This window comes from Sphingobium sp. AntQ-1 (genome assembly GCF_028538045.1).
Lineage (GTDB): Bacteria > Pseudomonadota > Alphaproteobacteria > Sphingomonadales > Sphingomonadaceae > Sphingobium > Sphingobium cupriresistens.
Genome location: NZ_CP117158.1, coordinates 55,458 through 113,128 on the forward strand (window position 1 = coordinate 55,458; position 57,671 = coordinate 113,128).

Here is a 57,671-nt window from a genome sequence, read left to right on the forward strand (position 1 = left end):
GCCGCCGCCTGCAATATCTCCGGCGCATCCGGTCCGATCATGTGCAGCCCAATCACCTTGTCGCTCGTCGCGTCCACGATCATCTTGTACAGCGCCCGCTCCTCGCGCCCAGCCAGCACATTCTTCATCGGCCGGAAATCGGACGTATAGACCTTCACCGTGCCATAATGGTTCTTGGCCTCCGCCTCGGTCATGCCCACGCCCGCCAGCGGCGGATGGCTGAACACGGCCGACGGCACGCAGCTATAATCGACCTTCCGCTTGTTGCCGCCGAACACGGTATCGGCGAAGGCATGGCCTTCGCGGATCGCCACCGGGGTCAGTTGCAGCCGGTCGGTGACGTCGCCCACGGCATAGATGCTCTCGCAACTGGTCTGGCTATAGTCGTCGACCTTGATCGCGCCCTTGTCGTTCAGTTCGACCCCGGCCGTCTCCAGCCCCAGCCCGTCGGTCATCGGCCTGCGCCCGGTCGCGAACAGCACGACGTCGGCCGCAACCGGATCGCCGTCCTTGAAGCGGACGCATAGCGTGCCGTCCTCATTCTTATCGATCCGCTCCATCTTCGCGTTGAAGCGGAAATTAATCCCCTTGGTCATGGAAATCTGGAGCAGCCGGTCGCGGATCTGCGTGTCATAGCCGCGCAGCAGGTCGCTGCCGCGATTGACCATCGTCACATGGCTGCCCAACTGATGAAAGATGCCGGCGAACTCGTTGGCGATATAGCCGCCACCGACGATCACGATCCGCTTGGGGCACGCCTCCAGATGGAAGACCTCGTTGCTGGTGATGCCATGTTCGGCGCCCTCCAGTTCGGGGATCACGGGCCAGGCGCCGGTCGCGACCAGGATCGTCTTGGCCGTCACTTCGCGCCCGCTGGCCAGTTTCACCCCATGCGGCCCGGTGATGGTCGCGCGCTCGCGAATCACCTCGACCTTGTGGCTGCTTAGCGTATTGCCATACAACCCTTCCAGCCGATCGACCTCGGCCAGCACATTGTCGCGCAGCGTGGTCCATTCGAACCCACATTCCGGCACGTCCCAGCCAAAGCGCCGCGCGTCTTTCAGATCCTCGGCAAAATGCGCGCCGTAAATGAGCAGCTTCTTGGGCACGCAGCCGCGAATGACGCAGGTGCCGCCGACGCGAAATTCCTCGGCCACCGCAACCTTCGCGCCATGCGCCGCCGCGACCCGCGACGCCCGCACGCCGCCCGATCCTGCGCCGATGACGAAAAGGTCGAAATCATAGTCACTCATGCCGCGCCTCCGATGGAATAGGCGCGGATATGGCGGGTGGAGGCCCTAGTTACAAATGGGAATATTGTTGCTGGTAGCCAAACCACCTCCGTTCGTTTCGAGCGCGTCGAGAAGCGTTGCGCCCTCGCTTCTCGACTGCGCCCGAAACCAAAGACAGTTTATGCCGCGCCCAGCGCGATCTCGATCAACGCCATGGTCGACGGATCGAACCCGGTCGCCCCATCCGCCTCGATCGACTTGGCGATCTCCTTGCCCAATTCCACCCCGAACTGGTCGAACGGGTTGATCCCCATCAACACCGCATTGGCGAAGGTCCGATGCTCGTAGAAGGCGATCAGCGCGCCCAGCGCCTCCGGCGTCACATCGTCCAGCAAGATCGTGGTCGACGGCCGGTTGCCGGGATAGGACCGCGCCGGATCGGCCTCATTGTCCTTCCCCCGCATCAGCGCCGCGCCCTGCGCGAAGCAGTTGACCAGCAGCGCGCGATGATGCGCCGGGTCCAGCGCATGGCCCGGTTCGATCGAAGCGATGAACTCGACCGGCGATACGATCGTCCCCTGGTGCAGCAACTGGAACACCGCATGTTGCGCATCGGTGCCCACCCCGCCCCAGGTGATCGGCGCGGTCGGGCCGTCCACCGGACTGCCGTCGCGTTGCACGCTCTTGCCGTTGCTCTCCATCTCCAGTTGCTGGAGGTAGGAGGGCAGCAACGCCAGCCGCTCGTCATAGGCGAACAGCGCGCGGGTCTGGCACCCGATGACGCGGGTATAATATTGATCGACAAAGGCCGCGATCAGCGGGGCGTTCTCGCTTGGAGGCGACAGGCGGAAATGCCGGTCCATCGCCGCCGCGCCCTCCAGCAGGCTCTCGAACCCATCCCATCCCAGCGCCAATGCAGCCGGGAAACCGATCGAGGACCAGAGCGAATAGCGCCCGCCCACCGACTCTGCGAAGGGCAGGATGCGGGTTTCATCGACACCCCATTCCATCGCCTTGTCGGGCGCGGCGGTCAGCGCGATCACCTTGCCATAGGGGTCGTCCACCCCAGCCTCGACCATCCAGTTGATCGCGCTCGCCGCATTCAGCATCGTCTCGCTGGTCGTGAAGGTCTTGGACGCGATCGCGATCAACGTGGCGTTGGGATCGAACCCCTCGATCGCCCGCTCCAGCGCGGTGCCATCGACATTGGACACGATGCCCACATCATAACGCACCCCGTCGCCGTCCAGCGCATCGACGATCAGTTTTGGGCCAAGCGCCGACCCGCCGATGCCGATATGCAATATGTGCCGCACCTCGCCTAGCGCGCCCGCCTCGATCGCATCGATCAGGCCGCGCATCCGCCGGTGCAGCATCTTGGCATGGGCGACGCTTTCGGCATGGCCCTCGCCCCGTTCGGCCGGATGCTCGGCGGCGCGGCCTTCGCTATTGTTCACCGCCTCGCCCGCAAAAAGCGCGTCGCGCTGCGCCGCAAAGCCCTGTTCGTCGGCCAGCTTCAGGAAACCCGCCAGCACATCGTCGGTCAGATGGGTCTTGGACCAGTCGAACCGGATCGGCCCCTGGGTCAGGACCAGCTTGCCCAACCGGCCGGGATCGGTCGTGAAAATGGTCTTCAGGTCGGCTTGCGGAAGCGCGGCGATAGACGCCAGTGCAGAATTGGGCATGGATATATCCCTCATGACGTTGGTCGATATCGACGCTGCACCGGTCGATTCTGCCTATGCTTACCCAAATTCGTCATGCTTTGCATCGTCAAGGACTGCTTGACGCGCTGCGTCTCAAGCCCCACAAGCCGCCACGGCCGCCCTGTCGGCTCATACGACCGGCATTTCCAAGGGATCAGACGACACTCCATGACTGCCAAATCGGAAACGCGGGACTTTATCTGGTTTCTCGCCAAGCTGGGCCTGTTCGTCTTCATCCTGCGCAGCTTCATCATATCGCCGTTCAACATTCCCTCGGAATCGATGCAGCCGCGTCTTTTGATCGGCGACTATCTGCTGGTGGCCAAATGGCCCTATGGCTATTCGCGCTATTCGCTGCCCTTCTCGATTCCGCTGATCCCCGGCCGTATCCTGGCCTCCACGCCCCAGCGCGGCGACGTGGCGGTGTTCAAGGCGCCGCCGAACCAGAAAAACGACTATATCAAGCGCGTCATCGGCCTGCCCGGCGACATGATCGGCGTGCGCGGCGGGACCGTCTACCTGAACGGTCAGGCGATCCCCAAGCAGAAGGTCGCCGACCTCGTCATCCCCGTCACGCCCAACATGCTGGATGCTGCCGCCCGTGAAGGTGCGCCATCCCCCTGTTATCGCGCCGATTTCGAGGAAGCCGCGGCCGGCGGCGGCAAACAGTGCCGCTATCCCCAGTATCGTGAAACCCTGCCTGGCGGAAAAAGCTACAATGTCCTCGACCTGCTGCCCGACGGCGCGGCGGACGATCGGGACACGGTGCTGGTGCCGCAGGGCCATCTCTTCATGATGGGCGACAATCGCGATCGCAGCGCCGACAGCCGCTTCCCCGCGGTCGAAGGCGGCGGCATCGGCCTCGTCCCCGAAGAAAATCTGGTGGGCAAGGCGATGATCTCGGTCTTCTCCACCGACGGCAGCGCCAACTGGCTGCTACCCTGGACCTGGTTCACCGCCGCGCGCTGGAGCCGTATCGGGGAAGGCTTTTGAGCAAGCCTGATACGGCCGGCTGGCTCAAGGATCTGATCGGTCGCGCGCCCGAAAATCCAGCCAGGTTCGATCAGGCGCTGACCCATGGCAGCGCCAAGGCGGTCAATTATGAGCGGCTGGAATTTCTGGGCGACCGTATCCTCGGTCTGCTGATCGCCGAATGGCTGTTCGAACGCTTCACCGATGAACCGGAAGGCAAGCTCTCCCGTCGCTTCAACGCGCTGGTGTCGGGCGAAACCTGCGCCGAAGTGGCCCGCACAGCGGGCGTTCCCATCCATCTGGTGCTGGGCAAGCAGGCGCGCGACGATGGCGCGGCCGACAGCGACAATGTGCTGGGCGACGTGATGGAGGCGCTGATCGGCGCCCTCTATCTGGAAGGCGGACTGGAAGAGGCGCGCGCACTCGTCCGCCGGCTGTGGGGCAATCGGGTCGACACCCAGACCAGCGCCCCGCGCCACCCCAAATCCTATCTTCAGGAATGGGCCGCGGCCAACAAGCGCAAGCCTCCCGAATATGTCCTGACCGACCGTTCCGGCCCGCACCATGCGCTGCGCTTCACCGTCACCGTCTCGATCAAGGGCGCAGGCGAAGCCTCCGCCACCGGCGCCTCCAAACAGGAAGCCGAAACGGCGGCCGCCAAGGCGCTGCTGGAGAAGCTGACGGGTTGATCCCAACTATGCTACACCGAGCCCCCGCGCAGGCGGGAGCCCAGTCCCGCCGCTGGAACTGGGCTCCCGCCTGCGCGGGAGTTTTTGGAATAGAATGGAATAAAATTGACGGTTGAATCGGAAACACAGCGCTGTGGCGTCATCGCCGTCGTCGGCGCGCCCAATGCGGGCAAGTCCACGCTGGTCAACGCGCTCGTGGGGCAGAAGGTGGCGATCACCAGTCCCAAGGCGCAAACCACGCGCACCCGCGTCATGGGCGTCGCGATAGAGGGCGATGCGCAGATCGTGCTGGTCGACACCCCCGGCATCTTCGCGCCCAGGCGGCGGCTGGACCGCGCGATGGTGCAGGCCGCCTGGGGCGGAGCGCAGGGGGCGGATCTGATCGCGATGGTGGTGGATGGCAAGGCGGGGCGCGGCCCCAAGCTGGAGCCGATCATCGAAGCGCTCAAGCATCGCACCGAACGCAAATGGCTGATCCTCAACAAGGTCGATATCGCGATCAAGGAAAAGCTGCTGACCCATACCCAGGTGCTGAACGACACGCTGGGTTTCGATGAAATCTTTTTCGTGTCCGCCGCGACCGGGGATGGCCTGCCCGAACTCAAGGCCGCCTTTGCCAAGGCGATGCCGGAAGGGCCATGGCATTTCCCTGAAGACCAGGTGTCGGACGCCACCGACCGGATGCTGGCCGCGGAAATCACGCGCGAACAGCTTTACCACCAGCTTCACGCCGAACTCCCCTATGCCGCGGCGGTCGATACCGAACAGTATAAGGAGCGCGACGACGGATCGGTCGAAATCCACCAGCAAATCCTGGTCGGCCGCCCGACCCAGCGCGCCATCGTCCTGGGCAAGGGCGGACAGCGCCTGAAGGAAATCGGGTCGAAGGCGCGCGCCGAACTCGCCACCCTGCTCGGCGTCAGGGTCCATCTCTACCTCCACGTCAAAGTGAAGGAGAATTGGGAGGACGACCGCAGCATCTACCGCGATATCGGCCTCGACTGGGTGGAGTGAATGTTCGCGGCATAGGGTAAATCCATCCTTTACCTTATGTCGTTACGGCTCCGTTTCATGGGACCGAAACAGAAAATCGCCTTTGCCGTGGGCGTCTCCGTTATCGGGACGATCGTCATCATGGCGATCGTGTCGACGATCCCCGGCATGTTCATTCCGCTGCGCTATTTCAGCGTGGGCATTTTCTGTTCCGCCAGCATTTCCACCCCGGTCTGCGTCCTGCTGGTCCGGCAGGGCGAGGAAAACCGGCTGTTGCGCCACGAACTGGAACGGCGGGTGGAGGAACTGGCCTATCTTGCAGATCGGGACGGCCTGACCGGCCTGCTCAGCCGGAACGCCTTCTTCGACCGTGCTGGCCAGGTTCATGCGCGGCCGGGCAACTGGTATCTGCTGATCGACATCGACCATTTCAAACGCTTCAACGACGATCATGGCCATCAGACGGGCGATGCTGTCCTGCATGCGGTGGGATCGGCCATCGCGCAGGCGCTAGGCCCGGCCGACCTGAGCGGGCGTCTGGGTGGCGAGGAGTTCGCCGTCTGCCTGACCGATTGCCCCGCTGATCTGGCGACACGCCGCGCCGAACATATCCGCGCGTCGATCCAGGCGTTGCGGGTGCGCGCCTCATCCGGTCCCGTCGTGCGCGTGACCGCCAGCATCGGCCTTGGCGCGGGCGATCCAACCCTGCCGATCGAGGCCAGCCTGCACCGCGCCGACATCGCCATGTACGCCGCCAAGACCGGCGGCCGCAACCAGGTGCGGCGCGCCGCTTGATCCTACTCCGCGGCCGCGGCCTTCTTCTTCGCCGGGGCCTTCTTGGCGGCCGGCTTCTTCACGGTGTCCCCGTCCTTCTTGGCGGCAGGTTTCTTGGCCGCCGCCTTCTTCGGCGCGGCCTTCTTCTTGCCCTTCTTCGCCGGCGCCGCCGCGGCCCGCGCGTCGATCAACTGCGCGGCTTCCTCCAGCGTCAACTGGTCCTTGTCCACCGTCTTGGGCAGGGTCGCATTGGTGGTGCCGTCGGTGACATAGGCGCCGTACCGGCCCTCCATCAGCTTGATCTCCAACTCCGTGCGCGGATGCGCGCCCAGCACCTTCAACGGTTCGCGCCCGGCGCTGCGCGGACCACGGTTGGCCGCCTCCGCCAGCTTCACCACCGCGCTGTTCATACCGACCTCGAAAATCTCCGACGTGGATGACAGCCGCCCATATTTGCCGTCATGCAGCAGATAGGGACCAAAACGCCCGATATTGGCCACGATCGGCAATCCGGTTTCGGGATGCAGCCCCACTTCACGCGGCAGGCTCAGCAGCTTCACGCCCCAATCGAGCGTCAATTCGCCATCGGGCAAATCCTTGGGAATGGAGCCGCGCTTGGCCTCCTTGCCCTCCCCCATCTCGATATAGGGACCAAAACGCCCGGACTTCTTGACGATATCCTGGCCGGTTTCGGGGTGCTGGCCCAGCACCTCCGGCCCGCTATCTTCGCCATCCTTGCCGCCCGGCTGCCCGAACTTGCGCGTATATTTGCACTCCGGATAATTGGAGCAGGCGATGAACGCGCCAAACCGCCCGCCGCGCAGCGACAATTGCCCATCGCCGCAGAGCGGGCAGGCGCGGGGATTGCTGCCGTCCGCTCGCGGAGGGAACAGCATCGGCTCCAGAAACTTGTCCAGTTCCGCCGTAATGTCGGACGGCTTCTGTTCCATAATCTCGGCGGTCTTGGGCTTGAAATCCTTCCAAAAAGCTTCCAGCACTTCCTGCCACTGGGCGCGGCCGCCGGAAATATCGTCCAGCTCGTCTTCCAGTCCCGCCGTGAAGTCGTAGGACACATAGCGTTCGAAGAAGCGCTCCAGGAACGCCGTCACCAGCCGCCCGCTCTCCTCGGCGAAGAAGCGGTTCTTCTCGATCCGTACATAGTCGCGATCCTTGAGCACCTGCAACGTGGACGCATAGGTGGACGGCCGCCCGATCCCCAGCTCCTCCAGACGCTTCACCAGCGACGCTTCGGAATAGCGCGGCGGCGGCTGGGTGAAATGCTGTTCTGCCGTGACTTTCTTCTTGGCAGGGGCATCGCCCTCGCTCATGCGCGGCAGCAGCTTTGAATCATCATCGTCGCTGTCGTCGCGGCCTTCTTCATAGAGCGCCAGGAAGCCTGGGAAGATCACCACCTGCCCCGTCGCGCGCAGCGTATGGCTGCCCGATCCGTCGATCATGTCGATCGTCGTGCGCTCCAGCCGCGCCGACGCCATCTGGCTCGCCAGCGCGCGCTTGAAGATCAGGTCGTACAGGCGCGCATGATCGCCCGACCCCACCTTGTCGCGGCCGAACTCGGTCGGACGAATGGCCTCGTGCGCTTCCTGCGCATTTTTCGCCTTGGTCTGATATTGGCGCGGCTTTTCGGGCAGGTAACCGCCGTCATAGCGTTCCGCGATCGCCTTGCGCGCGGCGGAAATGGCGCTGCCGTCCATCTGCACGCCATCGGTACGCATATAGGTGATCGCGCCGTCTTCGTAGAGCTGCTGCGCGATCCGCATCGTGTGGCTGGCCGAAAAGCCCAGCTTGCGCGCGGCTTCCTGCTGCAAGGTGGAGGTGGTGAACGGCGCGGGCGGATTGCGGGTGAGCGGCTTCGTCTCGACCTTGTCGACGGTAAAGCGTCCGGCCTCCACATCGGCCTTGGCGGCCATGGCGTCGCCTTCCTTGCCGATGGTCAGGCGGTCGATCTTCTCGCCCTTCCAGCGGACGAGGCGCGCGGTAAAGCCCTGCCCGCCCTGCTCCATCTCGGCCGCGACCGACCAATATTCCTGGGGGCTGAAGCTTTCGATCTCGCGCTCGCGCTCCACCACCAGCCGCAGCGCGACCGACTGGACGCGGCCCGCCGACTTGGCGCCCGGCAGCTTGCGCCACAGCACCGGCGACAAAGTGAAGCCCACCAGATAGTCGAGCGCCCGGCGCGCGCGGTAGGCATCAATCAGATCCTCGTCCAGCGCGCGGGGCTTGGCCATCGCGTCGAGCACCGCCGCCTTGGTGATCGCGTTGAACGTCACTCGGTCCACTTGGCTCGGCAGCGCCTTCTTGGCGCGCAGCACCTCCTGCACATGCCAGCTGATCGCTTCCCCTTCGCGATCAGGGTCAGTCGCCAGGATCAATCGCGTCGCCGTCTTGGACGCATCGGCAATGGCCTTGAGCTGCTTGCCCTTGTCGCCATAATTTTCCCACGACATGGCGAAGCCGTCGTCCGGGTCCACCGACCCGTCCTTGGCGGGCAAGTCGCGGATATGGCCATAGCTGGCGAGGACATGAAAATCGCCGCCCAGATATTTCTCGATGGTCTTCGCCTTGGCCGGCGATTCTACGATGACAAGCTGCATTTAGGCCCCGGAAAATAGTCTCTCACGTATACGCGCGAGTGTGGAAGGCGATGACGGCGGGCGTCAAGCGGGCTGTGCGTAAGGGAGAAGGCGCGCCAACGCCAGTATCTTGTCGATCCATCCCGGTCGCAGCACCATCTGACCGCTGACCGCCAACTATCCCACTAATGCAAATCAAAGCGGCCGCAACCCATGCGACTTTTACCGCGGACCAGTGTTCTAGCCCCATCGCCGGAACGCCCCGACCGGCGACATCCCTCATCTAGACAGGAATGACGATGTCCGATTCCAACAGCCATGACATTTCCACGCTCAACGGCCTGATCGCCACCACGCTCGACAGCGCGGACGGCTATACCGAGGCGGCGAAGGACAGCGACCATGGTCGCTTCACCACGCTCTTCACCAGCCGCGCGACCGAACGCCGTCAGGTCGTCACCCGTCTCCAGCAGGAAGTGCGCGCCCTTGGCGGCAACCCGGAAGATGACGGCACCATTCTGGCCGGCGCCCACCGCCTGTTCCTGAACCTGAAAGCCACGCTGACCGGAAAGGATGACAAGGCTATCATCAACGAGGTCGAAGCCGGCGAAGATCATATCAAGGCGAAGTATGAAGACGCGATGGCCGATCGCGATCTGTCGCCAGCAGTTCGCGCCGTGATCGAGCAAAGCTATGTCTCGGTGAAGCAGGGCCATGACGAGATGCGCGATCTCAAGCACAGTATGCAGCATTAATCGCAGCGGATCGGGCGGTGGAGGCGATAACGCCTTCGCCGCCATGATTCACCGCAGAGCGACCCGCCCGCCCGCCTGCCGCTCCAGCGCGCCCGCCAGTTCCAGTTCCAGCAGCACCGTCTGCACCACCGCGGGCGACAGGCCAGACAGGCGGATCAGTTCGTCGATTGGCACCGATACCGGTCCCAGCAACCCGACCACTATCGCTCGCTCCTGCGCCGCGACGTCGCTCGACACCGGCGCGCCGATAAAATCGAAGCTGCCTTGCCGCACCATGCGCGGATCGATGCTGCCCACGGCCTCCAGCACGTCGGCGGCGTTCTGGATCAGGATCGCGCCCTCGCGGATCAACTGGTTACAGCCCTGCGCCCGTGGATCGAGCGGCGATCCCGGCACCGCCATCACCTCGCGCCCCGCCTCCCCGGCCAGCCGGGCGGTAATCAGCGAGCCGGACTTGGGCACCGCCTCCACCACCACCGTTCCCAACGCCAGCCCGGCAATGATTCGATTGCGCGCCGGGAAATGGCGCGCCAGCGGCTGGACGCCGGGCGGATGCTCCGTCACCAGCAGCCCGCTTTCCGCCACCTGCGCCTGCAACTCCCGGTTCTCTGGCGGAAAAGCGATATCGATGCCGCTGGCGATCACGCCGATCGTCCCGCTCTCGATCGATCCGCGATGTGCTTCCGTATCGATGCCGCGCGCCAGCCCCGACACCACCACAGCACCGCGCTGCCCCAGATCCTGCGCCAATGTGCGGGCAAAGCGGCACGCAGCGGCCGACGCATTGCGCGCGCCGACCATGGCGATGCACTGGCCGCTCGCCAATGCCGTATCGCCGCGCAGGATCAACGCTGGCGGCGCGCCTTCAAACTGGTCGAGCAGGACGGGATAATCGGGATCGCCCATCAGCAGATAGCGCGCGCCCAGCGCCCGGCTCTGCGCAATCTCCTTCTCCACCGCCCCCGCATCGGCCACGCTCGCGCGCCCGCCGCCCCGCGCCGCGAGATCGGGAATGGCGCGCAACGCTTCCCCGGCCGTCCCGAACCGCGCGAGCAATTGCCGATAGCTGACCGGACCGATCCGGGGGGAGCGGATGAGCCGCAGCCGGTCGAACCGCTCCCGCTCGCTCATTCGGCCGATGTGCCTTTGGGCCCGCCGATCTTCGGCTCTTCGCCCTTCATCAGCCGGGCGATATTCGCCCGATGCCGCCACAACACGATTAGCGCCAGCGCAAGGGCGACCGGCACAAGGTCGATTCGCCCGAACGCCCACATGGCCACCGGCGCGCTGACCGCCGCCGCCATGCCGCCGACCGACGACCATTTCGTCCCGAACAAAGCCGCCAGCCACACCGCCGCGAAAATGCACCCGGCGGGCCAGAACATCGCCGTCACCACGCCCATCATCGTCGCCACGCCCTTGCCGCCGGCAAAGCGCAGCCACACCGGATAGCAATGGCCGATAAAGGCCATCGCCCCCGCCATCGGCCCGCCGCCATCGACCAGCGCCGCGCCGATCAGCACCGCCGCCGCGCCCTTGAGCAGGTCGAGCAGCAAGGTCGCCGCCGCCAGCCCCTTGCGCCCGGTGCGCAGCACATTGGTCGCGCCGATATTGCCCGACCCGATCCGCCGCAGGTCGCCCGCGCCGGTAAAGCGCGTCAGCAGCAGGCCAAAGGGGATGGAGCCGAACAGATAGCCCAGAAGCAGGACGAAAGTGGGGAGAAGCCAGGGAAGTGTCATGAAAATCGCCGATAAATGGTGCGCGCGACCATAGCGTGACAGGCGCGCGGGGCAATGCCCAAAGGCTTGATTTGCGCGGTCATGCCCCTACGCTCTCTGCATCCTTGCCGGAGCCGTCCATGACCGACATGCCGCTAGACGCTTTCACCCGCTCCTGGACCAGCATGGCGCTGGCCCCGCAGAAATTATGGCAGTCGATCAATTCGGGCTGGTCGTTCGGCAATGTGACGATCAACGAAAGCAACAGCAGCGCGCCGCAGACCGAGCAGGCGATACTGGCGCAGGAAAGCTATGGCCGGCAAATCGGCAAATTGCTTGATGCGGTCGATCTGCTGGTGAAACAGCAACCGGATTGGGCGCACATCAAGGCATTTGACGAGATCGATCAGCTCAAGACGAAGATCGACGGCGTGAAGCACGCCCTGGCAGTCAAGCGGATCGCGCAGTTGCGCGGCGACCTCGACCTGCTGCGCCTTTCCACCGACCCGGCGGACAAGGCGCACTATGACGCCTGGATCGCCGCGTTGCGCCAATTGCTGGACGACATGCCCGCCTCGGCGAACTGAAGCCCCGTTGACACTCCGGTCTCCTGCCGCGACACAGCGGCCATGACGGTCGCCTCTGACGCTCCCATTCTTTTCTTCGATTCCGGGGTCGGCGGGCTTTCGATTCTCGCCCCGGCGCGCGCCGCCCTCCCCACCGCGCCGATCATCTATGCCGCCGACAGCGCCGGATTCCCCTATGGCACCAAGAGCGAGGCGGAAATCGCCGCGCGCGTCCCCGCGCTACTCGGCCGGCTGGTCGAACGCTACCGCCCGCGCCTCGCCGTCATCGCCTGCAACACCGCCTCGACCATCGCGCTCCAGCATGTCCGCGCCGCGCTCGACATTCCCGTCGTCGGCACTGTCCCGGCGATCAAGCCCGCCGCCCTGCTCTCCAAAAGCCGCGTGTTCGGCGTGCTCGGCACCGACGCCACGGTGCGCCAACCTTATGTCGATCGGCTCGCGGCCGAACATGGCGCCGACTGCATCATGCTGCGCCACGGCTCGGCCGCCTTGGTCCAACTGGCCGAAGCCAAGCTGCGCGGCGAAGCGCTCGATCCCCATGTCGCGCGGGATGCGCTGGCGGGCCTGCTCGACCAGCCGGGCGGCGACCGCATGGACATGGTGGTCCTCGCCTGCACCCATTTTCCGTTAGTGGAGCCGGAATTGGCGGCGGCCGCCCCGCATCCCATCGGCTACGTCCATGGCGGCGACGGCATCGCCCGGCGCATCCAATATCTGACCCAGGGCCAGCCCTGGCCAGACGCGCCCAGCCCAGGCATCGCCGTCTTCACCCGGCTCGACGAAAAGGTCGAAGCGCTCCGCCCCGCACTCGCCCGCTATGGCCTCGATCGCATCGACGCGCTCTGATTGGGGGTAGGCCATTTGTCCAATGGCCAATTTCTTCGATAAGTCTGATAGCTATTCCTCCTTGGAATTGCGAGCGGTTATCGCTGGTAAAGCCGGGGCGGGGCGGTTAAACGCGGCATCGGGCAGAGGAAGGCGCAGCGGCACAACAGCGCGCGGGCAAACGGGAAGAAGCGTAGTGAACTACAAACACATCTTTTCGCAGGCGATCGACCGTCTTCATGAAGAAGGTCGCTATCGCGTGTTCATCGACATCCTCCGCAATCGCGGCTCCTACCCCAATGCCCGCTGCTTCCACGGCCATAACGGCCCCAAGCCCATCACCGTCTGGTGTTCCAACGACTATCTCGCCATGGGCCAGCATCCCAAGGTCGTCGCCGCGATGGAAGAGGCGCTGCACGATGTCGGCGCCGGCTCCGGCGGCACCCGCAATATCGGCGGCAACACCCATTATCATATCGACCTGGAAGGCGAACTGGCCGACCTGCATGCCAAGGAAGCGGCCCTGCTCTTCACGTCGGGCTTTGTCTCGAACGAAGCGACGCTCTCCACCCTCGCCAAGCTGCTGCCCGGCTGCATCATCTTCTCCGACGAACTGAATCACGCCTCGATGATCGCGGGCATCCGCAATTCGGGCTGCGAAAAGCGCGTGTTCCGTCATAATGACGTCGACCATCTGCGCGAGTTGCTGGCCGCCGAAGACCCCGAAGCCCCCAAGCTGATCGCGTTTGAAAGCGTCTATTCGATGGATGGCGACGTCGCCCCGATCGCGGCGATCTGCGACCTGGCGGATGAGTATAATGCGCTCACCTATCTGGACGAAGTCCATGCGGTCGGCATGTATGGCGCGCGCGGCGGCGGCATTTCGGAACGCGACGACGTCGCGGACCGCCTCACCATCATCGAAGGCACGCTGGGCAAGGCGTTCGGCGTGATGGGCGGCTATATCGCGGCCGACCAGATGATCGTCGACGTGATCCGCAGCTACGCGCCCGGCTTCATCTTCACCACCTCGCTCTCGCCCGTATTGGTCGCGGGCGTGCTGGCCAGCGTGCGGCACCTCAAGGCATCGAGCGAAGAGCGCGAAGGTCAGCAGGCGTCTGCTGCGCTGCTCAAGCAGTTGATGGCGGAAGCCGGCCTTCCGGTCATGCCGTCGGTCACCCACATCGTCCCGCTCATGGTCGGCGACCCGATCAAGGCCAAGCGGATCAGCGACATATTGCTCGCCGAATATGGCGCCTATGTGCAGCCGATCAACTATCCCACCGTTCCGCGCGGCACCGAGCGACTGCGCTTCACGCCCGGCCCGGCCCATGACGAAGCGATGATGCGCGACCTGGTGTCGGCGCTGGCCGAAATCTGGGATCGGCTGGAACTGGAAAAGACCGCGCGTCGGGCGGCTTGAATCCAGGCGACCAGAATTCGGTCAGGGGCGCATCATGCCGGCGCGCAACGCATATCCGCGATAGAGCGATCGGCAATTAGGCAAGCCGCCCACAGCTAGCGCCGTCCGCTGGACCGCCGGTGCCAGATCGGCCCGCGGCGACACATGGAATTGCGCCAGCCAGCCAAATAGGGTGCGTTTCCACAGCGTCGGCAATTCGTCCTGCTGCCCGAAATCCACAATCTCCAGCTTGCCGCCGGGCGCCACGCAGCGCACCGCCTGCGTCAGCGCCTCTTCCCAGTCCGGGATCATCGACAGCGCGTAGCTGATGAACACGCGATCGAAGCCGGCCCGTCCGAACAGTGCCTCCGCATCGAACCCACAGGCGTCCCCCTGCGCCAGCGTCACCCGATCCGCCAACCCGGCCTTCGCCACGCCCGCCCGTGCCGTCTCCAGCATCGCCTCGCTGATGTCGACGCCATAAAGCCGCGTGCCCGGCCAGGCCTTGCCCACTGCGATCAGGTTGCGCCCGGTGCCGCAGCCAATCTCCAGCACGGACCCGCCCGGCGGCGGCGCAAGATCGGCGATCAGCCCATCGCGCCCCAGCAGATAATATTTGCGCGTCAGGTCGTAGATATGCCGCTGGTAGCGATAGACCCCGTCCATCAGCCCGCCATGATCGCTCACAGGCTTGGCTTCAGCACATAGAGATGGACGCCGCCATAGATGGCCGACCGGTCGCGCGCGGTATAGTCGAGCGACTCGTCCGCCCGATAATCCCAGCGATCCAGCACATCCTCGGCGACCCGCCCCGGCAATATGCTCGGTTCGCCGGCGGTGCGGAACAGGACGCGCGCGCCGGGCTTGGCCGTCCGGGTGATCTGCGCCCAGAGCGCGTTCAATTGATCGTCGTCCATCCAGTCCTGCGCGTCGAGCAGGATATAGCGATCGCACGACGCCGCCGGCTGGCTGGCGAGGAAATCGGTGAAGTTGATGTGCCGCACATCGACGCGGCTCGCCCGCGCCCGCACCGCCTCATGGTTCGCGGCTTGCAGATAGGGCGGCAACGGTCCCTCACCCCCTGCATAGCCGCGCCCGAATGCCTGCACCGCGAAATAATTGTCCTTCAGGTCGAAATCGCAGGCCAGCTTCTCCAGCCGCGTCTTGAGCACGCTGTCCATCCGCGCGTCACCGGCCAGCGCCTCGAACTGGGCGGGCGGAATGCCGAGCCCAAACAGCGACGCCGGCTGGCTGGTCAGCCAGCGCACGAACCCCTTGTCGAAGATCGGCGCCAGCTCGCGCTCGAAAATCTCGCGCTGCTCCTCGCGGCTGCGCGCGTCCAGCATCCGCTTGGGATTGACGCCATGCAACCGCGCCAGCAGATGCGCGGCGCCGATGAAGCGGCCGAGCAGGCCATGTTTGTAGATGCCCCGCGCGAAACCGCCGATTCGCCGCCGCCCGATCAGGTCCCGCCCTTCCCAGTAACGCCGGGTCGCCTCGTCCAGTTGCGGCGCCACGATGTCGCGATAAGCGGCGATATTCGCCTTATTGTCCGCCTGCGCGAAAAAGCGGTGGAAGGTCGCATGGTGCGGCAGGCTCTGCGCCGCTATCAGCTTGAGCCGATTGAGCGCGATATGCGCGGTGTTGAGGTCGACCGCGGTGATCTTCGCCGGATCGGCGGTCAAATAACTCAGCACATTGCAGCCGCCCGACGCGATCGTCACGACATGGCTGTCGGGCGTGATCGCCAGCGCCTCCATATCCACGGCCGGGTCTTCCCAGATCTGGGCATAGACCAGACCACGAAAGGCGAAGGTGAAGGCGCGCTCCAGCAACCCCTGCTTCGACAGATGCCGGTGGCGATGCACCGCGCTGGTGATTTTGTGATGGCCAGCCTTTTTCTGATGACCAGTCTGATCCGCCGTCGCTGCCATGGCTGCACTCCTCGCTGCCGGGTCGTTCCGGCGCGGATAGGGCAATGGCATGTCGCCTGCATGACGTACGGGTTACGCCATGATGACGGCCTTTGGGGAAGTCGCCTTGCGGAACCAGGGCGCCCTCTCCCATCTTGTGCAGACATGGCCCATTGGATCGAACCACACCCCACCGGCATCTATGTCCGTCCCGCCGATGCCTGGATCGATCCGTCGCTGCCGCAGGAGCGGGCGCTGGTGACACATGGTCATGCCGATCATGCCCGCGGCGGCCATGGCCATGTCTGGGCGACGCGGGAGACGCTGGCGATCATGGCGCTGCGCTACGGCACCGCCAGCGGCACCGCGGTCGGCTATGGGGAAGAGGTGCGCATGGGCGGCGTCGCGATCCGCTACGTCCCTGCCGGCCATGTGCTGGGGTCCGCCCAGATCGTGCTGGAGCATGGTGGGGAGCGGATCGTCGTGACCGGCGATTACAAGCGCCGCCCCGACCCGACCTGCCTGCCGTTCGAGCCGGTGCCCTGCGACATCTTCGTGACCGAGGCGACCTTCGGCCTCCCCGTCTTCCGCCACCCCGACACCGGCAGCGAGATGGACCGGCTGCTCGCCGCGTTGCACGCCAATCCTGACCGCTGCGTGCTGGTCGGCGCCTATGCGTTGGGCAAGGCGCAGCGAGTCATTTGCGAACTGCGCGCGCGCGGCCATCATGATCCGATCTACATCCATGGCGCGATGGAGAGGATGTGCGCCCTATACGAAGAGTTCGGCGTCGCCATGGGCGAACTGCGCCCCGCGACCGGGGTGCTCGCAAAGGAAATGCGCGGCCGCATCATCCTGTCGCCGCCGTCTGCCCTCAACGACCGCTGGAGCCGCCGCCTGCCCGATCCGATCACCGCCATGGCGTCCGGCTGGATGCGGGTGCGCCAGCGCGCACGGCAGAAGAATGTCGAACTGCCGCTGGTCATTTCGGACCATGCCGACTGGGACGAACTGACGGATACGATACGCGAAGTCGCGCCGAGCGAAACCTGGATCACCCATGGCCGCGAAGAAGCCCTTCTGCACTGGTGCATGACCCACCAGATTCGCGCCCGCGCCCTGGCGCTGGTCGGCCGCGAAGATGAGGATGAGGCGTAATGCGATCGCACAACCCACATCCGTTCGGTTCGAGCCTGTCGAGAACGGAAGCGCGCAAATGAGGCAATTCTCCCAACTCCTCGACGGTCTCGTCTACACCCGTTCCCGCAATGGCAAGCTGGACCTGATCGCCGCCTATATGCGCGACGCGCCGGACCCCGATCGCGGCTGGGCGCTGGCCGCGCTGACGGGCAATCTCGATCTCAAGGCCGTCAAATCCTCCGCCATCGGCGAGATGATCCGTGCCCGTACCGACCCCGTCCTCTATGAAATGAGCCGCGACTATGTCGGCGACCTTGCCGAAACCGTCGCCCTGCTCTGGCCCAAACGGGACGACCAGCCCGCCGAACTGGACGACGGCTCGCTCAGCCTGTCCGCCGTGATCGATCGCCTCCATGGTGTCAGCCGCGCCGCCGCGCCCGATGCCCTCGCGCAGATGATGGATCATCTCGATTCCTCCGGCCGCTTCGCCCTGCTGAAACTCGCCACCGGGGGCCTCCGCGTCGGCATCTCCGCCCGCCTCGCCAAAACCGGCTTCGCCCAGGGCTTTGGCCTAGACGTCGATGATGTCGAACAGGTGTGGCACGCGCTCGCCCCGCCCTACACCGCCCTGTTCGACTGGGCGGAGGGCCGCACCGGCCGCCCGGACCCGGAAGGCACGCCCTATTTCCGCCCCTTCATGCTCGCCCATCCATTGGAGGCCGACAGCGTCGACCTCACTGACTATGCCGCTGAATGGAAATGGGACGGCATCCGCATCCAGATCGTCGGCACCGGCAGCGAAACCCGCCTCTACAGCCGCGCCGGTGATGATATTTCCGGCAGTTTCCCGGAAATCGCCGCCGCCTTCACCGGCCATGCGGTCCTCGACGGGGAATTGCTGGTGAAGGGCGAGGTGCAGGGCGCCGCCGAACATGGCGGCGCCGCGGCCAGCTTCAACGCGCTCCAGCAGCGGCTCGGCCGCAAAACGGTCAGCGCCAGGATGATGGACGACTACCCCGCCTTCGTCCGCCTTTACGACCTGTTGATCGAAGGGGACGAGGATTTGCGCACCCTCCCCTGGACCGACCGCCGCGCCCGGCTGGAAGCGTTTATGCCCGGCCTTGACCCGAACCGCTTCGACCTGTCCGCCGTCATCGACGCCCCCGATTTCGAAGCGCTCGCCGACATCCGCGCCGGCACGCGCGACGCCGCGATCGAAGGGGTCATGCTCAAGCGCCGCGACAGCCCCTATGTCGCCGGGCGCAAGGCCGCGCTCTGGTACAAATGGAAACGCGATCCGCTGACCGCCGACTGCGTCATGATGTACGCCCAGCGCGGCCACGGCAAACGCTCCTCCTTCTATTCGGACTATACGTTCGGCTGCTGGACCCCGGACGGCGAATTGCATCCGGTGGGCAAGGCCTATAGCGGCTTCACCGACGAGGAACTGAAATGGCTCGACCGCTTCGTCCGCCAGAATACGGTCGCCCGTTTCGGCCCGGTGCGGGAGGTCGAAAAGACGCTGGTGCTGGAAGTCGCGTTCGACTCGATCCACGACAGCAAACGCCATAAATCCGGCCTCGCCATGCGCTTCCCCCGCATCGCCCGCATCCGCAAGGACAAGCCAGCGGCGGAGGCCGATACGGTGGAGGGGTTGAAGAAGCTGGTGAGTTAGCGCAGGATGGATCAAAAGGAGAACGGATATGCCCTATACCGGAAGCTGCCATTGCGGCGCCGTGACCTTCAGCGTCGCGGCCGAAGCGCCGACGGAAGGCATGACCTGCAACTGTTCCCATTGCAGCCGCAAGGGCTTCGTCCTCACCTTCGTGCCGGCGGATCAGTTCACGCTCGATAGCGGCGCGGACGAACTGAACGACTATCTCTTCTACAAGCACGCGATCACGCATCAATTCTGCAAGACCTGCGGCACGGAAGCGTTCGCGCTCGGCAAATCGCCCAACGGCCCGATGCGCGCGATCAACCTGCGTTGCGTGCCAGCGGTCGATATCGACGCATTGACGATCAACAAGGTCGACGGCGCCAGCTTCTGACAGTCTGACTTTGCGCTGTCACGCGACGTCCCTATATGGGCGCTTTCGCGCGTCGGGCGCGACCATAGTGATGGAGCATTTGAATTGAGCAAGGTTCTGGTCATCGGCGCGGGCGGCGTCGGGTCTGTCGCGGTCCACAAGATGGCGATGAACCCTGATATTTTCAGCCATGTCACGCTCGCCAGCCGCCGCCTCGTCAGTTGCGAGAAGGTCGCCGAATCGGTTCTGGCGCGCACCGGCGTGACCATCGACGTGGCGCAGGTCGATGCCGATAATGTCGCAGAGACGATCGCTCTGATCGAGAAGGTGCAGCCCAAGCTGGTCGTGAACCTGGCCCTGCCCTATCAGGATCTGGCGATCATGGACGCCTGCCTGGCCACGAAGACCGACTATCTCGACACCGCCAATTACGAACCGCGCGACACGCCCAAGTTCGAATATGGCTGGCAGTGGGCCTATCAGGACCGTTTCAAGGAAGTCGGTATCACGGCGCTGCTGGGGTCTGGCTTCGACCCCGGCGTCACCAGCGTCTTCGCGTCCTATATCAAGAAGCATCTGCTCGACACGATCGACACGCTCGACATTCTGGACTGCAATGGCGGCGACCATGGTCAGCATTTCGCCACCAACTTCAATCCGGAAATCAACATCCGCGAAGTGACCGCGCCGTCGCGCCACTGGGCGAATGGCGAATGGGTCGAAGGTCCGGCATTGAGCCACAAACAGACGTTCGATTTCGACCAGGTCGGCGAAAAGAACATGTACCTCATGTATCATGAGGAACTGGAAAGCCTCGCGAAATTCTATCCCGAAATCAAACGCATCCGCTTCTGGATGACCTTCGGCGACGCCTATCTCAAGCATCTCGAAGTGCTCCAGAATGTCGGCATGACCCGGATCGATCCGGTCATCTACAATGGTCAGGAGATCATCCCGCTCCAGTTCCTCAAGGCCGTGCTGCCCGAACCGTCAAGCCTTGGGTCGACCACCAAGGGCAAGACCAATATCGGCGACATCGCCACGGGCCAGAAGGACGGTCAGGAAAAGACCGTCTATGTCTATCAGGTCTGCGACCATGAAGACGCCTATGCCGAAACCGGCAACCAGGCGGTCAGCTACACCACCGGCGTGCCTGCGATGATCGGCGCGGCGCTGATGCTGACCGGGGCGTGGAAAGCCCCGGAAGGCGAAAATGGCGGCGTCTTCAACATCGAACAGTTCGATCCCGATCCCTTCATGGACATGCTGAACAAGCATGGCCTGCCCTGGCAGGTGAAGGAACTGGACGCGCCGCTGGCCTTCTAAACTTGGTCATCCCGGCGCAGGCTGGGATCTCTCTTTTCTTCTGTGGCGCCACAAAGAAGTGAGACCCCGGCTTTCGCCGGGGTGACGGCGCGGCAGGATGGAGTATTACCCCATGGAAACCCGTGCCGGCGATCCCGCCGCTTTCGCCCGCTTCGACCTCTACCGCGTCCCCTCGCCCGCCTTCGTAGTGGATGAGGCCGCGGTACGGCGGAACCTCGCCGTCCTGCGCGACATAGGCGACCGCGCCGGCATCAAGGTCCTGGGCGCGCTCAAGGCTTTCTCGATGTGGTCGCTTGGGGGCGTGCTGGGCGAATATCTCGACGGCGTCTGCGCATCGGGCATCTATGAAGCGCGCCTCGCTCACGAAGAATATCAGGGCGAAGTCGCGACCTATTGCGCCGCCTACAAGCCCGAAGACCTGGCCGAAATCCTCAAGATTTCGGATCATGTGATCTTCAACAGCCCCGGCCAGATCGCCCGTTTGAAGCCCGTCATAGACGCCGCGCGCGCCGACGGCCGCGTCTTCGACATCGGCCTGCGCCTCAACCCCCTCCATCCGGAGGGGGAAGTGCCGAAATATGATCCGTCGCAGCCGCACAGCCGCCTCGGTTTCCCGGTAAACCAGTTACGGCCGGAGCATCTGGAGGGGGTAGACGGCCTGCACGTCCACAATCTCTGCGAACAGGATTTTGAGCCGCTGGCCCGCACTTGGGCCGCGATCGAACCCTATGTCATGCCCCATGTCGGCGGCCTCAAATGGCTGAACTTCGGCGGTGGTCACCATGTCACCCGCGCCGATTACCAGATCGACGACCTCATCGCCTTCCTGGCAAAGATCAAGGCCCAGACCGGCCTCACCCTCTACATCGAGCCTGGCGAGGCGATGGCGCTCGACGCGGGCATCCTCATCGGCGAAATCCTCGATGTGATCGACAACGGGATGCCCGTCGCCATCACCGACATCAGCGCCACCTGCCATATGCCCGACGTGATCGAGGCGCCCTATCGCCCCGCCATGCTGCATGAGCCGGACGATGGCCCGATCACCCGACTCGGCGGCCCCTCCTGCCTTGCGGGCGACATCATCGGCGACTATCGAATCCCCGGCGGCGCGGAGCCGGGCGCGCGCATCGCCTTCCTCGATCAGGCCCATTATTCGATGGTCAAGACCAACACCTTCAACGGTGTGCCTCTTCCAGCCATCTGGCTGTGGCACTCGGAAACCGATGAACTCAAGGAAATCCGCGCCTTTTCCTATAGCGATTTCAAGACCCGTCTCTCGTAACGCACGTTTCGTAGCCTCCTGCGCAACAAAATTTTCACATGCGCTTTACAGGGGGGACCCCTCCGCATATATCGACCGTCCGCTGCCCCATGGGACTTCCACCGCAAGGCAGCTTTTCGCCCTGAACTACACTGGAGGTCCCTTGAATTGCACAAGCATCCTAGCGCGCTGGGGGTAGCGACCACCCTCAAACCGGCAGCCCCGGTAACGCTGATTCGCCCCGCAGCCGCTGCTAGGGCCGCCCGATTCTTCGTTGAGAAGTTTCCGGGGCGCTCGCTCTATGCGGTCAAGGCGAACCCGTCACCCGATCTGATCCGCACGCTGTTCGCTAACGGAGTCACGCATTTTGACGTGGCGTCGATCGCGGAAGTGCGGCTGGTCGCCGAAACGCTGGCGGGCGAAGAGGGTGTCAAACTCTGCTTCATGCACCCGGTCAAGGCCGAGGAAGCGATCGCGGAAGCCTATCATCGCTACGGCGTGCGCACCTTCTCGCTCGACACGATCGACGAGCTGGAAAAGATCATGCGCGCCTGCGACGATGCGACCGATCTGGAGCTGTGCGTGCGCCTGCGCGTGTCGTCCGAACATTCCGAACTCTCCCTCGCGTCGAAGTTCGGCGCGGAACTGGGCGAAACCCGCGAACTGCTGATGGCCACGCGCCAGGCCGCCGATGCTTTGGGCATCTGCTTCCATGTCGGCAGCCAGGCGATGAGCCCGCAGGCCTATAGCGATGCGATCGAGCGTGTCCGCGCCGCGATCGTCGATGCGGCGGTCACGGTCGACATCATCGATGTCGGCGGCGGCTTCCCGTCCATCTATCCGGGCATGGAGCCGGTCGCGCTCGAAAATTATTTCGAAGCGATCCATCGCGGTTTCGAAAGCCTGCCGGTCAGCTATTCGTCGGAATTGTGGTGCGAACCCGGCCGCGCGCTGTCGGCGGAATATAGCTCGATCATCGTCCGGGTCGAACGCCGTCGCGGCACTGAACTCTACATCACCGACGGCGCCTATGGCGCGCTGTTCGATGCCGCGCATATCGGCTGGCGCTTCCCCGTCGCTCTGTTGCGGGAAGACGAGAGCGAGGAGGAACTGACCGCCTTCTCCTTCTACGGCCCGACCTGCGACGACATGGACCATATGGTCGGCCCGTTCATGCTCCCGGCGGACGTGAATGTGGGCGACTATATCGAAATCGGGATGCTCGGCGCCTATGGCGCGGCGATGCGGACCGGCTTCAACGGCTTCACGTCGGAAGCCACGATCGAAGTCGAGGACGAACCGATGGCCAGCCTCTACACCGAAGTCGTGCCGGTCCGCCGTCGCGCAAACGTCATCAAGCTGGGCTAAACCGACTCCGGTTCCCCCGGAGAGGATGCCTGTTCCCGGCCAACCACGAGCAGGGACGCAAAAAACTGCCAATCCCTCGCCGCTCCCCCCCTCGCGGCGAGGGATTGTCTTATCTACGGAAGATGCCGACCAGCTCGACATGGGTCGTCCAGCGGAACTGGCCCACTGGCTTGACACTATCGAGCCGATAGCCGGCCGCCGTCAGATGCGCCGCATCCCGCGCGAAACTTGCCGGATTGCAGGACACATAGGCGATGACCGGCACGGCCGACGCCGCCAGTTGCAACACCTGCTCCCGCGCGCCTGCCCGCGGCGGATCAAGGATGACCGCGGCAAAGCGGTTCAACTCTTCGGGGGTCAGCGGCCGCCGGAACAGGTCGCGATGATCTGCCGCCAACCGTCGTTGCGCCCGCCCGGCCGCGAGCTTGAGCGAAAGGATCGCATCCCGCGCGCCCTCGCCGGCATAAACCGGACGCCCGTCGCCCAGCGCCAGTGCAAAAGTGCCAAGGCCGGCGAACAGATCGGCGATCGCCCCCGTCTCCGGCAGCGCATCGCGCACCGCGCCGACCAGCGCCGCCTCGCCATCAGGCGTCGCCTGGAGGAAGGCGAAGGGCGGAAAACCCACCGGCACGCCGCCGAAGCTGATCGTCGCCGCCTCCGGCTCCCATCGCGTCTGCGCGCCGTCGCCCTCATCGATGGTCAGCCGCGCCAGCCCATGCGCCCGCGCAAAGTCGCCCAGCGCCTCGTCCGCCGCCAGCCCCTCGACCTTTACCCCCTCCAGCAGCAGGTCGACGCCCTGGTCGATCAGAGACATCTTAACATGCGCGGCGCGCTTGTCGGGCAGGATCGTCGCCAGCAGCCCCCGCAGCGGCGCCACCAGAGCGAACAGCCGTGGATCGAGCACCGCGCACATTTCCAGGTCGATCAGCCGGTGGCTGCCCTCCTCGGCAAAGCCGATGGTGACGCGCTTGCCCGCGCGCGCGGCCCGCAACGCCGCGCGCCGCCGGGTCATCGGTGGGGAGATATGGGGCGGCAGCACGGTGGCAGGCGCCACGCCCTGCCCCGCCAGCGCGCCGGTCACCCGCCCCGTCACGAACGCGGCGTAACTTTCTTCGTCCAGTTGCTGGATCTGGCACCCGCCGCAGGCCGGGAAATGGGTGCAGGCCGGATCGACATGATGCGGTCCGGCGATGACCAAGCCGCCGGGGCCGATCCGGTCGCCCGGCGCGGTCAGCGGGACATGGCGGCCGTCGGCCGTGATGCCATCGCCCTTGGCGGCGATGCGGATGATGATGCCGGAATCGGTTGCTTTGTCGCTATCGGTCACAATCGCGCGGCGATAGCCGCTGGCAGCACGCCAAGCAAATCATCCGCGACAAAGGCCGGCCCGGCCCGCCGCGCCGCCTCGCCATGCAACCACACCGCCTCGCACGCCGCGCGAAAGGGATCGCCCGTCACCGCCAGTCGCCCGGCGCAAAGCCCGGCCAGCACGTCGCCGGTCCCCGCTGTCGACAGCCAGGGCGACGCGCCCGACGCCACCGCCGCCCGCCCGTCCGGCGCCGCGATCACGCTGTCCGCGCCTTTATAGACCATAACCGCGCCCGATCGGCGCGCCGCCGCCAGCGCCCTATCGATCTTGCTGCCGGGCAAGTCCCCGAACAGCCGCTGAAATTCGCCCTCATGCGGCGTCAGGATCGCGCCCGCAGGAATGGCGCGCGCGCCCTCTTCGCCCAGCAAGGTCAGCGCATCCGCGTCCAGCACCAGGGCATGACCAGCGTCCATCGCCGCCGCCAGCCGCGCCCGGCCATCGGCGTCCCGCCCCAGTCCCGGCCCGACCAGCACGACGTCGATCCGTTCGTCCGCCAGCGCCTCGCCGATCCCCTCGGGCGCTTCGATCCGGCGATTGACGACGGCGTGCGGGCCGACGATCGGTCGATCGACAGCAAAGCGCCGCACAGACCCCGCCCCGGAATGGGCCGCCGCGATGCTCGCCAGCAGGCTAGCGCCCGGCATCGCGCCACCGACCACCGCCACCAGGCCGCGCGTATATTTATGCGCGTCGGCCGCCGGCGCCGAAAGAATGGGCGCGCCCAACCGATGCACTGCGCTCGACACCGCTATGCCGATGTCCGCCAGCACCAATCGCCCGCTATGCCCCGCCGCCGGTTGCAACAGATGCGCAGGTTTGTAGGCGCCCAACGCGCTGCAGGTGCCGAAACGTGGCACGGCGGACAGGATCGCGCCGCTATCGGTCTCGACCCCGCTCGGCAGGTCGATGGCGTGGCTGACCGCCGCCGCGCCGACCAGCGCACAGAGCCGCGCCGCCACGGCGTCATCCAGCCCGCGCGTCAGCCCGGTGCCGAACAGCGCATCGACCAGTTGCGTCGCCGGCGCCGCGCGCATCATATCCTCGATCGGCCCGCCCCATGCCGCCCGCGCCCGCTGGCCCGATAGGGTCCGGCTCGCGCCCAAAGCCGCTACGCGCACCGGCACCCCGCGGTCACGCAATATCCGCGCGATGACATAGCCGTCACCGCCATTATTGCCCGGCCCGCAGAGTATCAGCGCATCCCGCTTATGCCCGGCGCGCCAGATGATCTCCGCCGCCGCCGCGCCCGCCGTCTCCATCAATCCATAGTCGTCGATGCCCGCATCGAAAGCCGCCTGCTCCGCCGCGCGCATCTGCGCGGCCGTCAGGATCGGCCCGCCGGTCATCGCCCGGAACCGGCCATCCGCGCCGGCAGCCGATAGCGATCGTCGCCCGCGACCACCTCGATCCGCTTGTCATCCAATATGCTGAGCGTCGCCGCCTCCGCGCCATCGGCCGCCTCCAGCCCGCGTCCGTCCGCCAGCACGCGAAAGCGCCGGAAACCGCCATCGGGATGCCGCAGCGTCAACATGTCCCCGGCCTGCTCGACCAGGCAGTCGCGCGCCCATTCGCCCGCCCCCGCCAGCGCGCAATCCGCCTTGCCGTCATCGACCTGCGCGACGTCCACCGCTGCGGCGGAATTATCGCGTGAAGACCCCGCCTCGCCCCCACAACCTGTCAACAGCAGCAGCGCCGCCAGCCCCATTGCGACCCGAATCATGCCAACCGGCTCCTGCATTCCAGCACCACCGGCCCCAATATCGCCGCGAACCGCGCTTGCCCCTCGGCATCACCGACCAGATCCTGCCGCATCTCCACGCCCAGATAGGGAATGCCATTGGCTTCGGCATGGCGGTTCATCGTCGCATTGAGCAATGTCCCGGCATAGGGCAACTGGTCGCCGACCATCAGCCCCGCCGCCTCCAGCAGCGGAATGGCGATCCGCGCTGCGCGATCGTCCCGGTTATACAGCACCCCGATATCCCATGGCCGCTGCTGCCCCGGATCGCTCGCCAATCGCGGCGTGAAACTATGGACCGACAGGATGAAGGGCGACGTCATGCCTTCCAGCAGCGTCGCCACCCGATGATGATAGGGATGGTGGAAGCGCATCATGCGCGCAGCCAGATCCGCGTCGCGATTACCGGGGATCGCATGGCCATCGCTCATCACCGGCAGCAAGCCGGCTGCATCTTCCTCCCGATTAAGGTCGATCACAAGCCGCGACACGCCGCCCAATATCGCGGTCGCACCTAATTGCCCGGCCAGCAGCCGGCTGACTTCCGCCACGCCAATGTCGATCGCGATATGCTGGCGCAGCAACGCCGGGTCGATGCCCAGGTCGATATCGTCCGGCACATGCGCGGACGCATGATCCCCCACGATCAGCAGGTCCAGTCCGCCGCCGCCAATCTGTGTATAGGCTTCGCTCATGCGCTCCTGATCCGCGTTTCCATCACCCACCAACCGGGATTGGCCCGCCGCACCGCCTGCGCCGCCGCCGCCAGGGAGCGATCGCTGCGAAACAGCGCGAAACAGGTCGCGCCCGATCCCGACATGCGCGCCAGCAGCACATCCTCCTGCGCCGCCAGCATCGCCAGCACATCGCCGATCACCGGCGCGATCGCCAGCGCAGCCGCCTCTAAATCATTACGCCCCATAGCGCACAACACGCCCAGGCTGGAACCATCCAACGGCCCGCGATCCACCCGGTCCCATCCTGCGAAAACCTGCGCAGTCGACACGCCGACGCCGGGATTGACCAGCAGCATCGAACATGCGTCCAGCCCATCGACGGCATGGCGCGCCTGCCTTTCGCCGCGCCCCATAACCATTTGCGTCACGCTGGGCACACAGGCCGGCACATCGGATCCCAGGTCCAATGCCAGCCCCATCAACTCCCCGTCATCGATCCGCACAATCCACAGCCGCGCCAGCAACCGCAGCGCCGCCGCCGCATCCGCCGATCCGCCGCCGATGCCGGACGCCACCGGCAGATTTTTCGTCAGCCGTATCGCCGCCCCGCGCTGCTCGCCCAGATACGCCTGCAACGCGCGCGCCGCCCGCACCACCAGATTGTCCGGACCCGCGTCCAGCGTCGCCCCGAACGGCCCGTCGATCGTCAGGTGGATCGCGCCATCGTCGCTCGCCCATCCCTGCAAGCGATCGCCATCCTCCGCGAAAACGAACAGGCTCTCCAAAGCATGATAGCCATCTTCGCGGCGCGCCCGCACATGCAGCGCGACATTGACCTTGGCGTAGGCGATCTCGGTGACAGGCGTCGTCAACATGTCCACGTCCAGCCCAGCGTCAGGGTGCGGCATATTCGGGCATCATCCCCATCTTGCGCTTCGCCGCCAGCCGCGCTGCCACATCGCCCTCGGCAAAGACCGACGCCGCCGCCCAGGCGTAGCGCGCTTCATAGCGCCGCCCCGCGACCCATAGCGCGTCGCCCAGATGCTCGTTGATCGTGCTGTCGGTCGGCGCCGCCGCTGCCGCCCGCTCCAATACCGGCACCGCCGCATCGACATCGCCCGTCACGAACTGCGCCCAGCCCAGCGAGTCGGTGATCGATGCGTCCTGCGGCTTGAGCGCGCTCGCCTTTTTGAGCAATTCCAGCGCCGCCTCGACATTTTGCCGCCGCTCGATCTGCGCATAGCCCAGATAGTTGAGGATCACCGGCTCATTGGGCGCGATCTTCGCGGCCCGCTCCAGCACCGCCCGCGCCTCGTCCCATCTTTTGCCCTGTTCCAGCGCGCTGCCCTCGAACAGCAGCAACGTCCAGGGCAATTGATCGTCCGCATATCCCGCCTGCGCCGCCCGGAACGCCGCCGCCGCGCCATCGAAATCGTCGCGTTGCGCCAGTAGTCGCCCCAGCCGCACCTGCCGCTCCGCCTCCGCGCCCGGCTCGGCCGCCTGCGCGCGGGCCAGCGCGAGCGCGCGGTCCATGTCGCCCGCCGCCGCCAGCGCGTCGATCAGTTCGGCCTGCGCGAGCTCGCCATACCAGCCATTGGCCGGGACTTTCTCCGCCTCCGCGACGCCGCCCGCCGCATGGCCCTGCGCCGTCAGCAGCCGGGCCGCGACGATATGGATTTCCGGGCCGGTGGGATCGGCGAACGTGGCGATCCGCGCCAATCGAAGCCCCAATGCAGAACTGCCGGAATCGGACGACACATCGACCGCCAGCCGGGCGAGCAGCCGGGCAAAGCCCTGCGCCGGGGTCGTCGCCGCGCCGGCCGCCTTCAATCCCTTGCCCTTGGCGATATCGGCGCGCGCCTGCGCGAAACTGGCGCTGCCGACCGGCAACAGCGTCAACGCCTCCGCCTTGGCGCCGTGCGCCGCAAATTGCCCGGCAAAGGCCAGCCGCAACGCCGCGCCATCGCCGCTGCGCACCGCCAGCGCCCGCCGCGTCGCGGGCGCCGCCGTCGTCAGGTCGCTCCGCGCCAGCGCCTGTAGCGCAGTATGTTCATCGGCATAGCGCAACCCCAGCGCCGCGAAACGATCCTTGCCATCGATCACCGGCGGCGCATATCGCCCCTCGCCCAGCGATATCCAACTGCGGATAATGGGCGTCAGGAACGCGAAATTGCCTTCCTCCAGCATCCGGTCGGTCAATGTCCGCGCGCCGACCCAATTTTTTGCCGACAGGGCCTCGCCGATCAGCAGGAGCGTGCCGTCGCGTGGCAACAATCCTGCCGCGTCCAGCAGCGCGGCCGACTGCCGCGCCAGCAGCCGGTCCCCGCTTTCCAGCGCCTGCACATAGGATCGCCGGGCAATCTCGATCCGCGCCGGGTCCTGCTTCAGCGCCTCGCGATAGCTGGCGACCGCCAGCCCCAGCGCCCCATCCCCGTCCGCCATCCGCGCCCGCGCATAGGCGTGGAGCGCGCCGTCAGGATCGACCGACGCCCCCGCCATGGCCGGAACCACCGCCGGGGTCGTCAGCATCAGCAACAGGGTCAGGCGCTTACATGTTCGGATAATTCGGTCCTCCGCCGCCTTCGGGTACGACCCAGTTGATATTCTGGGTCGGGTCCTTGATGTCGCACGTCTTGCAATGGACGCAATTCTGCGCGTTGATCTGGAAGCGGGGATTGCCCTCTTCCTGACCAACCACTTCATAGACGCCCGCCGGACAGTAACGCTGCGCCGGCTCGTCATAAAGGGGCAGATTGTAGCTGATCGGGATCGCCGGATCTTTGAGCTGCAAATGGACCGGCTGGTCCTCCTCGTGATTGGTGTTCGACAGGAACACCGACGACAGCCGGTCGAAGCTCACCACGCCATCGGGCTTGGGGTAGGCGATCTTAGCGCAGCTATCCTTGGGCCAGATCTTCTCATTGTCGGCCTTGTGCTTCATCGTGAAGGGCAGGCCGATCTTGAGCGTGCGCATCCACATGTCGATGCCCGCCAGGAGGGTGCCGATCGTCCCGCCGAACTTGGACAGCAAAGGCTCGGCATTCTTGACCAGCTTCAACTCGTCCGCGATCCAGCTCGACCGCAGGCGCAACTCATAATCGTCCAGCACGTCGCGGGCGCGCTCATTCTGGATCGCCTCGAACGCCGCCTCGGCCGCCAGCATCCCCGACTTCATCGCGGTATGGGTGCCCTTGATCCGGGGCACGTTCACGAACCCGGCCGAACAGCCGATCAGCGCGCCGCCGGGGAAGACCAGCCTGGGGATCGACTGCCAGCCGCCCTCGTTGATCGCGCGCGCGCCATAGGACACGCGGCGCCCGCCTTCCAGGAACTTGCGGATCTCCGGGTGCTGCTTCCAGCGCTGGAACTCCTCGAACGGATAGAGATGCGGGTTGCGATAGCCCAGCCCCACCACAAAGCCCAGGGCGACCTGACCATTGGCCTGATGATAGAGGAAGCCGCCGCCATAGGCATCGGTCAATGGCCATCCCTGCGAATGGATAACCAACCCCGGCTGATGCATCGCGGGATCGATGTCCCACAATTCCTTCATGCCCAGGCCATAGACCTGCGGCTCGCTGTCGGCGTCCAGCGCGAACTGGCGTTTCAAAATCTTGGTCAGGTGGCCGCGCGCGCCTTCGGCGAAGAAGGTGTATTTCGCGTGCAGTTCCAGGCCCGGCTGATAATCGCCCTTATGCTCGCCTTCGCGGTCGACGCCCATGTCGCCGGTGGCGACGCCCTTCACGCTGCCATCCTCATTATAGAGGATTTCGGCCGCCGCGAAGCCGGGGAAGATTTCCACGCCCAGCGCTTCGGCCTGTTCGCCCAGCCAGCGGCACAGATTGCCCAGCGATCCGGTGTAGGTGCCCTTATTGTGCATCCAGCCGGGCGTCATGATGTGCGGCATGGCGATCTTGCCGGTCTTGGTCAGGAACCAGTGCTGGTTGTCCGTCACCGGCACATCGGCCAGCGAACAGCCCTGCGTCCGCCAGTCGGGCAGCAGTTCGTCCAGCGCCTTGGGATCTATCACCGCGCCGGACAGGATATGGGCGCCGATTTCCGACCCCTTTTCCAATACGCACACCGCCAGTTCCTGGCCCGAATCATTCGCCAATTGCTTCAACCGGATGGCCGCCGACAGACCGGCCGGCCCTCCACCGACGATCACGACGTCATAGGGCATCGAATCCCGTTCGCTCATTCATCCCTCCATTGGGGCGATCGGCGGGCTGCACCCCGTCCTCTCCAATCGCCGCATTAGTCCAACACTTTACCAGTCAAGGCGATGAAGCACCTTGACCCCCTCGTCAACCTCTGGCCCTAACTGTTCGCGATGCGGGGATTATTGCAGGATGATGCGGCGACCGCCGACGCCTATCTGGCGTGGTGGCGGCTGGCGGGCGTGGATAGCGCCATAGGCGAATCGCCGGTTAACTGGCTGCGCCCTGTCGCTGCGCGCCCCGCGACCCCGATGGCCGCCACGATTACAGCGTCCATCGTGGAAAAACCGCGGACGCTCGAATCGTTCCTTGAATGGCTCGCCCATGATCCTGCCCAGCCCGAACGGCGCTGGACGGGCGCACAGATTGCGCCGTCCGGCCCGGCGCAGGCGACGCTGATGGTCGTCACCGACCTGCCCGATCCTTTCGATATCGGCGAAGGCCGGCTGCTGGCCGATCGCGCCGGATTGCTGTTCGACGCGATGCTGCGGGCCATCGGCCTTCACCGCGACGCCATCCACCTCGCTTCGCTCTTCACCGCCCGTCCGCCCGGCGGCATGGTGGAGGCGGCGGACCTGGTCCATGCGGCCGATCGGATGCGCACCCATGTCGCGCTGGCTCAGCCGCGCCGCCTGCTGTTGTTGGGCGACCGGACGATCCGTGCGCTGATGCCGACGGACGGCGCGGCATCGCCCGATAGTTTACGCCAATTTAATCATGATGGCGGCATTGTGCCCGCTGTCGCCACATTCCACCCCCGGCTGCTGCTGACCCAGCCTGCGGCCAAGGCGGAATGCTGGCGCGCCCTGCAAAGCCTGATCGAGGAAACCCGTCCGTGATTCGCGCCGCGACCCAAATGTCCCGTTTCGCCCTGATCGCCATGGGCCTGGCCGCTGCGCTTCCTGCAAAGGCCGAAACCGCCCCCTCCATACCGACACTGTCCATGCAAAACTCGCCGCTGCAACTGGGTGACGGCGACAAGGCGCGCTATCGCGCTATTTTCTCTGCGTTGCAGGCGCAACAATGGAGCGAGGCCAAGGCGATGATCGCTGCGCTGGATGCGCAGGATGCCGTCCGGCCGCTGGCCTTGTCCGAACTCTATCTGGCGAAGGGATCGCCGCGGGTCGAACTGTTCGACCTGCTGGACCTTATCAACAAGGCCGCCTGGCTGCCCAAGGCCGACCAACTTTCTCGTTTGGCGCAAAAGCGCGGCGCCACCATCCTGCCGGACTTGCCGCAAATTCAGAAGATGGTCTGGCTGGGTTCCGCCCCGCGCCGCCAATATGTCGCCGCGATCAAGACCGATGCGCTGGCCCAGGCGCTCGCCGGCCAGATCCAGACTTATGTGAAGAATGACGATCCGGCCGGCGCCGAAGGGCTGCTCGCCACCGGCGAAGCAGGATTGACCTCCGAAGGGCTGACCGAAGTGCGCCAGCGCGTCGCCTGGGCCTATTATATAGAGAATGACGATGTGAACGCCCGCCGCATGGCCGTGAGCGCGCTCGAAACCCGCACCGGCGGCGATTGGACGGTGCAGGCGCACTGGACCAATGGCCTTGCCTCTTGGCGTCAGAATGACTGCCGCACCGCCGCCCCCGCCTTCGCCAATGTCGCCGCGCTGGCGGGCGACTCCGACATGCGCGCCGCCGGCGCCTATTGGGCTTCGCGCGCCTATATGGTCTGCGGCGAAGCGGAGAAGGTCGCGGCCTATCTCAAACAGGCCGCCCGTTCGGACGAAACCTTTTACGGCCTGCTCGCCCGCGAATCGCTCGGCCTGCCCATGCAGGCCGCCGCGCTGGTCAGCCGTTTCAGCGACATCGACTGGGGCGTGCTCAAGGGCAGCCCCAACGTCCACGCCGCCATTGCCCTTTCGGCGATTGGCGACAATGGCCGCGCCGACGAAATCCTGCGCTATCAGGCCAAAATCGGCGGTCCGGCGCAATATGATGCGCTTTTGCGCCTCGCCGGCGCGCTCAGCCTGCCCGCAACCCAACTCTGGCTCGCCCATAATGGCCCGGCCGGCAAGCAGCCGGCCAGCTTCGCCCGCTTCCCCGCGCCAAACTGGCGGCCCGATGGCGGCTGGCGCGTTGATCCCTCGCTCATTTACGCCCACACGCTCCAGGAATCGGGCTTCCGCTCCGATGTCGTCAGCAGCGCGGGCGCACGCGGCCTGATGCAGGTCCGTCCCGGCACCGCCGGCGATGTGGGCCTCACCAACGCATCGCAACTCTTCGTGCCGTCCACCAACATGGAATATGGCCAGCGCTATCTGGAATCGCTGCGCGACATGAGCGCGACCGGCGGCCTGCTGCCCAAGGTGATGGCCGCCTATAATGCCGGCCCGCAGCCGGTCGATCGCTGGAACACGCAGGTCCATGACAAGGGCGATCCGCTGCTCTTCATGGAATCGCTGCCCTATTATGAAACCCGCGCCTATGTGAACATTGTCATGCGCAACTACTGGATGTACCAGATCCAGGCGAAGGGCAGCGCCGATTGCCTGACCGGCATGGCGCAGGGCATGTGGCCGACCTTCCCCAATGCCAAGGGCGTAAAGCTGGTGCGCCTGAGCAAGGCGGATGGCCGTGCGTCAACGGGCGCCAGCATGGGCGGCGGTTCCGACTGATGCCGATCGATGAGGGCCGGGCCTTCATTCCCGTGCGGATCGCCGTCCTCACCGTCTCCGACACGCGCGGCCTGGCGCAGGATCGCTCCGGCGACGCGCTGGTCGAACGGCTGGAAAGCGCCGGCCATATCCTCGCCGCCCGCTATATCGAGCGCGACGACCGGTCCGCCATCGTCGCCCGGCTGCACGCCTGGATCGACGATCCGCAGATCGACGTCATCCTCACCACCGGCGGCACCGGCGTCACTGGCCGCGACGTCACGCCCGAAGCCCTCGCCCAGGTGCAGGACAAGGAAATCCCCGGTTTTGGCGAGTTGTTCCGCTGGCTGAGTTACCAGAGCATTGGCACCTCCACCATCCAGTCCCGCGCCACAGCCTGCGTCGCGCGCGGCACCTATATCTTTGCGCTGCCCGGATCGACCGGCGCGGTAAAGGACGCATGGGACGGTATCCTCGTCACCCAACTCGACAGCCGTTTCCGCCCCTGCAACTTCGTTGAACTGATGCCGCGGCTGATGGAGCATTAAGGCCCACCGTCTATTTAATTAGTTAGCTAACAAATGAAAATGACGAATGCGATTCTAGTGTCGCATTTCTTGTCTCATTTGACATTATGTTCCCTTCATGTTCTCATGCCCCATGGCGATCGAGAAAGGCAGGGGCGCAACGCTGAACGGCGACAGCCACCGCTTCAACCTCCCCCAACGGGAGGCCGACGGCGATTGGCTCGATGCGGTCGAGCATCTGGACGGTCCCGTCCCCCGCCGCCGCACCGAGGTCACGGTCGAACATCCCCGCACCATCCTGACCCGCAACGCCAGCCCCGACATCGGCTTTTCCCAATCGATCAACGCCTATCGCGGATGCGAACATGGCTGCATCTATTGCTTCGCGCGCCCGTCCCATGCCTATCACGACTTGTCCCCCGGCCTGGATTTCGAAACCAGATTATTCGCCAAGCCCGACGCCGCAAAACTGCTGCGCGCCGAACTGTCGAAGCGTAACTATGTCGTCGCACCCATCGCCATGGGCACCAATACCGACCCCTATCAGCCGATCGAAAAGGATTGGCGCATCACGCGGGACATCTTGGAATTGCTGGTCGAAACCCGCCACCCGACGTTCATCACCACTAAGTCCGACCGCATCCTGCGCGACATCGACCTGCTTGCCGATCTGGCGCACGACCGGCTTGTGGCCGTGATGCTATCCGTCACCAGCCTCGACCCCGCCATTGCCCGCACCCTGGAACCCCGCGCGCCGCATCCGCTACGCCGGATCGAGGCGATCCGCCAGCTATCGGCCGCCGGCATCCCCGTGACCGCCAGCATCTCGCCGGTCATCCCGGCCATCACCGATCATGAGATCGAAGCGCTGGTCGCCCGCGTCGCAGAGGCGGGCGCGCGGGAGGTGACCTTCATCCCGGTCCGCCTGCCGCACGAAGTCGCTCCTCTGTTCCGTGCCTGGCTCGACGCCCATTATCCCGATCGCGCGGCCAAGATGATGGCGATCATCCGCGACATGCGCGGCGGCCGCGACAACGACCCCGATTTCGGCACCCGGATGCGCGGACAGGGCGTCTGGGCCGACCTCATCCGCACCCGCTTCAGCAAAGCCCGCAAGCGCGCAGGCCTCGGCGCGGAACGCCTGACGCTCCGCACCGACCTTTTCCGCCCACCCGAAGGCGCGCAGATGCGGTTATTTTAGGGCTGGGTGGAAGGGCGAGGCCGTGTAGGCTTCCGCTCGGCAAACGACAGCGTCCCCCCAATCACACCACCAACCGCATCGCCGTTCGCCGCGTGCGCGTCTTGTAGCCGTCCGCCTTCACATCCATCCGCTCAAACCGGTGGATCGACAGCCCCTTGATCGTGGAAATCGCATCCACCTGATCCGCGCCCAGACTATAGGTGTCGCCCAGGAACAGCCGCGCCGCCTGCCCCTCTCCCACCGGCGCGCGCAGGAACACCTCGCTCCGCCCTCCACTCGCACCCGCCAGCAAAGCCGCCAGCGCCTCGACCGCCTGCGGGGTCTCCACATCGACTGTCAATTCCATGCGCGACGCGCTGGCGATCGCCCGGAACGGCTCGACCCCCCGCACCGTCACGCGCGGCGTCTCCTCGCCCGGCAACCGATCCAGTTCCACGACCAGCAGCGCGCAGTCGCCATCGGCCGCCAGTTCCTCGATCGCCTTGCACGCGCCCTCATCGAAACAACTCGCCTGAAACTGGCCGCTCTGGTCGGAGAAGGTCGCGTTGGCGTAGCGCGCCCCGCGCTTGGTTTCGCGCCAGCGCACATCCTCGACCATCGCCGCCATGATCGTCATCGCCCGCCCTTCGGCGTTGGGCGCAGGCATCGGCGCCTGGCACACCGCGCCATAGCTGCGCGCGCCCCGCGCTTCGGCCAGATGCTTGTAGCGATCGACCGGATGCGCCGAGAAATAGAAACCGAACGCCTCCTTTTCCTGCGCCATGCGATCCGCCACGGTCCAGGCCTGATGCGGCGGAATGCGGACGTCGGCATGCGGCGTCTCGACATCGCCGAACAGGCCGCCCTGCCCGCTTTCGCGCGCCGCTGCATTGCTCGACGCCACCGACAAGATGGTTTCCGCTGCGGCATGAACGCCCGCCCGATCGGCATGGACGCCATCGAACGCCCCCGCCGCCGCCAGGCTTTCCAACTGCCGCCGGTTCAGCAATCGCGGCTCGATCCGGTCGGCAAAGTCGTCCAGCGTCTGGAACGGCCCCGCCGCCTCGCGCTCGGCGACCAGTTGCTCCATCGCCTTCTCGCCCACGCCCTTCAACCCGCCCAGCGCGTAACGCACGGCAAAGCCCAACCGCTTGTCCTCGCCTTCACAGGGCACGGCCTCGACGGTGAAGTCGGCCTGGCTGCGGTTGAGATCGGGCGCAAGACAGGTCAGCCCCATGCGCCGCATATCGTCCACGAAAACCGTCAGTTTTTCGGTCAGATGGATATCGAACGCCATCGACCCGGCATAGAATTCCGCCGGATAATGCGCCTTCAACCACGCCGTCTGATAGGCGAGCAGCGCATAGGCGGCGGCGTGCGACTTGTTGAAGCCATAGCCGGCGAACTTGTCGATCAAGTCGAACAGTTCGTTCGCCTTGGCCGGCTTGATGTCGCTCGCGGCGCAGCCTTCGACGAAGCGCGAGCGCTGCGCGTCCATTTCGGCCTTCACCTTCTTGCCCATCGCGCGGCGCAGCAGGTCGGCGTCGCCGAGCGAATAGCCGGCCAGGATTTGCGCGGCCTGCATTACCTGTTCCTGATAGACGAAGATGCCGTATGTTTCTTCGAGGATCGGCTTCAGCAATATGTGCGGATATTCAATCTCTTCCTGCCCGTTCTTGCGGCGGCCGAACATCGGGATATTGTCCATCGGGCCGGGGCGATAGAGCGAGACGAGAGCGATGATATCGCCGAAATTGGTCGGCCGCACCGCCGCCAGCGTCTTGCGCATCCCTTCCGATTCAAGCTGGAACACACCGACTGTGTCGCCTCGCTGGAGCAGGTCGTAGACCGCACCATCGTCCCAGGCGAGCGTGTCCAGATCTACGGTCACGCCCCGCGCCGCCAGCAACTGCACCGCCTTCTGCAACACCGACAGGGTTTTCAGACCCAGAAAGTCGAACTTCACCAGCCCCGCGCCCTCGACATATTTCATGTCGAACTGCGTCACCGGCATGTCCGATCGCGGATCGCGATAGAGCGGCACCAGTTGCTGCAACGGCCGGTCGCCGATCACCACGCCGGCCGCATGGGTGGAACTGTGGCGCGGAAAGCCCTCCAGCTTCATCGCATAATCGATCAGGCGGCGGACCTGCTTGTCATTGTCATATTCCGCCCGAAACTCGGCGACCCCGTTCAGCGACCGCTCCAGCGTCCACGGATCGGTCGGGTGGTTCGGCACCAGCTTGGCGAGCCGATCGACCTGGCCATAGCTCATCTGGAGCACACGCCCGGTGTCCTTGAGCACCGCGCGCGCCTTGAGCTTACCGAAGGTGATGATCTGCGCCACATGGTCCGCGCCATATTTCTGCTGGACGTAGCGGATCACCTCGCCGCGCCGGGTTTCGCAGAAATCGATGTCGAAGTCGGGCATCGACACGCGTTCCGGGTTCAGGAAGCGTTCGAACAGCAGGCCGAGCTGCAGCGGATCGAGATCGGTGATCAGCAGCGCCCAGGCGACGACCGATCCCGCGCCGGACCCACGGCCCGGACCCACCGGAATGTCATGATCCTTCGCCCATTTGATGAAGTCGGCGACGATCAGGAAATAGCCCGGAAAACCCATCTGGATGATGATGTCCGTCTCGAACTTGAGACGCTCGATATAGGGCTGGCGCGCCTCGTCCGCGATGATGCCCAACTTCGCCAGACGCGCGTCCAGTCCGGCGCTCGCCAGGTCGCGCAGCATCCTTGCTTCGCCCTCGATATCGCCGGCCAGGCTGGGCAGGATCGGCTTGCGCTTGGGCGCGGCCACGGCGCAGCGTTGCGCGACCACCAGCGTATTGGCCAGCGCTTCGGGCAGATCCTCGAACAGGCGCTTCATCTCGCCCGCCGGCTTCATCCAGGCGTCAGGCGAACTGGTGCGGCGATCGGGCATGTCGACATAGGCGCTGTCGGCGATGCACAGCATGACGTCATGCGCTTCATGGAAATGCGGTTCGGTGAAACAGGTGGGATTGGTCGCCACCAGCGGCAGCCCGCGTTCATGGGCCAGGTCGATCAGATGTGGCTCCGCCTTGCCCTCCACCGGGTCGAGACGACGACATATCTCGACGTAAAGCCGACCGGGAAACAGCGCCTCCAGCCGCTCGACATAGGCGACCGCCGCGTCGGGCTGGTCCTCCGCGAACAGCCGCGCCAAAGCGCCCTCTCCACCCGCCGTCAGGGCGATGAGGCCATCGGTCCGCCCGGCCAGCGCCTCGACCGTCACATGCGGCACTTCTTCAACCGGTCGATCCAGATGCGCCATCGATACCAGCGCGCAGATATTGTCATATCCCGCGGCGTCCTGCGCATAGAGCGCCAGCCAGTCATGCATCGGCGCATTGGCCGGCCGCCCCGGCCGCAATACGCCCAGCATCGCGCCGATGATCGGCTGCACGCCTTCATCCTTGCATCCGTCGGAAAAGGCCATCGATCCGTAAAGCCCGTTGCGATCGGTGATCGCCGCCGCCGGAAAGCCCAAAGCCTTGGCCTGCTTGGCGATCTTCTTGGGATCGATCGCCCCTTCCAGCATGGTATAGGAGGAAAAGACGCGCAGCGGTGCGAAGGGAGCATGAGGCATGTCGGCCAATCTAGGGACGATCCCTGATTCGTCCCAGTCCTTCGAAAAGGAAATCTGTGGGTAAAGCGCCTGCGCGTCATCCTTAACAGATTGCCAACCTGTTGCCGCTACCTTCGCCGCATCATGCGTCTCTCCACGATCACCAATTGGGCCTATGGGGCCACCGTCGCTCTCACTCTTTTTTCCGGCGTCACCATGTTGATGGCGTCGAGCGCGGAGGAGCGCGAGCGCGCCGCGGTGGCGCAGCGCGCGACCTTCGATCGCGCGACCGCCACGCTGGAGGAGGATGTCTATCGTTTGACCGAACAGGCCCGCGGCTTCGTGATTACCGGCGATCCCAGCCATCTGATCGCCTATCGCCGGGAAAAGGAGGCGCTGCGTTCCGTCGAGCAGCGCATTACCCATCTGCGCGACGTCGGCGCGGACGACGCCGAATTGACCGCCCTGCGCCAGGCGATGCACTGGGCCGACGCCCTGACCGAGGAGCAGGACGCCGCGATCCGCGCCGCTGAGGCCAACGACGACAGGACCGCCCGCACCATCCTGTTCGGCGACGAATATGGCCGGGAACTGGATCGGGTCGCGGCCCAGGTCGGCAAGTTCCAATATATGCTCGACCAGCGCACCGATCATGCGGTGGTGCGCGCGACCGACACGGCCCGGCAATGGCGGACCATGTCCGAAATCATGCTGGGCATGACGGCGCTGCTGTTTCTGTGCGTTCTTTATTTCGTGCTGAAACGGCGCATCCTGCGGCCGGTGGTGCGGCTGAGCGACGTCGTCACCCGCCTCGCCGCCCAGGATTATGACGCCATTCCGCCCGAATCCGCGCATGTCGATGAAATCGGCGACATGGCTCAGGCCGTCCGCATCTTCCGCGAAAACGGGCTGGAGCGGCAACGGCTGGAGAAGGAGCGCGACGCCGACCGTATGATGCGCGACCTGATCTCGCGCCTGACGCAACGGCTCCAGGGCTGCGACAATGTCAGCGACCTGGTCGATGTCGTGCGCCGCTTCGCCCCGGAGATCGCGCCCGATTTTCCGGGCCGGCTCTATATCCACGACAATCGCCGCAACGCCATGACCCAAGCCTGCGATTGGCTGGCCCCGGCTTATTCGCGCGGCGAATTTCCGCCCTCGGCCTGCTGGGCGCTGCGGCGCGGTCAGACCCACCGGCCGATCGGCGAGATGGTGGACATACCGTGTGAGCATTTGGGCGAGCATCTCGGCGTGATGGAAAGCCTCAGCAGCATCTGCATCCCGCTCGCCGCGCAGGGCGAAAGTATCGGGATGCTGTATTATGAAGAACCGACGGACAGCAGCGCCGATCATCTGGAACGCACCGGTCAATATCTGGATATGCTGGCCGAAAATATCGGCTTGGCGCTCGCCAATCTGCGCCTGCGCGACGCGCTGCGGGACATGGCGATGGCCGATGCGCTGACCGGCCTGCCCAACCGGCGCCAGTTCGACGCCATGCTCCAGACGTTGGTGCAGGACGCCGATCGCCACGGCGCGCCGCTGGCCTGCCTGATGGTCGATATCGACCATTTCAAGCGATTCAACGACAGCTATGGCCATGATGCGGGCGACGCCGTGCTGCGCGCCGTGGGCAATGTGCTGGGCGACTCGCTGCGCGAACATGGCCACGCCTTCCGTCTGGGCGGCGAGGAGTTCGTCATTTTGATGCCAGGCTTCACCCTGGATCAGGCGCTGGGCCGCGCGATGCAGATTCAACGCCGCATCCAGGATTTGCGCCTGGGCCATAATGGCAAGGAACTGGGACCGATCACGGCCTCTTTCGGCCTGTCCGCCTTCCCCGATCATGGACGGCCCGACCGGCTGCTTCAGACCGCAGACGCCGCGCTGCTGCGCGCTAAGACGGAAGGTCGGGACCGCATCCTGGTCGCGACCGTCCGAGACGGGGCTTCAGTGGCGGCCTAGGCGCCTTGCAACACGCCTTCATGCAGCCGCACCACCCGGTCCATCTTCTGCGCCAGCCGCTCATTATGCGTCGCCACGAGCGCGGCGGACCCTTCGCCCCGCACCAGCCGCAGAAATTCCGACAGCACGACGTCCGCCGTCCGCTCGTCCAGATTGCCGGTCGGCTCATCCGCCAGCACCAGCGCCGGGCGGTTGGCCAGCGCGCGCGCGACAGCGACGCGCTGCTGTTCGCCCCCGGACAGCTGGCTCGGCCGATGGTCGAGACGATGGCCCAGCCCCAGCGCCGTCAGCAGCGATTCCGCCCGCGCCTTCGCCGCCGGCATCTCGACGTCGCGGATCACCTGCGGCAGGATGACATTCTCGGTCGCGTTGAAATCGGGCAACAGATGATGGAACTGATAGACGAAGCCCAGCGCATCGCGGCGCAATCGGGTGCGGCCGTCATTGTCCAGCTTCGCCGCTTCTTCGCCGTCGATGCGGATTGATCCGTCGAACCCGCCCTCCAGCAGCCCCACCGCCTGCAACAGCGTCGATTTGCCCGAACCGGACGGCCCTAGCAGCGCGACGATCTCGCCCGGCCCTACGGTCAGGTCAATGCCCCGCAACACGTCGATGGTGACGCCGCCCTGGGTGAAGCTGCGCGCAAGGCCCGTGACCTTCAGTATATCATTCATAACGCAGCACCTGGACAGGATCGGTATTGGCGGCCTTGAAGGCCGGATAGAGCGTGGCGAGGAAACTGAACACCAGCGCCATGATGCAAATCACCGCAATCTCCACCGGATCGGGCTGCGATGGCAGTTCGGTCAGGAATCGGATCGAGGGGTCCCACAGATTCTGCCCCGTCACGAACTGGATCGCATTGACCAGGCTTTGGCGGAAGAAGAGGAAAGTGAAGCCCAATATCATGCCAGCCACCATGCCCAGCGTGCCGATGGTGACGCCCACGGTCATGAAAATCTTGACCAGCCCCACCCGGCTCGCCCCCATCGTCCGCAAAATCGCGATGTCGCGGGTTTTGGCGCGCACCAGCATGATGAGCGAGGAGAGGATGTTGAACACCGCCACCAGCACGATGATCGACAGCACGACGAACATCGCCACCCGCTCCACCGCCAGCGCCTCGAACAGCGATGCGTTCATCTGCCGCCAATCGGTGATGGCCGCGCGGCCGGCGACCTTGCCCGCCAGCGGCTCCAATATCTGGCCCACCTTGTCGGGATCGATCGTTTCGACCTCAATCATGCTGACGACGTCGCCCAGCAGCAGCAGCGTCTGGGCGTCCTCCACCGGCATGACCACCATCGCCTTGTCATAATCATAGATGCCGACTTCGAAGATCGCCGACACCTGATAGCCGACCTGCCGCGGCACCGTGCCGAACGGCGTCGATCGCCCCGCCGGATTGATGATGGTCAGGCTGTCGCCCAGCTGGATGCCCAGATTTTCGGCCAGCCGCGATCCGATGCCGATCTTGCCGCCATTGGCGACCAGATTGTCCAGGCTACCGGCCAGAACCTTGCCCTTGAGCGTCTTGTTGGCGCGAATGTCGGGTACGGTCATGCCCCGCACCAGCACCGCCTCCACCCGGCCGTTGAACGTCGCGAGCAGCGGCTGTTCGATCATCGGCGTGGCGCTGGTGACGCCGGGGGTCGCCTTCGCCTGTTTCAGCACGGACTGCCAGTCGGGCAGGCGCCCGCCATAGCCCTGCACGACGGCATGGCCGTTCAGGCCGACGATCTTGTCGAACAGTTCGGCGCGGAAGCCGTTCATGACGCTCATGACGATGATGAGCGCGGCGACACCCAGCATGACGGCGGCCAGGCTGATGCCGGCGACCAGGAAGATGAACCCCTCCCCCTTGCCTGGCAGCAGGTAGCGCTTGGCGATCATGCGTTCGTAACGGGAAAGAATCATGTGGCGCGAACGGCCCCTTGCAGGATGGTCTGCCTGACGCTCTAGGCATGGAGCCTGACAACGGCAAGCATTGCCCGATTGTTGCATCGTGGCCACAGCGACGAACGGAAAATAGCACGGCCCGGATTTTGGCCGTGACTCAGGCCCCCGGCGGTCATAGCAAGACAGTCGAAGCACAGGTGAATGGCCGTGGTTCAGGGATACTGCATCCCGTTTCGAGCTTAGGGGGCTGAGAAGCGGTTGAGGCAGGCCAAGGGGGAGACGAGCAATCGTCCATTAAACACCCGGATCGTGAAAACACGATCCGGGTGTTTTTTATTGCGCCTTATCGCCATCACAACTTGCTTATTCGAACGGGCCGTAATTGTTATGGCGGGTTACCGTCCAGGCAACTTGTCCCTTGGCCTGAATAGGGCGTCGCCGATCGGCAATTCGGAAAAATGTCGTTGAACCCGGCATAAACTCAGAAGAGTGTCGTATTTTGCTCGCCCACCCCGATTGTCGGAGCACAGCAAATATCGCAGGATACCACCCACAGAATCAAGTAAGCCACCTGAAATTGGGGTTCAAATGCATCATTTCCTTATTGTCCATGCGAAAAATGTCGATGCCCGCAACAGGCTTCTTGATCGGTTGAAAATGGGTGTCGATCATCTGGTTCCTTACGTGCCGGCCAGAAAAAAAATATTGTCCCTATCCGACAATGCCTTTTTCGTATCGACGGAAAGTCACGATTTCCTGGGGCTAGGTGAAAAAAGCGTCGTTAGGGATGGTAATCTCGCGGCATTTGACGGGTACTGCGCTCTCAAAAACCACAACCAGAAGAGTGTCGATTACATATATGATCTCTTCCGGCAACACAGGGCCTTTACGGTAAACGATCATATCGACGGCGAACTATGCGCAGCCAGCTATGATTTCAACACTGGAACATTGAGTATTTTATCTGACTTCACTGGTCTACGACCCATATATTTTACTGAAGATGATAATTATTTTGCGGCGTCGAACCGACAGATGTTTCTCAATCCCTTGCTCACGCCGACGGCGAAACTGGAAATTGATTTTTCACAGATTGCAGACCTTCTGGGTAAGGGCAACAAGTTCACGGACCGCTCCTTCCTAAAAGGCGTGCGATTGTTGCGGCCGGGATTTGCAGGCGTATTCACACCTGGAAAGGGTTTCGAAACGCGGCGGTCCGGGGAGCCTATATTCACCGCACGGGGCGAACCGTCACGGGCCGACTATATTCGTTCGGTTTCCGAACTCGTCAATAATTTCGACACATTATCCAGAATGCCAGGCTTACAAGATCAGCCGATCCGGATATCGCTGACTGGCGGTGAAGATTCACGTCTGGTTCTGGCGGCGGCACTGGAAAGCAGCGTTGCCGATCGTATTGAAACCTTCACATATGGCTTCGCCGACAATCCTGATATTGCGGCCGCCGAAATGGTGGCGCAAAAGGCGGGGGTTCCCCACGTGAAGAATATTCACACACCCCCCACCTCAGTCTCGGAACGGCCCTTAGACAAAATTTGGGACGATTTGCGCCGCCACGCTTTTCGCTTCGAAGGGGCGCCGGGCGCATGGGACGGCGGAGCAGCAACGGCGACCCAGGTCCGCCTCGATCTGGTGGGCTATTTCGATTCCTATTTCAAACGGGTTCGCCCCTCCAACGCATTGATCGATGTCGTGTCCCGCGATGTTGCTCGTGCGTTTATGAAAGAGCCTCAGCAAGATTTTGACCCTATGGGAATTTTGCAGCCGTCTGCCATTGCCGCAGATGAGGCTTTTTGTGACAATTGGCTCGAAACGGTGCTGGATGAAGGCGCCGAGCTGAATGACATTCCTGAACTGTTTTATTTCGATTTCCGCTTGCCATGGTGGGGCGGGGCCATGGCGGCGAATGTCGGCTCTCTGTGTCGAATTGCGCCTTTAGCGTCCAAATTCGCTTCGCGTACAGGTTTGAAGCAAAGCCTGGTCGACCGGCGCGAGCGTAAATTCATTTTTGAAGCCATGCTAACCCTGCGGCCGGACCTGCTTGAACTACCCTATCTGAACAAGAAATGGCCTGACCATTTCCAAGCTCGATCAGCGAGGGTGAAATTGCCAGGAACCGAGCTGCGGCTGCCGACACCCAAGCATCCGTCTGCCCCATCATGGCACATCACTCTGGCCAAACGCGGCGGCAGCCATATCCGCGATTATATCCGATCCCACGATTTCAGCGGGCTGGAGGAAATGGTCGATATCGATCGACTGATGTTGTTTTTGGAGGATGCAAGCCGCGTAAACAATACGCCTATAGTAAGAACGATCGTCAACCTATGCGAAATTCTCGTTCTGGCGGCTGGGGACCAGTTTCGTTCACCGGACAAAATCGCAAATTCGCGAATAAATGCGCCGGACTTGATCACAAATATTCCCAATTTTTCTGACACCCCGATGACAATCCCGGTTGAGGTTCGCACGCCCGGACTACAAGCTCGCAACTTTGACATCGCATTTCCTAAAGAAAAATTGCGCAATGTGCGGATCGACCCTGCGTCAAAGCCTTCAAATCTCGTCCTGCACAGCATGATGTTACGCCGGCAGGATGGAACGGTCGCGGCACTGGAACTCGCCAAACTGCAAACCAATGGCGAGTTGGCCATGGTGGCGCGCCCGGATGGTGGCGTGGACCTGCGCGCGTCGGGCCAGGATCCTCATATTTATCTGCCCAAGGGTACGGATTTATCGGACATAGCAGGGTGTACCTTCAAACTGTCTCTGCCTCCTTCTGGCGGAAATCTGGAGATTTTCTTCGATTATGGAAACGGATTTACGCGAGAAGGCATGGTGGGCATCGCTTATTAGGAACTACCGCCCTGACTGCCAGCGGACCCGAAAGCGCGACGCTGCCCGCTCCGATCATTGATCCGTTGAAAGCCAGCCCGCTGCTTCGCCCCTATTCGCCAACGTGAAATTTCTCATCCTGAACGTCATGGTGACGCGATAAATCCCGCGCCGCATCCATCTTGAAACCGCATTCAGGACGACCATATCCAACCTGTCCGGTCGCCTCCATGGGGCCGGGCGTTCTACCACCGGACGCCTATATCAGGGTTCGGTTCGTTCATTTTGCTCTTTGGGAGATTATGAAATGCGTGCTTTTGACCTGACCCCCTATCGCCGCTCCACCGTCGGCTTCGATCGTCTGTTCGACCTGATCGAAAACAACGCCCGGCTTGCCCAGGGCGATAATTACCCGCCCTTCAACATCGAACGCCTGTCGGAGGATCGCTATCGCGTCACCCTGGCCGTCGCCGGTTTCCGCCCGGACGAAATCGACATCACCGCTCAGCAGAATCTGCTCCAGGTGATCGGTCGCAAGGACGACGCCTCGTCGGCGGACCGCTCCAAATTCCTGCATGTCGGCATCGCCAACCGCAGCTTTGAGCGCCGCTTCGAACTCGCCGATTTCGTGCGCGTCGAAAAGGCCGACCTGGCCGACGGCCTGTTGATCGTCGAACTGGTCCGCGAAGTGCCCGAAGCGATGAAGCCCAAGAAGATCGCCGTCAATGGCGGTCAGTTGGTGGACATCAACGCCAAGGACCGCGACGCCGCCTGATCCCGGCATCGACGCGAAACGAAGGGCGCGACCGCAAGGCCGCGCCCTTTCCTGTCACCACATCGATAAAGCAGCCCAACCGAATGTTATCCTTGGATCAGGATGACCAGGAAATGTCGCGCGGATCAAAGGAAAGATCGCAACCGTCACCGGGTTATTCCTATATCTCGACCTGGCTACCCAGTTCGACGACGCGGTTGGTGGGCAAGCGAAAAAACTCCATCGCGCTTTCCGCATTGCGCAACATCCAGGCGAAAATCTTCTCCCGCCACAGCGGCATCCCCGGCTTGGCCGATGGCAACAGCGTCTGGCGGGCGAGGAAGAAGCTGGTGTCCATCATCTTGAACGCCTGTCCGCAACCGGTGACATTTTTCAGCGCGGCGGGAACGTCGGGTTCCTGCATGAAGCCATATTGCAACACCATGCGGAAGAAACCCCGGCCCAGATCCTCCAGCTTGCACCGGCCGTCATCCTCAACCACCGGCACGTCCCTGATCTTGACGGTCAGCAATATGACCCGCTCATGCAGCACCTTATTGTGCTTGAGGTTATGGAGCAGCGCATGGGGCACGCCATCGGGCGTCGATGTCATGAACACCGCCGTACCGGGCACCCGCACCGCGCTGTTGGCGGCGGAGGCGACGAAGACCGGGATCGGCATCGCCGCTTCGCGCAACCGATCCTGCACCAGGCGGCGGCCACGCGACCAGGTGGTCAGCAAGGTGAAGACGATGAAGCCGATCAACAGCGGGAACCAGCCGCCATCCGGCACCTTGGTCAGGTTGGCCGCCAGATAGGCGCCATCCACCAGATAGAAAATGGTGAGCAGCGGCGCGGCATAATACCATTTCCAGTGCCACAGACGATAAAGCACCACCGTCAGCAGCACATTGTCGATGAACATCGCGCCCGTCACCGCGATGCCATAGGCGGCGGTCAGGTTGGACGATGTCTGGAACGTCAGCACCAGCAGGATCACCATCATCATCAACCCCCAGTTGATGAGGGGGATGTAAATCTGGCCCGCGGTCGACGCGCTGGTATGTTCGATCCGCAGGCGGGGCATGAACCCCAGTTGGATCGCCTGTTGCGTCACGGAAAAGGCGCCGGAAATCACCGCCTGCGACGCGATGATGGCGGCCAGCGTCGCCAACACGATCAGCGGCAATTGCCCCCATTGCGGCGCCAGATTGTAGAAGGGGCTGTGCAGCGCCGCGGCGCCCTCGCGGAATAGCAATGCGCCCTGCCCCATATAGTTCAGCATCAACGCGGGCAGCACGAAGGCAAGCCAGGACACGCGGATCGGATTGCGGCCGAAATGACCCATATCGGCGTAGAGCGCCTCGGCCCCCGTCACCGCCAGCACGACCGACCCCAGCGCCAGAAAGGCCGGCATCGGATCGGTGACGAAGAACATCACCGCCCAATAAGGATTGAAGGCATAGAGGATGCCTGGCGTCTTGATGATCGAGAGAACGCCCAGCGCCGCGATCGTCAGGAAATAGAGCAGCATGATCGGGCCGAAAAAGGCTGCGACCTTGTTGGTGCCCAGCCCCTGAATCCAGAACAGACCGACCAGGATGACCACCGCCACCGGCAGGATCACGGGCGCCAGGTCTGGACTATAGACGGCAAGCCCCTCCACCGCCGACAGCACCGACACCGCCGGGGTAATCATCGAGTCGCCGTAGAAGAGCGCGGTGGCGAATACGCCCAGCAACACGATGCCGCGCGACCAGCGCTGCGTCTTGGTCTGGCCGTTGATCAGCGCCAGCAACGCCAGGCTGCCGCCCTCGCCCTTATTGTCCGCACGCATGATGATGCTGACATATTTCAGCGTCACCACCAGCATCATCGACCAGAACATCAGGCTGATGACGCCCAATATATGATCAGGATCGAGCGTGAGCGTATGATGCCCGGCGAAGGTTTCGCGGAAGGCGTAGAGCGGGCTGGTGCCGATGTCGCCGAACACGATGCCGATCGCGCCGACCACCAGTTTCAGCGTGGCCTTTTGCCGCGCATGACCATGCCCCCCCTGCTCCTCGTCATGGGAAGCCGGGGCGGTATTCGGAAGGAGGTCAGCCATGAAGGATCATGCTCGTATCGACACCCATAGGGGGGCAACGGCGGAATAGTCCGCTTGTCCCCTGTAAACCGCCGCGCCCTATCATGGCTCCGGAAGGCGCGCAATGCGAACGCTGCGCTGCATCATGGCCGGGCCGGCACACCGGCAGCCAACATCGAATCGATACGCGCGATATTGGCCTCCAGTTCCGCCTTCACCTGACTCCCGGCCGGCGCGCTGGCGGCCAGCGGCGCCCACAGATCGCGGGCCGCCTGCAACTGGCCGTTGCGGGCCAGGGCCAGGCCGTAGAAATAGCGGGGCGCCGGCCCTTCCGGATCCAGCGTCAGCGCACGGCGATAGGCGAAGTCCGCACCGGGCGACACCACGCCGTCGGCATGGGCGACCAATGCATTGCCCAGGCCCAGCCACAGATTGGGATCGTCGGGGGTCGCGCGCAGGCCTGACAGCAGGATATTGGCCGCTTCCCGCGTCTTGCCCTGCCGACCCAGGCCATCGGACATCATCAGCCATTGGCCAGCCGGGCCGTAGCGTTCGGCCATCCCGCGGCGCTGTTCGGCCAGCTTCTCGTCAAACTTGTCGCCTGCCGCTTCCCTGCTGACGCGCGGCGCGCCCGCCAGCCCCGGATTACCCTGCCATGCATAGCCGGCCAGGCCCAGCAGCAGCGCCGCCGCGCTGATCTCCCGCGCCGATCGGGGAATGCGGCCGATCAGGAGCAAGGCGATAAATCCGGCGGCGGCGAGGCCGAAGGCGATGAACCAGCCGGTCATGCCCGCTTCCTCTGCTTGATCCGTCCGCGCAGCAACATCAGGCCAAGGCCCAGCAGCAGCACTGGCGCGGCCCAGAGCGGCCAGAGGATCGGCGCAGCGGTGGGTTCATAGCTGACCCAGTCGCCATAGCGGGCGATCAGCCAGCTTCGGATCGCTTCGGGCTGCTCACCCGCCATGATCCGTTCGCGAATCTGCGATCGCATGTCGCCCGCCATGCTGGCCCCCGAATCGGCGATCGACTGGCTTTGGCAAGTGAGGCAGCGGATGGTTTCCATCAACGCCTTCGCCTTGCGCTCCAGCGCCGGGTCGGCGATCTGCCGGTCGGCATAGGGAGCAGGCGGCAGCGCGGTTTGGGCGCTGAGAGGCGTGACCAAGAAAGCCAGAAGGAGAGCAAAGATCAGCCTCATTGCGCGTCCTTCAGCTTTTCTAGGATCATCGGCACGTCGTCGGCGCGGATGTCGCCGATATGCTGATGGGCGATCCGCCCCTTGCCATCGATCACGAAGGTTTCCGGCACGCCCGACGATCCCAGCGCCATCTGCACCGCGCTCCGGGCGTCGAGGCCGATGCGGGCATAGGGGTTGCCGTAGCGCTTCAAGAAAGCGTCCACGTCCGGCCGAGCATCGCGGATGGCGATGGCGTCGATCTGCGCCCCGGCTTTCTGGAGCGCTTCAAGCTGCGGCGCTTCGGCGGCGCAGGGTACGCACCAACTGGCGAAGATGTTGAGCAGCCGCGGCTTGCCGGTGGCGAGTTGGCCGCTGGACAGCGCCGGACGGTCGCTCGCCGCCGCAGGCAGGCTGAAGACCGGCAGGGGTTGGCCGACCAGGCGGGAATGGATCACGCGGTCGTCGGGCTTGAACAAGCCGCTGGCGAACAGGCCGATAAAGCCCAGGAACAGCGCCAACGGCAACCAGATCAGCAGCCTCCTCATAGCCGCGCCTCCCGCGCCCGCCATTTCAGCAGCCAGCCGCGCCGTTCGCGACCGACCAGCGCCAGCGCGCCTCCCAGCGCGATCATGATGCCGCCCAGCCAGATCAGCGTGACGAACGGCTTCCACCAGATGCGCAGCTGCCAACGGCCGCCCTCCACCTCTTCACCCAGCACGACATAGAGCTGGCCATCCCAGCGGGTCAGCAAGGCCGCCTCGCTGGTGCTGGTCGGGGGCGAGGCGAAGAAGCGCGATTGCGGGCGGATCAGCACCGAAGAGCCGCCGCGGCTGGCGTCCATATCCGCCTGCAACGCGGTCCAATTGTCGCCCGCGATTGGTATGATCTGACGCAAGCGCAGCGACCATCCGGCGGTCTGGATCATGTCGCCGGGACGGGCGGCCACCAGCTTTTCGACCGTGAAGGCCGAATCGCAGGCCATGCCGGCCAGGCTGACTGCGCAGCCCAGATGGGCGACGACCATGCCATAGGTGAAGAGCGGCGTGCGCAACAGCTTGCGCTTCCACAGCGGCGCGAGGCTGCCCACGCCGACCGCGACCGCGATGACCAGGCCCAGGAAGGGCAAGATGCCGATGCGGCCCCAGGCGAAAAGAGACAGGGAGATGGACACCAGTAGCGCGATGCACAACGGGATCAGCAATCGTTTTCCAACAGCCCGCGCCTGATCCTTGCGCCAGCGGGTGAGCGGCCCGGCCGCCATCGCCACCATCAGCGCCAGCGCGATCGGCCCGGCGATCCGGTCGAAATAGGGCGCGCCAACCGACACTTTATGGCCAAAGGCTTCAGTCATCAGCGGATAGAGGGTGCCGATCAGGACCAGACCCAATATGACCGTCAGCAGCAGATTATTGACCACCAACATGGTTTCGCGACTGACCAGTTCGAACGGCGCGCCTTCGCGCACCGACCCGATCCGCCAGCCGAACAGCGCCAGCGCGCCGCCGATATAGAGGGCCAGCAGGCCCAGGATGAAGCTGCCCCGCGTCGGGTCGACGGCGAAGGCGTGGACGCTGGTCAATATACCCGACCGCACCAGGAAGGTGCCGACCATCGACATGGAAAAGGCGACCACCGCCAGCATCACCGTCCAGGCGCGCAGGGCGTCGCGCGTGGCGAGCACCGTGACGCTGTGGAGCAACGCCGTCGCCGCGAGCCAGGGCATCAACGATGCGTTCTCCACCGGATCCCAGAACCACCAACCGCCCCAGCCCAGTTCATAATAGGCCCAATAGCTGCCCGCGGTGATACCGAGCGTCAATAGCACCCAAGCCGCCAGCACCCATGGCCGCATCGCACGGGCGAAGGCGGCGTCGACCTGCCGCGTCAACAGTGCGCCAATGGCGAATGAAAAGGCGACCGACAGGCCGACATAGCCGAGATAAAGCGTAGGCGGATGGAAGGCGAGGCCGGGGTCTTGCAGCAGCGGGTTCAGTCCCTGCCCGTCCGCCGGCGCCGGATCGATCCGGGCGAAGGGATTGGAGGAGAAGAGGAGAAAGGCGTAGAAACCCAGCGAAATCGCCGCCTGTCCGCCCAGCGTCGCCATATGAGCGTTCCGCTGCAATGCGCGCTCGAACAGGGCGACGGCCGCGCCCGCCACGCCCATCACCGTCACCCATAGCAGCATCGAGCCTTCATGATTGCCCCATGTGCCGGCGAATTTGTAAAGCCAGGGCTTCATCGAATGGCTGTTGGTGACGACCAGCAGCACCGACATGTCTGAGCGCATGAACAGCGTGATGAGCGACGCAAAGGCGATCGCAGTCAGCACGCCCTGCGCCACGGCGGCCGGACGGACGGCGGCCAGCAGGTCGGGCTTGCCGCCCTTCAGACCCGCAAACGCCAGGACAAGTTGGAGCAGCGCCAGCGACGCGGCGAGCCAGAGCGCGGCGAGGCCGGTTTCCGCGATCATGGGCGGTGCCCCTCGACTATACATCCGGCATGACGGGCTGCGTGGAACTGCCTCACCGTTCCGCCTTCATCTCATGCGTGCTCTCATTATAGCTCATGCCTTCCAGTTCGCGGGGCATGTAGCGTTCGTCATGCTTGGCGAGCAGGTTGGTGGCGACGAAGGTTCCTTTGGCGTCGAAATATCCCTCCGCCACGACGCCGCTGCCTTCCTTGAACAGGTCTGGCGCAATGCCGCTGAAGATCGCCGGGACGGTCGCCTTGCCGTCGGTCACGTCGAACCGAATGGTAACGCCGTCGGCCGCGCGCTTCAGGCTGTTCTTGACCACCATGCCGCCCAGCCGGATCGCCTTGCCCGGCTCGACACCCTTCGTCTTGACGTCATGGGGCGCGTAGAAATAAGCCGCCTCGTCCTTGAGCGCCGACGCCGCGAGCAGCCCTGCCCCCACCAGCGCCACCAGCGCCGCAAGCGCCAGGATCAATCTTTGATGTTTCGCCTTCATGCCCCGACCTTCATGTCCGGTCCGACAGGTGATCGGCGCGCGTTTCCGCGCTGCGCATCGCCCGCCAACTGACGACACTGACGATCGCCGTGCCCGCCAGCGTCACCGTATAGGCGGCGATCACGAAAGCCCATTGGTTCATCGCACTACCCCCTGGCCCTATCCACGAGCAAGCCGCTGCATCCGCGCCTCGACCTTGTTCTGCGCCAGGATCGCGCGCATCCGCATCAGCACAAGTCCGGCGAACAGCAGGGTGAAGCCCAGCAATGTCAGTCCCAGCGGCCAGAGCAAAGATCCGTCGATGCTCGACCCGCGCAGGGTGATGGACGGCCCCTGATGCAGGCTGTTCCACCACACCACCGACCGGTTGATGATCGGGATGTTGATCGCGCCGACCAGCCCGAAAATGGCGGTCACATTGCTGACGCCGCCCTGCTGCGCCTGCCGGGCGCTGGCATTGCCCAGCGCGATATAGCCCAGATAGAGGAAGAAAAGGACCAGCATCGACGTCATCCGCCCGTCCCATTCCCACCAGGTGCCCCAGGTCGGGCGACCCCAGATGGAGCCGGTCATCAGGCAGATGGCGGTGAACAGCGCGCCCGGCGCGGCGATGGCGCGCCCGGCGACGGCGGCGAGCGGATGCTTCCAGACAAGCTGCATCAGCGCGGCGATGGCGATCCCGCTCCAGCCGCCCATGCCGAGCCAGGCCGCCGGCACATGGATATAGAGGATGCGCACCGTCTGCCCCTGAAGATAGTCGGCCGGCGTCACAAACAATCCGCAGGCCGATCCGGCGAGCAGCAGCAGCAGGCCGGGCCAGAACAGCCAGCCCGTCAGCGGACGCGCGATCTTCAAAAAGCGGGCGGGATTGGCGAAACGATGCATCAGGGCTGCGTCTTTAGCCGGGCGCGCAACGCAGCGCCAGTAGGGCATTTTGCCGATAGCAAAGCCCGCGAAGCGCCGCCTTTGCTCGTCCCATCACGTTTTTTATGACAGGAGGGCGACAAAGCGGTCGGAAGTCCCTATATGCGCGCCCAAAGACGGCCCTGTGGGCCTGTCAGGAACGGCTATGGAACCGCTCGCACCCATGATTACGACAAACCCCTTCGACGACGACAAGTTGCGCGAGGAATGTGGCATTTTCGGTGTTTCCCGCGCGGAAACAGCGTCCGCCATCGTCGCGCTTGGCCTTCACGCCCTGCAACATCGCGGGCAGGAAGCCGCCGGCATCACCAGCTGGGACGGGCATGATTTCCATACCCACCGGGCGATGGGCCATGTGGCCGGCAATTTCGACCGGGACGAGGTGATTCGCGGCCTGCCCGGCGATACCGCCTGTGGTCATGTGCGCTATTCCACCACCGGCGAAACGTCGCTCCGCAACGTGCAGCCGCTCTATGCGGAACTGAACTCTGGCGGCTTCGCCATTGCCCATAATGGCAATATCTCCAACGCGATGAAGCTGCGCCGCGAACTGATTCGCCGCGGCTCCATCTTCCAGTCGACCTCCGACACCGAAGTCATCATCCATCTGGTGGCGACGTCCAGCTATCGCACCCTGCTCGACAAGTTCATCGATGCGTTGAAGCAGGTCGAGGGCGCCTATTCGCTGATCGTCATGACGCCCGAAGGCATGATCGCCTGCCGCGATCCGCTGGGCATCCGCCCGCTGGTGATGGGCACGCTCGGCGAAACGACCATCTTCGCGTCGGAAACCGTCGCGCTCGACGTGGTCGGCGCCGACTATGTGCGCACCATCGATCCGGGCGAGCTGGTCATCGTCACCAATGACGGGCAGATCCGGTCGCACCGCCCCTTCGGCGACACGCATCCGCGTCCCTGCATTTTCGAACATGTCTATTTCAGCCGTCCCGATTCGATCATCGACAATTCCAGCGTCTATTCGGTGCGCAAGGCGATCGGCGCGCAACTGGCGATCGAGAACCCTGTCGAGGCGGACTATGTCATCCCGGTGCCCGACAGCGGCGTGCCGGCGGCGATCGGCTATGCCCAGCAATCGGGCATCCCGTTCGAACTGGGCATCATCCGCTCGCACTATATCGGCCGCACCTTCATCCAGCCGGGGGACAAGGTCCGCCATCTGGGCGTGAAGCTGAAGCACAACGCCAACCGCGCGCTGATAAAGGGCAAGCGGATCGTGCTGATCGACGATTCGATCGTGCGCGGCACCACCTCCTTGAAGATCGTGCAGATGATGCGCGAGGCCGGCGCGGCGGAGGTTCATATGCGGATCGCCAGCCCGCCGACCAAGCATAGCTGCTTCTATGGCGTCGATACGCCCGAACGCACCAAGCTGCTGGCGCACAAGCTGGACGTGGGCGGGATGCAGGACTTCATCCATGCCGACAGCCTGTCCTTCATCTCGATCGACGGCCTGTACAAGGCGCTGGGCGAAGCCAAGCGCGCCGACATCCGCCCGCAATATTGCGATGCCTGCTTCACCGGCGATTATCCCACGACGCTCACCGATCAGGATGACGTGGTGGTGACCAACCAGCTGGAACTGCTCGCCGAGCGCGTGGTCTGACCCTTTACATCGACCCGTTCGTCCTGAGTAGCCACTGAGCGAAGTCGAAGTGGCGTATCGAAGGATGCTTCGATACGGGTCTTCGACACGCTCAGCCCCTACTCAGCACGAACGGATTTATATGTCTTCTTCCGACCTTCCCCTTCCTGGCCCACTTTCCGGCAAATTGGCGCTCGTCACCGGGGCGAGCCGTGGCATCGGCGCCGCCACGGCCGAAGCGCTGGCCGCGGCGGGCGCGCATGTGGTGCTGACCGCTCGGACTACGGGCGGGCTGGAAGAGGTGGAGGATCGCATCCACAAGGCTGGCGGCCATGCGACCATCGCGCCGCTCGACCTGACCGATGGCGAGAGCATCGGCCGGCTGGCGCAGGCTGTCGGCGGTCGCTGGCAGGCGCTCGACATTCTCCTGCTCAACGCCGCGACGCTGGGCGCGCTGGCGGCGGTCCCGGCGATCGACGCCAAGGAATTCGCCCGGCTGCTGACGCTCAACATCGCCGCGCCGCAGGCGCTGATCGCCGCCTTCGACACCATGTTGCGCGCCAGCGGCGATGCGCGGGTCGTGGCGCTGACCTCCTCGGTCGTGGCGCCGCGCGCCTATTGGGGCGCCTATGGCGCGTCGAAGGCGGCGCTGGAAACGCTGGTCGGCGCTTATGGCGAGGAGATGAAGAATATTTCCGCCATCCGCACCCACATCGTCGATCCGGGCGCGACCCGCACGGCGATGCGCGCCCGCGCCTTCCCCGGCGAAGACCCGGCGAGCCTCAAGGGGCCGGACGTGGTGGCCGAGGCGATCGTCAATCTGGTCGCGTCCGATGCGCCGACCGGCCACAGGATACGAGTCGAAGGCTGACAGCTACGCCGGTTTGACCAGCGTCACTTGCGCCACGTCGATGCCGCCGCCGCGAAAGCCGCCTTCGCAATACATCAGATAATAGCGCCATAAGGCCACGAAATGCTGGTCGAAACTGGCGGGCAGCTGGCCTTCCTCGATCGCACGGTCGAACCGCTCGCGCCAGCGGCGCAGCGTTTCGGCATAGTCCAGGCCGAAGCGGTGGACGTCGCGCCATTCCAGCCCCTGCGCCTCCGCCAGCGCACGGAACTGGCTTTCCGACATCAGCATCCCGCCGGGAAAGATATAGGTCTGGATGAAGTCGGCGCCGCGGGCATAGCGGTCGAAGATCGCGTCATCGATCAAAATATACTGTATCGCCGCCTTGCCGCCGGGCTTCAGCAAGCGATGGATGGCGGCCAGATAGGCAGGCCAATAGGCTTGCCCCACCGCCTCGACCATTTCGACGCTGGCGATGGCGTCATATTGGCCCAGCGCATCGCGATAGTCGGTCAGCAAAATCTGCGCGCCCGACCCCAGCCGATCGCGGGCATAGCCGGCCTGTTCGGTCGACAGGGTCAGTCCGCTATAGGCGATCGCGCACCGCTCCATCGCCTGTTCGGCCAGACCGCCCCAACCGCAGCCGATCTCCAGCAGCGACGCGCCATCGGTGAGGTCCAGCCGGTCGAGGACCGCATCGACCTTGCGCCGCTGCGCCTGCTCGAAATCCTCGTTCTGATTCGCAGAATCGATAAACAAGGCACTGGAATAATGCATATTTTCATCGAGCCAGAGCCGGTAGAAATCATTCCCCAGATCATAATGATAGGCGATGTTGTGCCGCGATCCCATGCGGCTGTTGCGCCGCAACCCGTGCATCGCGCGGCCTATCCACCGCCCCGGCCCGCGGGGCCGCGCCGCTTGCCCCAGCGCCGCCGCATTGCGCATGAACAGGGCGAAGAGCGGCACCGGATCGGGACTGGCCCACTCGCCCGCCGCCCAGGCGCGATACCAGCCCGCCGATCCTCCCACCGCCAGTCGCACCAGCGCGCGCCAGGAGCGCAGGTCCACTTCGCAACGCGGCCCCGGCGCCCGACCGCCCAGCAGGCGATTTGTGCCGTCCGGCAGCGAGGCGTGCAATTCGCCCGCCTCCAGCCCTTGGTCGATCCGGTCGAGCAGGCGATGGAAAGACGGCGCCAGCGCGCGCGACGCCAGGCCGGGTGCGCCGGATCGCGGTGGATGTTTGATCGATAGCGCGCGCCGACCGCGCCGGGGAGTGATGGCGTTCATGACGCCAATCCTGCCGCAAGCCGCCCGCCGCTGCAATCACCCCTTGCTATGACGATAGGCGGCCAATGCCCGTTCACGCCCCTCGCGATGGCTGAT

General features: G+C 64.5%; 50 protein-coding genes (2 of these 50 cut by a window edge). 23 read left to right on the plus strand and 27 right to left on the minus strand.

All coding sequences use genetic code 11. The features are described from left to right. Positions 1-1,253, minus strand: partial view of a glutathione-disulfide reductase gene (gene gor, locus sphantq_RS00315; protein ID WP_066601613.1) — the 5' portion only. Its footprint begins 94 nt before the window's first position; the window shows 1,253 of its 1,347 coding nt (coding positions 1-1,253); the start codon lies at positions 1,251-1,253; its stop codon lies off the left edge, out of view. Positions 1,254-1,411: 158 nt separating this feature from the next. Continuing rightward, positions 1,412-2,917 carry a glucose-6-phosphate isomerase gene (gene pgi, locus sphantq_RS00320; RefSeq protein ID WP_272799281.1) on the minus strand — a complete coding sequence of 502 codons (1,506 nt, stop codon included), beginning with the start codon at positions 2,915-2,917 and terminating at the stop codon, positions 1,412-1,414. Between the two features lie 189 nt (positions 2,918-3,106). Here pgi and lepB point away from each other — a divergent pair, with 189 nt between their 5' ends. From lepB to sphantq_RS00340, 4 genes are all read left to right on the plus strand, one after another. Next, the gene (gene lepB, locus sphantq_RS00325) at positions 3,107-3,931 is read left to right on the plus strand and encodes a signal peptidase I (protein WP_066601610.1); all 825 of its coding nucleotides are present in this window, start codon (positions 3,107-3,109) and stop codon (positions 3,929-3,931) included. Next, positions 3,928-4,599, plus strand: a complete 672-nt coding sequence (rnc, locus tag sphantq_RS00330) for a ribonuclease III (RefSeq protein ID WP_272799282.1) — start codon at positions 3,928-3,930, stop codon at positions 4,597-4,599. Before lepB ends, rnc begins: the two co-directional genes overlap by 4 nt. A gap of 105 nt (positions 4,600-4,704) precedes the next feature. Then, positions 4,705-5,613, plus strand: coding sequence for a GTPase Era (gene era, locus sphantq_RS00335; RefSeq protein ID WP_129926398.1), 909 nt, complete (start codon positions 4,705-4,707; stop codon positions 5,611-5,613). A gap of 57 nt (positions 5,614-5,670) precedes the next feature. Then, entirely contained in the window at positions 5,671-6,387 is a 717-nt protein-coding gene (locus tag sphantq_RS00340; RefSeq protein ID WP_272799283.1) for a GGDEF domain-containing protein, read from the plus strand. A 2-nt stretch (positions 6,388-6,389) separates the two neighbouring features. Here sphantq_RS00340 and topA read toward each other — a convergent pair whose 3' ends face one another. Beyond that, positions 6,390-8,978 carry a type I DNA topoisomerase gene (topA, locus tag sphantq_RS00345; protein ID WP_272799284.1) on the minus strand — a complete coding sequence of 863 codons (2,589 nt, stop codon included), beginning with the start codon at positions 8,976-8,978 and terminating at the stop codon, positions 6,390-6,392. A 278-nt stretch (positions 8,979-9,256) separates the two neighbouring features. Here topA and sphantq_RS00350 point away from each other — a divergent pair, with 278 nt between their 5' ends. Continuing rightward, on the plus strand, positions 9,257-9,712 hold the full coding sequence (locus sphantq_RS00350; protein ID WP_066605199.1) for a PA2169 family four-helix-bundle protein: 456 nt from the start codon (positions 9,257-9,259) through the stop codon (positions 9,710-9,712). A gap of 48 nt (positions 9,713-9,760) precedes the next feature. Here the strand turns inward: sphantq_RS00350 and dprA are convergent, their stop codons facing one another. Both dprA and plsY read right to left on the minus strand, forming a co-directional pair. Continuing rightward, a complete protein-coding gene (gene dprA / locus sphantq_RS00355) occupies positions 9,761-10,843 on the minus strand; it encodes a DNA-processing protein DprA (RefSeq protein WP_272799285.1) in 1,083 nt (360 codons plus the stop codon). Next, positions 10,840-11,451: a glycerol-3-phosphate 1-O-acyltransferase PlsY gene (gene plsY / locus sphantq_RS00360; RefSeq protein ID WP_272799286.1), complete on the minus strand. Its 612-nt coding sequence runs from the start codon at positions 11,449-11,451 to the stop codon at positions 10,840-10,842. Before plsY ends, dprA begins: the two co-directional genes overlap by 4 nt. Before the next feature lie 119 nt (positions 11,452-11,570). Between plsY and sphantq_RS00365 the strand changes: the two genes are divergently transcribed. The 3 genes from sphantq_RS00365 to hemA all read left to right on the plus strand — a co-directional run bounded on the left by sphantq_RS00365 (position 11,571) and on the right by hemA (position 14,265). Further along, positions 11,571-12,017, plus strand: a complete 447-nt coding sequence (locus sphantq_RS00365) for a hypothetical protein (RefSeq protein ID WP_129926403.1) — start codon at positions 11,571-11,573, stop codon at positions 12,015-12,017. Positions 12,018-12,059: 42 nt separating this feature from the next. Further along, positions 12,060-12,863 carry a glutamate racemase gene (gene murI, locus sphantq_RS00370; RefSeq protein ID WP_272799287.1) on the plus strand — a complete coding sequence of 268 codons (804 nt, stop codon included), beginning with the start codon at positions 12,060-12,062 and terminating at the stop codon, positions 12,861-12,863. 175 nt (positions 12,864-13,038) lie between these two features. Further along, positions 13,039-14,265, plus strand: coding sequence for a 5-aminolevulinate synthase (gene hemA / locus sphantq_RS00375; protein ID WP_272799288.1), 1,227 nt, complete (start codon positions 13,039-13,041; stop codon positions 14,263-14,265). Between the two features lie 21 nt (positions 14,266-14,286). On the opposite strand, the gene sphantq_RS00380 is transcribed toward hemA, so the two are convergent. Beyond that, positions 14,287-14,931, minus strand: a complete 645-nt coding sequence (locus sphantq_RS00380; RefSeq protein WP_272799289.1) for a class I SAM-dependent methyltransferase — start codon at positions 14,929-14,931, stop codon at positions 14,287-14,289. After that, positions 14,928-16,178: a DUF3419 family protein gene (locus tag sphantq_RS00385; RefSeq protein ID WP_272799290.1), complete on the minus strand. Its 1,251-nt coding sequence runs from the start codon at positions 16,176-16,178 to the stop codon at positions 14,928-14,930. The genes sphantq_RS00380 and sphantq_RS00385 overlap by 4 nt, the downstream gene beginning before the upstream one ends. A 144-nt stretch (positions 16,179-16,322) precedes the next feature. Between sphantq_RS00385 and sphantq_RS00390 the strand changes: the two genes are divergently transcribed. From sphantq_RS00390 to sphantq_RS00415, 6 genes are all read left to right on the plus strand, one after another. Next, positions 16,323-17,315, plus strand: a complete 993-nt coding sequence (locus sphantq_RS00390; RefSeq protein WP_272799291.1) for a ligase-associated DNA damage response exonuclease — start codon at positions 16,323-16,325, stop codon at positions 17,313-17,315. Positions 17,316-17,373: 58 nt separating this feature from the next. After that, positions 17,374-18,972, plus strand: a complete 1,599-nt coding sequence (locus tag sphantq_RS00395; protein WP_272799292.1) for a cisplatin damage response ATP-dependent DNA ligase — start codon at positions 17,374-17,376, stop codon at positions 18,970-18,972. Between the two features lie 28 nt (positions 18,973-19,000). After that, complete coding sequence (locus tag sphantq_RS00400; RefSeq protein WP_272799293.1) at positions 19,001-19,348, plus strand: GFA family protein; 348 nt, start codon at positions 19,001-19,003, stop codon at positions 19,346-19,348. 84 nt (positions 19,349-19,432) lie between these two features. Beyond that, positions 19,433-20,653, plus strand: coding sequence for a saccharopine dehydrogenase family protein (locus tag sphantq_RS00405; RefSeq protein ID WP_272799294.1), 1,221 nt, complete (start codon positions 19,433-19,435; stop codon positions 20,651-20,653). A gap of 112 nt (positions 20,654-20,765) precedes the next feature. Next, complete coding sequence (locus sphantq_RS00410; RefSeq protein ID WP_272799295.1) at positions 20,766-21,938, plus strand: carboxynorspermidine decarboxylase; 1,173 nt, start codon at positions 20,766-20,768, stop codon at positions 21,936-21,938. A 147-nt stretch (positions 21,939-22,085) separates the two neighbouring features. Further along, a complete protein-coding gene (locus sphantq_RS00415) occupies positions 22,086-23,285 on the plus strand; it encodes a type III PLP-dependent enzyme (RefSeq protein WP_272799296.1) in 1,200 nt (399 codons plus the stop codon). 109 nt (positions 23,286-23,394) lie between these two features. On the opposite strand, the gene sphantq_RS00420 is transcribed toward sphantq_RS00415, so the two are convergent. From sphantq_RS00420 to sphantq_RS00450, 7 genes are read right to left on the minus strand one after another with little or no spacing between them, the layout of a single operon-like run. After that, positions 23,395-24,612: a class I SAM-dependent RNA methyltransferase gene (locus sphantq_RS00420; RefSeq protein WP_272799297.1), complete on the minus strand. Its 1,218-nt coding sequence runs from the start codon at positions 24,610-24,612 to the stop codon at positions 23,395-23,397. Next, the gene (locus sphantq_RS00425; RefSeq protein ID WP_272799298.1) at positions 24,609-26,000 is read right to left on the minus strand and encodes an NAD(P)H-hydrate dehydratase; all 1,392 of its coding nucleotides are present in this window, start codon (positions 25,998-26,000) and stop codon (positions 24,609-24,611) included. The genes sphantq_RS00420 and sphantq_RS00425 overlap by 4 nt, the downstream gene beginning before the upstream one ends. Then, positions 25,997-26,374, minus strand: coding sequence for a hypothetical protein (locus tag sphantq_RS00430; RefSeq protein ID WP_242496000.1), 378 nt, complete (start codon positions 26,372-26,374; stop codon positions 25,997-25,999). The genes sphantq_RS00425 and sphantq_RS00430 overlap by 4 nt, the downstream gene beginning before the upstream one ends. Next, positions 26,371-27,087, minus strand: a complete 717-nt coding sequence (locus sphantq_RS00435; RefSeq protein WP_066601555.1) for an N-formylglutamate amidohydrolase — start codon at positions 27,085-27,087, stop codon at positions 26,371-26,373. The genes sphantq_RS00430 and sphantq_RS00435 overlap by 4 nt, the downstream gene beginning before the upstream one ends. Then, positions 27,084-27,977, minus strand: a complete 894-nt coding sequence (locus sphantq_RS00440; protein ID WP_272799299.1) for a 4-(cytidine 5'-diphospho)-2-C-methyl-D-erythritol kinase — start codon at positions 27,975-27,977, stop codon at positions 27,084-27,086. The genes sphantq_RS00435 and sphantq_RS00440 overlap by 4 nt, the downstream gene beginning before the upstream one ends. Continuing rightward, positions 27,964-29,598: a tetratricopeptide repeat protein gene (locus tag sphantq_RS00445; RefSeq protein WP_272800266.1), complete on the minus strand. Its 1,635-nt coding sequence runs from the start codon at positions 29,596-29,598 to the stop codon at positions 27,964-27,966. Before sphantq_RS00445 ends, sphantq_RS00440 begins: the two co-directional genes overlap by 14 nt. A 19-nt stretch (positions 29,599-29,617) precedes the next feature. Next, the gene (locus sphantq_RS00450) at positions 29,618-31,270 is read right to left on the minus strand and encodes an electron transfer flavoprotein-ubiquinone oxidoreductase (protein WP_066601550.1); all 1,653 of its coding nucleotides are present in this window, start codon (positions 31,268-31,270) and stop codon (positions 29,618-29,620) included. 144 nt (positions 31,271-31,414) lie between these two features. On the opposite strand from sphantq_RS00450, the gene sphantq_RS00455 reads away from it, so the two are divergent. The 4 genes from sphantq_RS00455 to sphantq_RS00470 all read left to right on the plus strand — a co-directional run bounded on the left by sphantq_RS00455 (position 31,415) and on the right by sphantq_RS00470 (position 35,622). Beyond that, positions 31,415-32,128: a uracil-DNA glycosylase family protein gene (locus tag sphantq_RS00455; RefSeq protein ID WP_272799300.1), complete on the plus strand. Its 714-nt coding sequence runs from the start codon at positions 31,415-31,417 to the stop codon at positions 32,126-32,128. Next, the gene (locus sphantq_RS00460) at positions 32,125-33,915 is read left to right on the plus strand and encodes a lytic transglycosylase domain-containing protein (RefSeq protein WP_272799301.1); all 1,791 of its coding nucleotides are present in this window, start codon (positions 32,125-32,127) and stop codon (positions 33,913-33,915) included. Before sphantq_RS00455 ends, sphantq_RS00460 begins: the two co-directional genes overlap by 4 nt. Then, positions 33,915-34,442 (plus strand): molybdenum cofactor biosynthesis protein B, encoded by a 528-nt coding sequence (gene moaB, locus sphantq_RS00465; protein ID WP_066601542.1) that lies wholly within the window; start codon positions 33,915-33,917, stop codon positions 34,440-34,442. Before sphantq_RS00460 ends, moaB begins: the two co-directional genes overlap by 1 nt. Before the next feature lie 112 nt (positions 34,443-34,554). Next, entirely contained in the window at positions 34,555-35,622 is a 1,068-nt protein-coding gene (locus sphantq_RS00470; protein ID WP_272799302.1) for a PA0069 family radical SAM protein, read from the plus strand. 61 nt (positions 35,623-35,683) lie between these two features. Here the strand turns inward: sphantq_RS00470 and dnaE are convergent, their stop codons facing one another. Continuing rightward, a complete protein-coding gene (dnaE, locus tag sphantq_RS00475) occupies positions 35,684-39,223 on the minus strand; it encodes a DNA polymerase III subunit alpha (RefSeq protein WP_272800267.1) in 3,540 nt (1,179 codons plus the stop codon). A gap of 123 nt (positions 39,224-39,346) precedes the next feature. Between dnaE and sphantq_RS00480 the strand changes: the two genes are divergently transcribed. Then, entirely contained in the window at positions 39,347-41,167 is a 1,821-nt protein-coding gene (locus sphantq_RS00480; protein WP_129926420.1) for a diguanylate cyclase, read from the plus strand. Here sphantq_RS00480 and sphantq_RS00485 read toward each other — a convergent pair. After that, a complete protein-coding gene (locus tag sphantq_RS00485; protein WP_066601534.1) occupies positions 41,164-41,841 on the minus strand; it encodes an ABC transporter ATP-binding protein in 678 nt (225 codons plus the stop codon). The genes sphantq_RS00480 and sphantq_RS00485 overlap by 4 nt on opposite strands. Continuing rightward, entirely contained in the window at positions 41,834-43,084 is a 1,251-nt protein-coding gene (locus sphantq_RS00490) for a lipoprotein-releasing ABC transporter permease subunit (protein WP_129926421.1), read from the minus strand. The genes sphantq_RS00485 and sphantq_RS00490 overlap by 8 nt, the downstream gene beginning before the upstream one ends. A gap of 570 nt (positions 43,085-43,654) precedes the next feature. Here sphantq_RS00490 and sphantq_RS00495 point away from each other — a divergent pair. Next, positions 43,655-45,943 carry an asparagine synthase-related protein gene (locus sphantq_RS00495; RefSeq protein ID WP_272799303.1) on the plus strand — a complete coding sequence of 763 codons (2,289 nt, stop codon included), beginning with the start codon at positions 43,655-43,657 and terminating at the stop codon, positions 45,941-45,943. Positions 45,944-46,229: 286 nt separating this feature from the next. Then, the gene (locus tag sphantq_RS00500) at positions 46,230-46,697 is read left to right on the plus strand and encodes an Hsp20 family protein (protein ID WP_272799304.1); all 468 of its coding nucleotides are present in this window, start codon (positions 46,230-46,232) and stop codon (positions 46,695-46,697) included. A gap of 160 nt (positions 46,698-46,857) precedes the next feature. On the opposite strand, the gene sphantq_RS00505 is transcribed toward sphantq_RS00500, so the two are convergent. The 8 genes from sphantq_RS00505 to ccmC all read right to left on the minus strand — a co-directional run bounded on the left by sphantq_RS00505 (position 46,858) and on the right by ccmC (position 53,793). Then, positions 46,858-48,786, minus strand: coding sequence for a potassium transporter Kup (locus sphantq_RS00505; RefSeq protein ID WP_066601522.1), 1,929 nt, complete (start codon positions 48,784-48,786; stop codon positions 46,858-46,860). Between the two features lie 122 nt (positions 48,787-48,908). Further along, the gene (locus tag sphantq_RS00510; protein ID WP_272799305.1) at positions 48,909-49,553 is read right to left on the minus strand and encodes a tetratricopeptide repeat protein; all 645 of its coding nucleotides are present in this window, start codon (positions 49,551-49,553) and stop codon (positions 48,909-48,911) included. Next, positions 49,550-49,960, minus strand: coding sequence for a cytochrome c-type biogenesis protein (locus tag sphantq_RS00515; RefSeq protein ID WP_272799306.1), 411 nt, complete (start codon positions 49,958-49,960; stop codon positions 49,550-49,552). Before sphantq_RS00515 ends, sphantq_RS00510 begins: the two co-directional genes overlap by 4 nt. Continuing rightward, complete coding sequence (locus tag sphantq_RS00520) at positions 49,957-50,484, minus strand: redoxin family protein (RefSeq protein WP_201785479.1); 528 nt, start codon at positions 50,482-50,484, stop codon at positions 49,957-49,959. Before sphantq_RS00520 ends, sphantq_RS00515 begins: the two co-directional genes overlap by 4 nt. After that, the gene (locus tag sphantq_RS00525; protein WP_272799307.1) at positions 50,481-52,409 is read right to left on the minus strand and encodes a heme lyase CcmF/NrfE family subunit; all 1,929 of its coding nucleotides are present in this window, start codon (positions 52,407-52,409) and stop codon (positions 50,481-50,483) included. The genes sphantq_RS00520 and sphantq_RS00525 overlap by 4 nt, the downstream gene beginning before the upstream one ends. Before the next feature lie 52 nt (positions 52,410-52,461). Then, positions 52,462-52,908 carry a cytochrome c maturation protein CcmE gene (ccmE, locus tag sphantq_RS00530; protein WP_272799308.1) on the minus strand — a complete coding sequence of 149 codons (447 nt, stop codon included), beginning with the start codon at positions 52,906-52,908 and terminating at the stop codon, positions 52,462-52,464. A gap of 10 nt (positions 52,909-52,918) precedes the next feature. Next, the gene (locus sphantq_RS00535) at positions 52,919-53,050 is read right to left on the minus strand and encodes a hypothetical protein (protein ID WP_269076428.1); all 132 of its coding nucleotides are present in this window, start codon (positions 53,048-53,050) and stop codon (positions 52,919-52,921) included. A 17-nt stretch (positions 53,051-53,067) separates the two neighbouring features. Beyond that, positions 53,068-53,793 carry a heme ABC transporter permease CcmC gene (gene ccmC, locus sphantq_RS00540; RefSeq protein WP_272799309.1) on the minus strand — a complete coding sequence of 242 codons (726 nt, stop codon included), beginning with the start codon at positions 53,791-53,793 and terminating at the stop codon, positions 53,068-53,070. Between the two features lie 202 nt (positions 53,794-53,995). On the opposite strand from ccmC, the gene purF reads away from it, so the two are divergent. Together purF and sphantq_RS00550 are read left to right on the plus strand one after the other, a co-directional pair. Further along, a complete protein-coding gene (gene purF / locus sphantq_RS00545) occupies positions 53,996-55,456 on the plus strand; it encodes an amidophosphoribosyltransferase (RefSeq protein WP_272799310.1) in 1,461 nt (486 codons plus the stop codon). A 121-nt stretch (positions 55,457-55,577) separates the two neighbouring features. Further along, positions 55,578-56,306 carry an SDR family NAD(P)-dependent oxidoreductase gene (locus sphantq_RS00550; protein ID WP_272799311.1) on the plus strand — a complete coding sequence of 243 codons (729 nt, stop codon included), beginning with the start codon at positions 55,578-55,580 and terminating at the stop codon, positions 56,304-56,306. 3 nt (positions 56,307-56,309) lie between these two features. Here sphantq_RS00550 and sphantq_RS00555 read toward each other — a convergent pair whose 3' ends face one another. Both sphantq_RS00555 and sphantq_RS00560 read right to left on the minus strand, forming a co-directional pair. Continuing rightward, entirely contained in the window at positions 56,310-57,575 is a 1,266-nt protein-coding gene (locus tag sphantq_RS00555; RefSeq protein ID WP_272799312.1) for an SAM-dependent methyltransferase, read from the minus strand. A gap of 36 nt (positions 57,576-57,611) precedes the next feature. After that, positions 57,612-57,671, minus strand: partial view of a cryptochrome/photolyase family protein gene (locus sphantq_RS00560; protein ID WP_272800268.1) — the 3' portion only. 1,317 nt of this gene lie beyond the right edge of the window; 60 of the gene's 1,377 nt are visible here — the last part of the coding sequence; the start codon falls outside the window, past its right edge — the gene reads right to left on this strand; it ends in the stop codon at positions 57,612-57,614.

Bases quoted from the DNA above. Each gene is read 5' to 3' on its own strand.
- pgi (WP_272799281.1), bottom strand. From the start codon at position 2,917: ATGCCCAATTCTGCACTGGCGTCTATCGCCGCGCTTCCGCAAGCCGAC.
- lepB (WP_066601610.1), top strand. From the start codon at position 3,107: ATGACTGCCAAATCGGAAACGCGGGACTTTATCTGGTTTCTCGCCAAG.
- sphantq_RS00340 (WP_272799283.1), top strand. From the start codon at position 5,671: ATGGGACCGAAACAGAAAATCGCCTTTGCCGTGGGCGTCTCCGTTATC.
- topA (WP_272799284.1), bottom strand. From the start codon at position 8,978: ATGCAGCTTGTCATCGTAGAATCGCCGGCCAAGGCGAAGACCATCGAG.
- sphantq_RS00350 (WP_066605199.1), top strand. From the start codon at position 9,257: ATGTCCGATTCCAACAGCCATGACATTTCCACGCTCAACGGCCTGATC.
- dprA (WP_272799285.1), bottom strand. From the start codon at position 10,843: ATGAGCGAGCGGGAGCGGTTCGACCGGCTGCGGCTCATCCGCTCCCCC.
- plsY (WP_272799286.1), bottom strand. From the start codon at position 11,451: ATGACACTTCCCTGGCTTCTCCCCACTTTCGTCCTGCTTCTGGGCTAT.
- sphantq_RS00365 (WP_129926403.1), top strand. From the start codon at position 11,571: ATGACCGACATGCCGCTAGACGCTTTCACCCGCTCCTGGACCAGCATG.
- murI (WP_272799287.1), top strand. From the start codon at position 12,060: ATGACGGTCGCCTCTGACGCTCCCATTCTTTTCTTCGATTCCGGGGTC.
- sphantq_RS00385 (WP_272799290.1), bottom strand. From the start codon at position 16,178: ATGGCAGCGACGGCGGATCAGACTGGTCATCAGAAAAAGGCTGGCCAT.
- sphantq_RS00390 (WP_272799291.1), top strand. From the start codon at position 16,323: ATGGCCCATTGGATCGAACCACACCCCACCGGCATCTATGTCCGTCCC.
- sphantq_RS00395 (WP_272799292.1), top strand. From the start codon at position 17,374: ATGAGGCAATTCTCCCAACTCCTCGACGGTCTCGTCTACACCCGTTCC.
- sphantq_RS00400 (WP_272799293.1), top strand. From the start codon at position 19,001: ATGCCCTATACCGGAAGCTGCCATTGCGGCGCCGTGACCTTCAGCGTC.
- sphantq_RS00410 (WP_272799295.1), top strand. From the start codon at position 20,766: ATGGAAACCCGTGCCGGCGATCCCGCCGCTTTCGCCCGCTTCGACCTC.
- sphantq_RS00425 (WP_272799298.1), bottom strand. From the start codon at position 26,000: ATGACCGGCGGGCCGATCCTGACGGCCGCGCAGATGCGCGCGGCGGAG.
- sphantq_RS00430 (WP_242496000.1), bottom strand. From the start codon at position 26,374: ATGATTCGGGTCGCAATGGGGCTGGCGGCGCTGCTGCTGTTGACAGGT.
- sphantq_RS00435 (WP_066601555.1), bottom strand. From the start codon at position 27,087: ATGAGCGAAGCCTATACACAGATTGGCGGCGGCGGACTGGACCTGCTG.
- sphantq_RS00440 (WP_272799299.1), bottom strand. From the start codon at position 27,977: ATGCCGCACCCTGACGCTGGGCTGGACGTGGACATGTTGACGACGCCT.
- sphantq_RS00445 (WP_272800266.1), bottom strand. From the start codon at position 29,598: ATGCTGACGACCCCGGCGGTGGTTCCGGCCATGGCGGGGGCGTCGGTC.
- sphantq_RS00450 (WP_066601550.1), bottom strand. From the start codon at position 31,270: ATGAGCGAACGGGATTCGATGCCCTATGACGTCGTGATCGTCGGTGGA.
- moaB (WP_066601542.1), top strand. From the start codon at position 33,915: ATGCCGATCGATGAGGGCCGGGCCTTCATTCCCGTGCGGATCGCCGTC.
- sphantq_RS00470 (WP_272799302.1), top strand. From the start codon at position 34,555: ATGGCGATCGAGAAAGGCAGGGGCGCAACGCTGAACGGCGACAGCCAC.
- dnaE (WP_272800267.1), bottom strand. From the start codon at position 39,223: ATGCCTCATGCTCCCTTCGCACCGCTGCGCGTCTTTTCCTCCTATACC.
- sphantq_RS00480 (WP_129926420.1), top strand. From the start codon at position 39,347: ATGCGTCTCTCCACGATCACCAATTGGGCCTATGGGGCCACCGTCGCT.
- sphantq_RS00485 (WP_066601534.1), bottom strand. From the start codon at position 41,841: ATGAATGATATACTGAAGGTCACGGGCCTTGCGCGCAGCTTCACCCAG.
- sphantq_RS00490 (WP_129926421.1), bottom strand. From the start codon at position 43,084: ATGATTCTTTCCCGTTACGAACGCATGATCGCCAAGCGCTACCTGCTG.
- sphantq_RS00495 (WP_272799303.1), top strand. From the start codon at position 43,655: ATGCATCATTTCCTTATTGTCCATGCGAAAAATGTCGATGCCCGCAAC.
- sphantq_RS00500 (WP_272799304.1), top strand. From the start codon at position 46,230: ATGCGTGCTTTTGACCTGACCCCCTATCGCCGCTCCACCGTCGGCTTC.
- sphantq_RS00505 (WP_066601522.1), bottom strand. From the start codon at position 48,786: ATGGCTGACCTCCTTCCGAATACCGCCCCGGCTTCCCATGACGAGGAG.
- sphantq_RS00510 (WP_272799305.1), bottom strand. From the start codon at position 49,553: ATGACCGGCTGGTTCATCGCCTTCGGCCTCGCCGCCGCCGGATTTATC.
- sphantq_RS00515 (WP_272799306.1), bottom strand. From the start codon at position 49,960: ATGAGGCTGATCTTTGCTCTCCTTCTGGCTTTCTTGGTCACGCCTCTC.
- sphantq_RS00520 (WP_201785479.1), bottom strand. From the start codon at position 50,484: ATGAGGAGGCTGCTGATCTGGTTGCCGTTGGCGCTGTTCCTGGGCTTT.
- sphantq_RS00525 (WP_272799307.1), bottom strand. From the start codon at position 52,409: ATGATCGCGGAAACCGGCCTCGCCGCGCTCTGGCTCGCCGCGTCGCTG.
- ccmE (WP_272799308.1), bottom strand. From the start codon at position 52,908: ATGAAGGCGAAACATCAAAGATTGATCCTGGCGCTTGCGGCGCTGGTG.
- sphantq_RS00535 (WP_269076428.1), bottom strand. From the start codon at position 53,050: ATGAACCAATGGGCTTTCGTGATCGCCGCCTATACGGTGACGCTGGCG.
- ccmC (WP_272799309.1), bottom strand. From the start codon at position 53,793: ATGCATCGTTTCGCCAATCCCGCCCGCTTTTTGAAGATCGCGCGTCCG.
- purF (WP_272799310.1), top strand. From the start codon at position 53,996: ATGATTACGACAAACCCCTTCGACGACGACAAGTTGCGCGAGGAATGT.
- sphantq_RS00550 (WP_272799311.1), top strand. From the start codon at position 55,578: ATGTCTTCTTCCGACCTTCCCCTTCCTGGCCCACTTTCCGGCAAATTG.
- sphantq_RS00555 (WP_272799312.1), bottom strand. From the start codon at position 57,575: ATGAACGCCATCACTCCCCGGCGCGGTCGGCGCGCGCTATCGATCAAA.